General features: G+C 66.4%; 52 protein-coding genes. 20 read left to right on the plus strand and 32 right to left on the minus strand.

Annotation, left to right across the window (positions count from 1 at the left end; all coding sequences use genetic code 11):
* From B0W80_RS21315 to flgL, 3 genes are all read left to right on the plus strand, one after another.
* Window positions 1-433, plus strand: a 433-nt coding sequence (locus tag B0W80_RS21315) for a methyl-accepting chemotaxis protein (protein ID WP_256856640.1), incomplete at its 5' end; no start/stop codon positions are given.
* A gap of 106 nt (window positions 434-539) precedes the next feature.
* Window positions 540-2,498 (plus strand): flagellar hook-associated protein FlgK, encoded by a 1,959-nt coding sequence (gene flgK / locus B0W80_RS21320; RefSeq protein WP_077001168.1) that lies wholly within the window; start codon window positions 540-542, stop codon window positions 2,496-2,498.
* A gap of 23 nt (window positions 2,499-2,521) precedes the next feature.
* Entirely contained in the window at window positions 2,522-3,736 is a 1,215-nt protein-coding gene (flgL, locus tag B0W80_RS21325; RefSeq protein WP_077001169.1) for a flagellar hook-associated protein FlgL, read from the plus strand.
* Between the two features lie 33 nt (window positions 3,737-3,769).
* On the opposite strand, the gene B0W80_RS21330 is transcribed toward flgL, so the two are convergent.
* Genes B0W80_RS21330 through B0W80_RS21350 form a run of 5 tightly spaced genes read right to left on the minus strand, consistent with a single transcriptional unit; the run spans window position 3,770 to window position 8,522 of the window.
* On the minus strand, window positions 3,770-4,816 hold the full coding sequence (locus B0W80_RS21330; RefSeq protein ID WP_077001170.1) for a tripartite tricarboxylate transporter substrate binding protein: 1,047 nt from the start codon (window positions 4,814-4,816) through the stop codon (window positions 3,770-3,772).
* 57 nt (window positions 4,817-4,873) lie between these two features.
* Entirely contained in the window at window positions 4,874-5,518 is a 645-nt protein-coding gene (locus tag B0W80_RS21335; RefSeq protein ID WP_077001171.1) for an RraA family protein, read from the minus strand.
* Window positions 5,515-6,054: a hypothetical protein gene (locus tag B0W80_RS21340; protein ID WP_077001172.1), complete on the minus strand. Its 540-nt coding sequence runs from the start codon at window positions 6,052-6,054 to the stop codon at window positions 5,515-5,517. The genes B0W80_RS21335 and B0W80_RS21340 overlap by 4 nt, the downstream gene beginning before the upstream one ends.
* A complete protein-coding gene (locus B0W80_RS21345) occupies window positions 6,055-7,329 on the minus strand; it encodes an aconitase/3-isopropylmalate dehydratase large subunit family protein (protein WP_077001173.1) in 1,275 nt (424 codons plus the stop codon).
* Between the two features lie 56 nt (window positions 7,330-7,385).
* A complete protein-coding gene (locus B0W80_RS21350) occupies window positions 7,386-8,522 on the minus strand; it encodes a mandelate racemase/muconate lactonizing enzyme family protein (protein WP_077001174.1) in 1,137 nt (378 codons plus the stop codon).
* Window positions 8,523-8,640: 118 nt separating this feature from the next.
* Between B0W80_RS21350 and B0W80_RS21355 the strand changes: the two genes are divergently transcribed.
* Window positions 8,641-9,675 (plus strand): LacI family DNA-binding transcriptional regulator, encoded by a 1,035-nt coding sequence (locus tag B0W80_RS21355; RefSeq protein ID WP_077001175.1) that lies wholly within the window; start codon window positions 8,641-8,643, stop codon window positions 9,673-9,675.
* Here the strand turns inward: B0W80_RS21355 and B0W80_RS21360 are convergent.
* From B0W80_RS21360 to B0W80_RS21405, 10 genes are all read right to left on the minus strand, one after another.
* The gene (locus B0W80_RS21360; RefSeq protein WP_083745536.1) at window positions 9,632-11,347 is read right to left on the minus strand and encodes a Na/Pi cotransporter family protein; all 1,716 of its coding nucleotides are present in this window, start codon (window positions 11,345-11,347) and stop codon (window positions 9,632-9,634) included. The genes B0W80_RS21355 and B0W80_RS21360 overlap by 44 nt on opposite strands.
* Before the next feature lie 49 nt (window positions 11,348-11,396).
* Window positions 11,397-12,383: a tripartite tricarboxylate transporter substrate binding protein gene (locus tag B0W80_RS21365; protein WP_077001176.1), complete on the minus strand. Its 987-nt coding sequence runs from the start codon at window positions 12,381-12,383 to the stop codon at window positions 11,397-11,399.
* 83 nt (window positions 12,384-12,466) lie between these two features.
* Complete coding sequence (gene phnA / locus B0W80_RS21370) at window positions 12,467-13,705, minus strand: phosphonoacetate hydrolase (RefSeq protein WP_077001177.1); 1,239 nt, start codon at window positions 13,703-13,705, stop codon at window positions 12,467-12,469.
* Window positions 13,706-13,772: 67 nt separating this feature from the next.
* Window positions 13,773-14,744, minus strand: coding sequence for a LysR substrate-binding domain-containing protein (locus B0W80_RS21375; RefSeq protein WP_077001178.1), 972 nt, complete (start codon window positions 14,742-14,744; stop codon window positions 13,773-13,775).
* A gap of 14 nt (window positions 14,745-14,758) precedes the next feature.
* Window positions 14,759-17,116 carry a PAS domain-containing sensor histidine kinase gene (locus B0W80_RS21380; RefSeq protein WP_077001179.1) on the minus strand — a complete coding sequence of 786 codons (2,358 nt, stop codon included), beginning with the start codon at window positions 17,114-17,116 and terminating at the stop codon, window positions 14,759-14,761.
* 159 nt (window positions 17,117-17,275) lie between these two features.
* Window positions 17,276-18,196 (minus strand): DMT family transporter, encoded by a 921-nt coding sequence (locus B0W80_RS21385; protein WP_077001180.1) that lies wholly within the window; start codon window positions 18,194-18,196, stop codon window positions 17,276-17,278.
* Window positions 18,197-18,288: 92 nt separating this feature from the next.
* A complete protein-coding gene (locus B0W80_RS21390) occupies window positions 18,289-18,708 on the minus strand; it encodes an ester cyclase (RefSeq protein ID WP_077001181.1) in 420 nt (139 codons plus the stop codon).
* 14 nt (window positions 18,709-18,722) lie between these two features.
* A complete protein-coding gene (locus B0W80_RS21395) occupies window positions 18,723-19,145 on the minus strand; it encodes a secondary thiamine-phosphate synthase enzyme YjbQ (RefSeq protein ID WP_077001182.1) in 423 nt (140 codons plus the stop codon).
* A gap of 69 nt (window positions 19,146-19,214) precedes the next feature.
* Window positions 19,215-19,832, minus strand: coding sequence for a hypothetical protein (locus B0W80_RS21400; protein WP_077001183.1), 618 nt, complete (start codon window positions 19,830-19,832; stop codon window positions 19,215-19,217).
* A gap of 136 nt (window positions 19,833-19,968) precedes the next feature.
* Window positions 19,969-20,190 (minus strand): helix-turn-helix domain-containing protein, encoded by a 222-nt coding sequence (locus B0W80_RS21405; RefSeq protein WP_077001184.1) that lies wholly within the window; start codon window positions 20,188-20,190, stop codon window positions 19,969-19,971.
* 449 nt (window positions 20,191-20,639) lie between these two features.
* On the opposite strand from B0W80_RS21405, the gene B0W80_RS21415 reads away from it, so the two are divergent.
* Window positions 20,640-21,224, plus strand: coding sequence for a molybdopterin-dependent oxidoreductase (locus B0W80_RS21415; RefSeq protein ID WP_077001186.1), 585 nt, complete (start codon window positions 20,640-20,642; stop codon window positions 21,222-21,224).
* 36 nt (window positions 21,225-21,260) lie between these two features.
* On the opposite strand, the gene B0W80_RS35080 is transcribed toward B0W80_RS21415, so the two are convergent.
* The 3 genes from B0W80_RS35080 to B0W80_RS21425 form a co-directional block, all read right to left on the minus strand.
* Window positions 21,261-21,929 (minus strand): MAE_28990/MAE_18760 family HEPN-like nuclease, encoded by a 669-nt coding sequence (locus B0W80_RS35080; RefSeq protein WP_143684719.1) that lies wholly within the window; start codon window positions 21,927-21,929, stop codon window positions 21,261-21,263.
* Window positions 21,930-21,939: 10 nt separating this feature from the next.
* Window positions 21,940-23,085 (minus strand): DUF262 domain-containing protein, encoded by a 1,146-nt coding sequence (locus B0W80_RS21420; protein ID WP_077001187.1) that lies wholly within the window; start codon window positions 23,083-23,085, stop codon window positions 21,940-21,942.
* Between the two features lie 304 nt (window positions 23,086-23,389).
* The gene (locus tag B0W80_RS21425; protein ID WP_306171867.1) at window positions 23,390-24,373 is read right to left on the minus strand and encodes a LysR substrate-binding domain-containing protein; all 984 of its coding nucleotides are present in this window, start codon (window positions 24,371-24,373) and stop codon (window positions 23,390-23,392) included.
* Window positions 24,374-24,427: 54 nt separating this feature from the next.
* Between B0W80_RS21425 and B0W80_RS21430 the strand changes: the two genes are divergently transcribed.
* Window positions 24,428-25,594, plus strand: coding sequence for a mandelate racemase/muconate lactonizing enzyme family protein (locus B0W80_RS21430; protein WP_077001188.1), 1,167 nt, complete (start codon window positions 24,428-24,430; stop codon window positions 25,592-25,594).
* A 61-nt stretch (window positions 25,595-25,655) separates the two neighbouring features.
* On the opposite strand, the gene B0W80_RS21435 is transcribed toward B0W80_RS21430, so the two are convergent.
* From B0W80_RS21435 to hppD, 3 genes are all read right to left on the minus strand, one after another.
* On the minus strand, window positions 25,656-27,035 hold the full coding sequence (locus B0W80_RS21435) for a class II 3-deoxy-7-phosphoheptulonate synthase (protein WP_077001189.1): 1,380 nt from the start codon (window positions 27,033-27,035) through the stop codon (window positions 25,656-25,658).
* Window positions 27,036-27,102: 67 nt separating this feature from the next.
* Window positions 27,103-28,011 (minus strand): phenylalanine 4-monooxygenase, encoded by a 909-nt coding sequence (phhA, locus tag B0W80_RS21440; RefSeq protein ID WP_077001190.1) that lies wholly within the window; start codon window positions 28,009-28,011, stop codon window positions 27,103-27,105.
* A gap of 17 nt (window positions 28,012-28,028) precedes the next feature.
* Complete coding sequence (gene hppD / locus B0W80_RS21445; protein ID WP_077001191.1) at window positions 28,029-29,123, minus strand: 4-hydroxyphenylpyruvate dioxygenase; 1,095 nt, start codon at window positions 29,121-29,123, stop codon at window positions 28,029-28,031.
* A gap of 126 nt (window positions 29,124-29,249) precedes the next feature.
* On the opposite strand from hppD, the gene B0W80_RS21450 reads away from it, so the two are divergent.
* A complete protein-coding gene (locus tag B0W80_RS21450; protein WP_077001192.1) occupies window positions 29,250-29,729 on the plus strand; it encodes an Lrp/AsnC family transcriptional regulator in 480 nt (159 codons plus the stop codon).
* A gap of 58 nt (window positions 29,730-29,787) precedes the next feature.
* Here B0W80_RS21450 and B0W80_RS35085 read toward each other — a convergent pair whose 3' ends face one another.
* The gene (locus tag B0W80_RS35085) at window positions 29,788-30,012 is read right to left on the minus strand and encodes a hypothetical protein (protein ID WP_143684720.1); all 225 of its coding nucleotides are present in this window, start codon (window positions 30,010-30,012) and stop codon (window positions 29,788-29,790) included.
* Between the two features lie 128 nt (window positions 30,013-30,140).
* On the opposite strand from B0W80_RS35085, the gene B0W80_RS21455 reads away from it, so the two are divergent.
* The 3 genes from B0W80_RS21455 to B0W80_RS21465 all read left to right on the plus strand — a co-directional run bounded on the left by B0W80_RS21455 (window position 30,141) and on the right by B0W80_RS21465 (window position 33,038).
* Window positions 30,141-30,809: a DUF421 domain-containing protein gene (locus B0W80_RS21455; protein ID WP_256856641.1), complete on the plus strand. Its 669-nt coding sequence runs from the start codon at window positions 30,141-30,143 to the stop codon at window positions 30,807-30,809.
* Window positions 30,810-30,876: 67 nt separating this feature from the next.
* A complete protein-coding gene (locus tag B0W80_RS21460; protein ID WP_077001193.1) occupies window positions 30,877-32,082 on the plus strand; it encodes a GAF domain-containing sensor histidine kinase in 1,206 nt (401 codons plus the stop codon).
* 56 nt (window positions 32,083-32,138) lie between these two features.
* A complete protein-coding gene (locus B0W80_RS21465; RefSeq protein WP_179106991.1) occupies window positions 32,139-33,038 on the plus strand; it encodes a YihY/virulence factor BrkB family protein in 900 nt (299 codons plus the stop codon).
* Window positions 33,039-33,069: 31 nt separating this feature from the next.
* Here B0W80_RS21465 and B0W80_RS21470 read toward each other — a convergent pair whose 3' ends face one another.
* Together B0W80_RS21470 and B0W80_RS21475 are read right to left on the minus strand one after the other, a co-directional pair.
* Window positions 33,070-33,294 carry a hypothetical protein gene (locus B0W80_RS21470; RefSeq protein WP_077001195.1) on the minus strand — a complete coding sequence of 75 codons (225 nt, stop codon included), beginning with the start codon at window positions 33,292-33,294 and terminating at the stop codon, window positions 33,070-33,072.
* Window positions 33,287-34,039, minus strand: a complete 753-nt coding sequence (locus B0W80_RS21475; RefSeq protein ID WP_077001196.1) for a Crp/Fnr family transcriptional regulator — start codon at window positions 34,037-34,039, stop codon at window positions 33,287-33,289. The genes B0W80_RS21470 and B0W80_RS21475 overlap by 8 nt, the downstream gene beginning before the upstream one ends.
* A gap of 167 nt (window positions 34,040-34,206) precedes the next feature.
* Between B0W80_RS21475 and B0W80_RS21480 the strand changes: the two genes are divergently transcribed.
* The 4 genes from B0W80_RS21480 (at window position 34,207) to B0W80_RS21495 (ending at window position 39,863) form a co-directional block, all read left to right on the plus strand.
* Window positions 34,207-34,464, plus strand: coding sequence for a DUF2934 domain-containing protein (locus tag B0W80_RS21480; RefSeq protein WP_077001197.1), 258 nt, complete (start codon window positions 34,207-34,209; stop codon window positions 34,462-34,464).
* Between the two features lie 10 nt (window positions 34,465-34,474).
* Window positions 34,475-35,161 carry a glycosyltransferase family 2 protein gene (locus tag B0W80_RS21485; RefSeq protein ID WP_077001198.1) on the plus strand — a complete coding sequence of 229 codons (687 nt, stop codon included), beginning with the start codon at window positions 34,475-34,477 and terminating at the stop codon, window positions 35,159-35,161.
* Between the two features lie 84 nt (window positions 35,162-35,245).
* Complete coding sequence (locus B0W80_RS21490) at window positions 35,246-37,684, plus strand: catalase (protein WP_077001199.1); 2,439 nt, start codon at window positions 35,246-35,248, stop codon at window positions 37,682-37,684.
* A 67-nt stretch (window positions 37,685-37,751) separates the two neighbouring features.
* Window positions 37,752-39,863 (plus strand): ATP-dependent helicase, encoded by a 2,112-nt coding sequence (locus tag B0W80_RS21495; RefSeq protein ID WP_077001200.1) that lies wholly within the window; start codon window positions 37,752-37,754, stop codon window positions 39,861-39,863.
* Between the two features lie 12 nt (window positions 39,864-39,875).
* On the opposite strand, the gene B0W80_RS21500 is transcribed toward B0W80_RS21495, so the two are convergent.
* Window positions 39,876-40,199 carry a hypothetical protein gene (locus B0W80_RS21500; protein WP_143684722.1) on the minus strand — a complete coding sequence of 108 codons (324 nt, stop codon included), beginning with the start codon at window positions 40,197-40,199 and terminating at the stop codon, window positions 39,876-39,878.
* Between the two features lie 36 nt (window positions 40,200-40,235).
* Entirely contained in the window at window positions 40,236-40,502 is a 267-nt protein-coding gene (locus tag B0W80_RS21505) for a hypothetical protein (protein ID WP_077001213.1), read from the minus strand.
* 212 nt (window positions 40,503-40,714) lie between these two features.
* Here B0W80_RS21505 and B0W80_RS21510 point away from each other — a divergent pair, with 212 nt between their 5' ends.
* Window positions 40,715-41,218, plus strand: a complete 504-nt coding sequence (locus B0W80_RS21510) for a hypothetical protein (RefSeq protein ID WP_143684723.1) — start codon at window positions 40,715-40,717, stop codon at window positions 41,216-41,218.
* Here B0W80_RS21510 and B0W80_RS21515 read toward each other — a convergent pair.
* The gene (locus tag B0W80_RS21515) at window positions 41,211-42,404 is read right to left on the minus strand and encodes a zinc-dependent alcohol dehydrogenase (RefSeq protein ID WP_077001203.1); all 1,194 of its coding nucleotides are present in this window, start codon (window positions 42,402-42,404) and stop codon (window positions 41,211-41,213) included. The genes B0W80_RS21510 and B0W80_RS21515 overlap by 8 nt on opposite strands.
* A gap of 141 nt (window positions 42,405-42,545) precedes the next feature.
* On the opposite strand from B0W80_RS21515, the gene B0W80_RS21520 reads away from it, so the two are divergent.
* The gene (locus tag B0W80_RS21520) at window positions 42,546-43,178 is read left to right on the plus strand and encodes an SDR family NAD(P)-dependent oxidoreductase (protein ID WP_373038900.1); all 633 of its coding nucleotides are present in this window, start codon (window positions 42,546-42,548) and stop codon (window positions 43,176-43,178) included.
* On the plus strand, window positions 43,138-43,353 hold the full coding sequence (locus B0W80_RS36495; protein WP_373038902.1) for a hypothetical protein: 216 nt from the start codon (window positions 43,138-43,140) through the stop codon (window positions 43,351-43,353). Before B0W80_RS21520 ends, B0W80_RS36495 begins: the two co-directional genes overlap by 41 nt.
* A gap of 42 nt (window positions 43,354-43,395) precedes the next feature.
* Here the strand turns inward: B0W80_RS36495 and B0W80_RS21525 are convergent, their stop codons facing one another.
* On the minus strand, window positions 43,396-44,007 hold the full coding sequence (locus tag B0W80_RS21525) for a chemotaxis protein CheB (protein WP_077001204.1): 612 nt from the start codon (window positions 44,005-44,007) through the stop codon (window positions 43,396-43,398).
* A 352-nt stretch (window positions 44,008-44,359) separates the two neighbouring features.
* Between B0W80_RS21525 and B0W80_RS21530 the strand changes: the two genes are divergently transcribed.
* Genes B0W80_RS21530 through B0W80_RS21540 form a run of 3 tightly spaced genes read left to right on the plus strand, consistent with a single transcriptional unit; the run spans window position 44,360 to window position 48,170 of the window.
* Window positions 44,360-44,866 (plus strand): 2Fe-2S iron-sulfur cluster-binding protein, encoded by a 507-nt coding sequence (locus B0W80_RS21530; protein WP_077001205.1) that lies wholly within the window; start codon window positions 44,360-44,362, stop codon window positions 44,864-44,866.
* The gene (locus B0W80_RS21535; protein WP_077001206.1) at window positions 44,863-45,858 is read left to right on the plus strand and encodes a xanthine dehydrogenase family protein subunit M; all 996 of its coding nucleotides are present in this window, start codon (window positions 44,863-44,865) and stop codon (window positions 45,856-45,858) included. Before B0W80_RS21530 ends, B0W80_RS21535 begins: the two co-directional genes overlap by 4 nt.
* Window positions 45,855-48,170: a xanthine dehydrogenase family protein molybdopterin-binding subunit gene (locus B0W80_RS21540; protein ID WP_077001207.1), complete on the plus strand. Its 2,316-nt coding sequence runs from the start codon at window positions 45,855-45,857 to the stop codon at window positions 48,168-48,170. Before B0W80_RS21535 ends, B0W80_RS21540 begins: the two co-directional genes overlap by 4 nt.
* A 32-nt stretch (window positions 48,171-48,202) precedes the next feature.
* On the opposite strand, the gene B0W80_RS21545 is transcribed toward B0W80_RS21540, so the two are convergent.
* From B0W80_RS21545 to B0W80_RS35610, 4 genes are all read right to left on the minus strand, one after another.
* Window positions 48,203-48,985 carry a 3-ketoacyl-ACP reductase gene (locus B0W80_RS21545; protein ID WP_077001208.1) on the minus strand — a complete coding sequence of 261 codons (783 nt, stop codon included), beginning with the start codon at window positions 48,983-48,985 and terminating at the stop codon, window positions 48,203-48,205.
* Window positions 48,985-50,169, minus strand: a complete 1,185-nt coding sequence (locus B0W80_RS21550; protein ID WP_077001209.1) for a dihydrodipicolinate synthase family protein — start codon at window positions 50,167-50,169, stop codon at window positions 48,985-48,987. The genes B0W80_RS21545 and B0W80_RS21550 overlap by 1 nt, the downstream gene beginning before the upstream one ends.
* Before the next feature lie 13 nt (window positions 50,170-50,182).
* Window positions 50,183-50,998 carry a shikimate dehydrogenase gene (locus tag B0W80_RS21555; protein ID WP_077001210.1) on the minus strand — a complete coding sequence of 272 codons (816 nt, stop codon included), beginning with the start codon at window positions 50,996-50,998 and terminating at the stop codon, window positions 50,183-50,185.
* Window positions 50,995-51,213 (minus strand): hypothetical protein (locus B0W80_RS35610; protein WP_373038904.1); only part of this gene is annotated, 219 nt, incomplete at its 5' end. The genes B0W80_RS21555 and B0W80_RS35610, both read right to left, overlap by 4 nt.

Genomic DNA, 51,213 nt, shown 5'->3' on the forward strand with positions numbered 1-51,213 from the left:
CAACATCCTGGCGCTGAATGCGGCGGTCGAAGCGGCGCGCGCCGGCGAACAGGGCCGTGGCTTCGCGGTGGTGGCGGCCGAAGTACGCAACCTGGCGCAACGCTCGGCAGCCGCTGCCAAGGAGATCAAGGGCCTGATCGACGACTCGGTCGGCAAGGTCGCCGCCGGCACGGCCCTGGTCGGCGAAGCCGGCAAGACCATGGAAGAGATCGTGGGCAGCGTGAAGCGGGTGACGGACATCATCGGCGAGATCACGGCCGCCAGCCGCGAGCAGACGCAAGGCATCGAGCAGATCAACCAGGCGATCACGCAGATGGACCAGGTGACCCAGCAGAACGCGGCGCTGGTCGAAGAGGCATCTGCGGCCGCCCAGTCGATGCAGGAGCAGGCCGGCGGCCTGGTGCAGACCGTCAGCGTGTTCCGCCTTTCCTGAAGGGCCCTTCAACTTCCGCCGCCGACGCCGATAGACAAGCAGGAGCAGGACCGGCGCCACGCCGCCCGGGCTTCATCGAACAACCAACCTCGAAACACAAGTTCTCATGTCGCTGTTCAATACCGGCCTCTCGGGCCTCGGCGTGGCGCGCAGCGCGCTCATGACCACGGCCCACAACACGGCCAACGTGTACACGGCCGGCTACAGCCGCCAGGTGTCGCTGATCTCCAGCAACGGCGCGATCGGACTGGCCAACGGCTTCGTCGGCACCGGTGCCCGCGTGACCACCGTGGCGCGCAGCTACGACGCCTACCTGACCTCGCAGCTCCAGGGCGCCGAAGCCACCGGCGCGGCGCTGTCGAGCTACGAATCGCAGATCAGCCGCATCGATTCGCTGCTGGCGGACAAGACCACCGGCCTGTCGCCGCTGATGCAGGGCTTTTTCTCGGCTGCGCAGGGCGTGGCCAACACGCCGGCCGACCCGGCGGCGCGCCAGCAGCTGATCAGCTCGGCGCAGGCGCTGGCGAACAAGTTCCGCGCCACCGACGTGTACCTGAGCGACCTGAACACCTCGGTCAACGACCAGCTCCGGGGCAGCGTGGGCGAGATCAACAACTACGCCAGCCAGATCGCCAAGCTCAACCAGCAGATCGGCCAGATGACCGGCATCGCCGGCGGCCAGCCGCCGAACGACCTGCTCGACCAGCGCGACCAACTGGTCGGCGAGCTGGGCAAGCTGGTGGACGTGAAGGTGCTCGAGCAGGACGGCGGCAAGTTCAACGTGTTCATCGGCAACGGCCAGTCGCTGGTGCTGGGCGACCAGGCGATGTCGCTCAAGGCCGGCCCGTCCGCCGCCGACCCGACGCGCACGGCGCTGTCGCTGGTGGGCATCAACGGCACGGTCACCGAGCTGGCCGACAGCGTGTTCACCGGCGGCTCGGTCGGTGGGCTGATGGCCTTCCGCAACGAGACGCTCACGACCACGCAGAACGCCATCGGCCGCCTGGCCATGTCGCTGACCAGCGCCTTCAACGACCAGCACAAGCTGGGCGTGGACCTCAAGGGCGCGTTGGGCGGCAACTTCTTCAACACCGCCGCGGCGGGCGTGTTCTCCAACGCGCACAACAACGGCGACATGGTGCTGGGCGCCAGCATCACCGACACCGCGCAGCTCGGCATCAGCGACTATTCGGTGGAAGTGAAGGACGTGGCGGGCACGCTGACCTACTCCGTCACGCGCCTCACCGACAAGCAGGTGGTGGGCAACTTCACCGCCATGCCGATCAGCTTCGACGGCGTGCAGCTCGCGCTGGCCAGCGGCACGGCGCAGGCCGGCGACCGCTTCCTGGTACAGCCCACCCGCACCGGTGCGCGCGACCTCGACGTGCTGGTGCTCGACCCGACCAAGGTGGCCGCGGCCTCGCCGCTGATCGCGGGCAACACGGCCGGCAACCAGGGCAGCGGCGCGCTGGGCGCGCCCACGGTCGGTGCGGGCTACCCGGCCTCGCCGCTGGCGGCGCCGGTCACGCTGACCTTCGACAGCGCGGCAGGCATGCTCTCGGGCTTTCCAGCGGGCTCTGCCGTGACCGTGACGCTGGCCGACGGCACGGCCACCACCTACGGCGCCGGCACGCCGGTGCCGTACACGGCGGGTGCGTCGATGAGCTTCGACGGCATCGCCGTCAAGATGACCGGCGCACCGGCCGACGGCGACACCTTCACCATCCAGAAGAACGCCGGCGGCGTGTCGGACGGCAGCAATGCGCTGCTGCTGGCCGCGCTGCAGAAGAAGAACGTCATGGACGGCGGCAGCACCACCTTCGGCGGCTCCTTCGCGCAGCTGGTGAGCTCGGTGGGCAACCGCACGATGGAAATCCGCACCGCCGAGAAGACGCAGACGGCGGTGACCGAACAGATCCGCGCGAGCCGCGATTCGATCTCGGGCGTCAACCAGGACGAAGAGACCGCCAACCTGCTGATGTTCCAGCAGATGTACCAGGCCAATGCCCGCGTGATCCAGACGGCGTCGACCATCTTCGACGCCATCCTGGGCATCCGCAATTAAGGCCAGCAAGAGGAGCCAACGACATGGACCGCATCAGCACCCAAGCCTTCTACGGCCAGAGCATGAAGGGCCTCGGATCGCAGCAGCAGCAGCTGTTTCGCCTGCAGCAGCAGCTGTCGGCCAACAGCAAGTTCCTGACGGCCGCCGACGATCCGGTGGCTGCCGCACGCGCGCTGCGCGTGAGCGATTCGCTGGCCCAGTCCGCCCAGTACGCCACCAGCCGCGACCGCGCCACGCTGGCCCTGTCGCAGGAAGAAGAGTCGCTCAAGTCGGCGACGAACATCCTGCAGAACATCAAGACCCTGGTGGTGCAGGCCGGCAGCGGCGCGTTGTCGGATGCCGACCGCGCCTCGCTGGCCACCGCCATCCAGGGCAACATGGACCAGCTCGTGAGCGTGGCCAACGCCGACGACGGCAACGGCCAGTTCCTGTTCGCCGGCTACAAGAGCGCGAACCCGCCATTCGTGAAAGCGGCCAACGGCGCCGTGGAGTACATGGGCGACCAGGGCCAGCGCCTGATCCAGATCGACGTGGCGCGCCAGATCTCGGTGGGCGACGACGGGCGCAGCGTGTTCCAGTCGGTACTGAGCAGCGCCGGGCACGTGGCGAGCGCGAGTGCCGCCAACACCGGCTCGGGCGTGTTCGGTTCGATCGGCGTCACGGATGCGGGTGCACCGCTCGCCGGCAAGGACTTCACCATCAGCTTCACCGGCGGCAACTACACCGTCGCCACCGCCGACACGCCGCCCGTCGTGGCCGCCACCGGCCCCTACGTGGCCGACACGCCCATCAGCTTCGGCGGCATGCAGATCAGCATGAGCGGCGCTCCCGCCGACGGCGACAACTTCTCGGTAAGCACGGCCAGGAACGCGGGCACCGACGTCTTCGCCGCCATCGGCGACTTGGTGAAAACGCTGCGCCAGCCCCTGGCCGGCGGCGGCGATGCCGCCAGCGCCCGGCTGCAGAACGCGCTGGCCACCGCCAACGTCAAGATCGGCAACGCGCACGACAACGTGCTGACGGTGCGCTCCTCGTTGGGCTCGCGCATGAACGAGATCGACGCACTCGACACGGCCGGCGCCTCGCGCGACCTGATCGACAAGGCCTACCTGTCGGACATCCAGGACCTCGACATGGCCGACGCCATCTCGCAGATATTGCAGAAGCAGACCGGGTTGCAGGCGTCGATGGGGACGTTCGCGAAGTTCAACCAGATCGCGTTGTTCAACTATCTGTGAGGCGGGCCGGCCCCGCCGGGGGCGCTCAGCCGCCTACTCCGCCCGCACGTTCGCCGTCCTCGCCAGCTTCCCCATCTTGTCGTACTCGGCCTTGATGAAGTCGCCGAACTGCGCGGCGCTCGATCCGCGCGGTTCGCCGCCGACGGCGGCGATGCGCTTCGCCATGTCGGGCTGCGCGATGACCTTGGCCACGTCCTGCTGCCACTTGCGCGCCAAGGCCTCGGGCATGTTCGCGGGACCGAAGAGGCCGTACCAGGTCGACATCTCGATGCCCGGAAAGCCGGCTTCCGCCGTGGTCGGCACCTCGGGCAGCGACGATGCGCGCTTGGGTGCGGCCACGGCCAGCGGCTTGAGCGTGCCGGCTTCGATGAAGGACAGCGTGGCCGAGATCGGGTCGATGCCCATCGTCACGTTCTGGCCGATCACGTCGGCGATGGCCGGCGCGCTGCCCTTGTAGGGCACGTGCACCACCTTGATGCCGGCCTGCAGGTTGAGCATTTCGCCGGCCAGGTGCTGGATGGAGCCGTTGCCCGACGAGTAGTAGTTGAGCTTGCCGGGCTGCGCCTTGGCGATGTCGACGAGTTCCTTCATCGTCTTGGCCGGCGATGACTTGTCGACCACCAGCACGCTCGGCACTTCCATCACCAGCGTGATCGGCGAGAAGTCACGCAGTGGGTCGTAGGGAAACTTGAGCACGTGCGGGCCCGTGGTGTGCGAGTTGGGCGTGGCCATCACCACCGTGTACCCGTCGGCCGGTGCCTTGGCCACCATGTCGGCCGCGATCGATCCGCTGGCGCCGGTGCGGTTCTCCACCACCACGGGCTGGCCCCACATCTCCTGCAGGCGCGTCGCGATCAGCCGTGAGAAGGCATCGACGCCGCCGCCCGCCTGAGAGCCGACGAGGATGCGCACGGGCTTGGACGGGAACTTGTCGTCCGCCTGTGCGGGCGTGACGACGCCGAGGCCGGCGAGGGCGGTCGCGGCCGTCAGCAGCGAGGCGAGCGCGAGGCGGCGCGTGGTCTGCGCGGGGCGGCCCGCGTCACAGGGAGAGGAGAAATGCGGTTCGCTGAATTTCGTCATCGTGTGTCTCCATCGTTCGTATGTCTTCGTGATCCATGCAGGTCTGCTCAGGCCTGCTCAGGCCCGCCCGAGCTGCCGCATGACTTCGCCAAGGCCGAGGCCCTGCTTCAGCAGCTTCATCGCCGACTGGTCGCGCGCTTCGATCTCGGCGGCCTCGTCGAGCACCGAGGCCTCCATGCCCTGCGGGATGACCACCACGCCGCTGGCGTCGCCGAGCACGAAGTCGCCTTCGTGGACCGTGATGCCGCCGCACTGCACCGGCACGCCGATGCCGGTGAGCCCCAGGATGCCGGCCTGCCCGGCGGGCACGGCGCCCGTGCAGAAGCAGGCGCAGCCCAGCTCGGCGATCTCGTCGGGGTCGCGCACCGGCCCATCGGCCACCACGCCACCGAGCCCACGCGCGACCGCGGCGGCGGCCATGAGACCGCCCCACAGCGCGGCCTGGTGTGCCGGGTCGCCGTTGAAGACGAGCACGCTGCCATCGGCCGCCTCTTCGATCAGCGCGATGAGCCGTGCGTTCGGCAGCACCGGTCCGCTCGCGGCAGCGATGGGCTCCCGGCGCGCCGTGACCGCCGGGCCCGCCACGCGCAGCGTGCCGATGCCGCGTATGCGCTGCGACATGAACTGACGCTGCCCGCGCTTCATCAGCGCGTCGCTGACCGAACTCGTGGTGACGCGCGCCAGCAGATCGGCCGCGATCATGTGGCTGCCTGGCCCGCGGCCAGTCGCGACTTGAGCACTTCGAGAATGCCGCCCTGCTCGACGATGTTGCGGATGAGCGGGCTGTAGGGCTGCATCGGCATCTCGGTGCCGCGGCTCAGGTTGCGCAGCACGGCGTTCTCCATGTCGATGTCGAGCTGCTCGCCTTCGTCGACGAAGGCCAGGATGCCCGGCACCTCGAAGGCATAGAAGCCGATCGCGACCGAATTGCGGAAGAACAGCCGCGCGATCGATTCGGCGATGACGGCGCGGAAGCCCAGGCTCACCAGCACCTTGTTGGCCGGCTCGCGGTGCGAGCCGAGGCCGAAGTTGCGCCCGGCCACCAGGATGTCGCCCTGGCCGACCAGCTTGTGAAAGTCCGGTCGCACGGCGCGGAAGGCGTTCTTCTTGACGTCAAGGTCTTCGGCCGCATCGCCCAGTCCGAACGAGATGGTGCCGGCCGGCGCGATGATGTCGGTGTCGATGTTGTCGCCGAACTTCCAGGCCTTGCCCTGGATTCGTTGTTGGGTCTCGAGCATTCAGATCTCCATCGGATTGCAAATGTGGCCGGCGAGGGCGGAGGCCGCCACGGTGGCCGGCCCGGCCAGGTAGATGTCGGCATCGCCGCTGCCCATGCGGCCGCGGTGGTTGCGCGTGGTGGAGGTCAGGCACACGTCGCCGGGCGCCAGCGCCCCTTGCATGCCCAGGCACAGGTGGCACCCGGGCGAGATGACCGTCACGCCTGCATCGAGCAGCGTGTCGACATAGCCGCGGCTCATCGCCTCGCGGTACACGCCCCACGAGTTGGGCTGCACCACGAAGCGCGTCTTCGGATGCACGCGCTTGCCCTTGACCACGCGGGCCACGGTCGCGATGTCGTCGACGTTGCCGTTGGCGCACGAGCCGACCATGGCCTGGTCGATGCGCGTGCCGGCGATCGACGACACCGGCACCACGTTTTCGAAAGTGTGCGGCTTCGCGACCTGGGGCTCGAGCGCGCCGAGGTCGATGTCGACGGTCTGCACGTAGTGCGCGTCGGGGTCGGCGGCGACGGGCCGCGCCCAGTCGAGCTGGTGCCGCATGCGCTTGCGCTTGTCGAGGAAGGCCTGCGTCTTATCGTCGAACTCGAACAGGCCGAACTTGCCGCCCAGCTCCACTGCATGGGCGGCCAGTGTGATGCGAGCGTCCATATCCAGTGCGCGGGCGCCGTCGCCGCGGTACTCGATCGACTTGTAGAGCGCGAAGGAGGTGCCGAACTGGCCAGCCAGCCACAGCGCCACGTCCTTGGCGGCCACGCCGGGGCGCAGCGTGCCGTGCAGGTTGACCGCGATGGTCTCGGGCACCTTGAACCACAGTTCGCCGTACACCAGCCCATAGGCCAGCTCGTGTTCGCCCATGCCCGAGCCGCAGCAGTTGAGCGCGCCCCACGTACACGAATGCGAATCCGAACCCAGCGCCAGCTCGCCGGGCAGCACGAAGTCCTCGACGGCGATGCGGTGCACCACCGCGGGCAGCGCGTCGTCGAAGTACTTCACGCGGTAGGCCTCGGCCACCTCGCGGATCTTGCGCTGGCGCAGGGCCTGCATCTCGTTGATGACCGGCTGGAAGTGGTCGAGCACCACGTGAAAGCGCTCGCGGTCCCAGATGTCGGGCAGGCCCTTGGGCAGGCCGGCCGCGACCGCGACCGCATGGATGCGATAGAACTCCTCGTGGGCGATCACGCGGTCGAGCTTGCAATCGACGTACTGCCCGGGCCGGACGCTCTGAAGGCCGGCGGCGCGCGCCATGACCTTCTCGGCAATCGTCATACTCATCGTGGATTCCTTTGGCTCGTTGGGTGAATGAAATGAAGTCGGATGAAGCCGGCGGGCTACTGCACGTCGACCCGATAGCGGCGCACCTTGTCCTCGTCGAGCGCGACGCCCATGCCGTGGCCTTCCGGCACATGCACGCGCCCGCCTTCGACGCGCACCGGCACCTGCACGATGTCGTCGGCCAGCATGTCGACCAGGCCCGTCTGGAAGTCGCCCGCCAGCAGCGGCTGGGGCCACGATGCGGCGAGCTGCGCGACGGCGGCGACATTGAGGCTGGTGGACGGGTGGTTGCCCGGAAAGATGTCGATGCCCAGCGCACCGGCCAGCGTCCACAGCTTGGCGATGGAATGGATGCCGCCGTTCTTGGCCGACTTGGTCTGGATCACGCGGGCGGCTCGGCGGCTTGCCACGTCGACCAGCGAATGTGTGTCGCTGATGGCCTCGTCGGCCGACAGCGGAATGCGCACCGCCGCGGCGAGTGCGGCCATGCCTTCCAGATCCCAGGCGGCGAGCGGCTGCTCGACGATGTCGAGATCGAGCGGCTCCAGCTGGCGCAGCAGCCGCAGGGCATCGCCGTAGCGCATGCTGCCGTTGGCATCGGCGCGCAGCACCACGCGGTCGTCGAAGTGCGCGCGCAGCGCCTGCAGGCCCAGCAGGTCCTTGCGCGCATCGATGCCGATCTTGATGCGCAGGTGGCGGTAGCCCTGTTCGACCGCGCGCTCCGCCGCGTCGATCATGGCCTTGGCATCGCCGGTGATGCCGAGCGCGATGCCCACGTCGATGTGGTCGCGGCAGCGCCCGCCGAGCATCTGCGCCACCGACAGGCCCAGCGTGCGCGCCTTCGCGTCGTAGAGCGCATCGCCCACGGCCGCCTGCAGGTAGAGGCCGCCCGACAGCTGCTCCGACAGCGCATGCATGACCGGCGCGATGTCGAGCACCGAGCGGCCCACCAGCGCCGGGGCCGCCATCGACTGCAGCTTGGCGTGCAGGCCGTGCAGCGTCTCGCTGCTGCCCTGGCGGCGCCAGGCCTGCGTTTCGCCGATGCCGACCACGCCGTCGTCGGTGGTGATGCGCACCAGGTAAACCTCGACCTCGTTGCGCGTGGCCTGGTGGGGCGCCGCCATGGTGAAGGATTTGGCAAAGGGGATCTTCAGAGGAATGCCCTCCACCGACCGGATTCGCGTGCTGTCCAAGCTGTGATCTCCTATGTCATACGTATAACATTTGCGGCGATGTTAACGCCTGACATTCGTGCTTGTCAACGTGGATGACGAGCAGTGCGCGAGATGACGTGCGCTAACATCCCCTGCCATGCCGAGCAACGATTCCCCGGCGTCGGGGCCCGTGACCATGGACCACGTCGCCCAGCGCGCAGGCGTGTCGCTGATGACCGTCTCGCGGGCGCTGCGCGCGCCCGCCACGGTGGCCGAAGCCACGCGCGAGCGCATCCAGGCTGCCATCTCCGAACTCAATTACGTGGGCAGCGCCTTCGCGGGGCAGCTCGCCACCGGGCGCACGCGACTCATCGCCGTGGTGCTGCCCGACCTGCGCAACACGGCCTTCGCGCTCGAGATGCAGGGGCTGACCGAAGGCCTCGGCTCCGAGTACCAACTGGTGGTGGCCGGCGCACCCGGCGCGGGCGACAGCGACGAGCAGGTGTTCCGTTCGCTGCTGGCCTACCGGCCCGCGGCACTCGTCATCCACGGTGCGGGCCGCAGCCCGGGCACGCGCGACTATCTGGCGCGCTGCGGCGTGCCGGTGGTCGAGCTGGGCTCGCTGGACAGCAAGCCCATCAACATCGCGGTGGGCTATGCCAACCGCGCGGCCGGCAAGGCGGCTGCGGAGCATTTGCTGGCCACGGGGCGGCGCGTGCTCGGCTTCGTCTCGCCGTCGAAGGAGCGCAATGCCCGCGCGCACGATCGCTGGCTCGGCTTTCGCGATGCGTTGAAGGCGGCCGGCGTCGCCTTCCGGCCCGAGCTGGAACTGGAAACCGTGCTCGGCTACGAGCGCGGTGCCGAGGCGCTGGTGCAACTGCTGCAGATCGAGCCGAAGCTGCAGGGCGTGTTCTTCACCGGCGACGGCTGGGCCATCGGCGCGCTGCTGCACTGCCAGCGGCAGGGCATCGCGGTGCCGCGCCAGCTGGGCATCATGGGCTTCGACGACCAGGAGCTGGCCGGGCTCATGGTGCCGTCGCTCTCCAGCATCCAGGTGCCGCGCTACGAGATGGGCAAGGAAGCCGGCACGCAGCTGCGACTGCAGCTGGCCGGCGAGACGCGCGTGCGCAAGCGCGTCGACCTGGGCTTCAAGCTGGTCGTTCGCGGAAGCACGGCGCCGGCTCGTTCCTAGCGCCTTGCGGCATCGCGGCGTCGTCGTTGCCGACCACCAGCGTCAGCCGGCTCGGCGCCAGCGCGCCGGCCGATTCGAGGATCGGGTAGGCGATCGAGCAGATGTGCGAGTTGATGCGCTTGAACTCGCTGATCAGGTCGATGTGCAATGAGCTCGTCTCGATGCTCTGCACCGTGTTGTCGGTCAGGCGTGTCAGGTGCGTGGTGGCGTAGGCGCGCTCCAGCTCGCGAAAGCGCACCTTCTCTTCCATGAGCTGCTGGGCTTCGCGCAGCGAGCCGTTGAGGAACACGCTCATGCAAAGCCGCAGGTTGGTCTTCAGCCGTGCGTGCAGCTCGCAGATCTCGGCCATGCCGGCCTCGGAGAAGCTGCGGCCCTTGCGAATTTTCTTGTCTTCGATGTCCAGCAGCACGCGCTCGATGATGTCGCCGATCTGCTCGAGGTTGATGGTGAAGCTGATGATGTCGGCCCAGCGCCGGCTCTCGGCCTCGTCGAGTTCGGCACGCGAGATCTTGGTCAGGTAGTACTTGATGGCCGAGTACAGCTCGTCGACGGTGTCGTCGAGTTGCCGCAGCTCGTGGGCGAGCTGCAGGTCGTTGCCGTGGATGACCTTCAGCATGCCCTGCAGCATGGTTTCGACCACGTCGGCCTGGTGCAAGGCCTCGCGCGCGGCGCACGAGATGGCCAGCGACGGCGTGGCCAGCGCCGAGGGGTCGAGGTGATGCGGCCGGCCGGCCAGCAGCTTGCGGTCGGACCGCGGCACCAGCCGCACCGCCGCGCGTGCCACCGCGAGCGTGAGGCCGATGAAGACCAGCGCCACCGCGACGTTGAAGCCCAGGTGGAACATCACGATGGCGGTGGCCGGGTCGCGGAACGCCGCCTTCAGTTCCGGAGCGACGAGCCCTGCGAACGGGGCCGCCAGCATCACGCCCAGGCACTTGAAGAGCAGGTTGCCCACGGGCACCTGGCGCGTCTCGGGCGTGGCGCGCGCGGTCGTCACCACGGCCAGCGCGCCGCTGCCCAGGTTGGCGCCGAGCACCAGGCCCATGCCGACTTCGACCGGGATCACGCCAGTCGCGGCCATCGAGGCGGTGAGCAGCACGATGGCGAGGCTCGAATAGGCCGCCATCGCGAGCGCGGCGCCGAGTGTGATCTCGAGCATCAGGTCGCTCGACAGCGAGGCCAGCAGGGCGCGCACGGCCGGCGCCTGGGTGAGGATGGCCGCGCTCTCGCCGACCATGCGCAAGGCCAGCAGCATCAGCCCCAGCCCGATCAGGATGCGCCCCACGCGGCCGGCCGCGCTGGCCTGGCGCGAGGTGTAGAGCACCACGCCGCAGAAGATCAGCAGCGGCGACAGCCACGACAGGTCGAACGAGAGCAGCACCACCATCAGGCTGGTGCCGACGTCGGCGCCGAGCATCACGGCCAGGGCCAGCGGCAGCGCGACCAGGCCCTGGCCGACGAAGGCCGAGACGATCAGCGCGGTGGCCGTGCTCGACTGCACCAGCGCCGTGATGCCCAGGCCCGCCAGCGCAGCGCTGAAGCGGTTGCCGATGCTGCGCGCCAGCACCTTGCGCAGGTCGGCACCAAAGGCGCGCAGGATGCCGGTGCGAACCAGCTGCGTGCCCCACACGAGCAGCGCGATGGCGGCGAGAAGGTTCAGGAGGGCGCGCATCTTCCGGAGGCTCGTGTGGTCAGTCGTGTTCGGTGGTGGTCAGTCGTGATCAGTCGACCTTGGCATTGGCCGTGCGAACCACCTGGCCCCAGGCCTTGAGCTCGTCCTTCATGAAGCGCGAGAACTCCTCGGCCCCGCCGGTGCCCGGCTCGGCACCGTCGCTTTCGAGCGCGGACTTCACGTTGGCGCTGGCGATCGCGGTGCGCGTGGCCTCGCCGAGCTTGTCGACCACGTCCTTCGGCGTGCCGGCCGGTGCCAGAAGCCCGGCCCACGACGTCACTGTAAAGCCCTTGAGGCCGGCCTCCACCATGGTCGGCAGCTCGGGTGCGGCGGTGGAGCGCTGCGTCGAGGTCACGCCCAGCGCCTTGAGCTTGCCGCCGCGGGCATGGCCGATGGCGCTCGGGATGGTCTCGAAGGCGAACTGCGCCTCGTTGGACATCAGCGCCAGCAGCGCCGGCCCGCCGCCGCGGTAAGGCACGTGCCGCACGTCGACCGCACTCGTGGCCTTGAAGATCTCGCCGGCCAGGTGCGCGGGCGATCCGTTGCCGGCCGATGCGAAGAAGGTGGTGCCCGGGTTGGCCTTGGCGTAGGTCACGAGGTCCTGCACCGAGTTGAGCTGCAGCTGCGGCGGTACCACCAGCAGCAGCGGGTACTTCGCGACCAGGCCCACGGGCTCGAAGCTGCGGATCGGGTCGAACTTGAGCTTCGCGTACAGGTGCGGGTTGATGGCCTGGCTGCTCAGCGTGGCCATGAAGATCGTGTAGCCGTCCGGCGCGGCCGTGGCCACGGCTTCGGCCGCGATGTTGCCGGCGGCGCCGGGGCGGTTGTCGACCACCACCGAGGTGCCCATCAGCTCGCCCATGCGCGTGGCGAGCACGCGCGCCAGCTTGTCGGTGGAGCCGCCGGCCGCGAAGCCGACCACCATGCGGATCGGCTTGGAAGGGTAGGCCTGCGTCTGGGCCTGTGCGTGGGCTTGGGCGCCGGCTGCGAAGAGCAGGGCGCCAAGGCAAAAGGCTGTCAGGACTCGCTGGGTCATTCAAATGTCTCCTGGCTGGTCGTTGTGCGGATCGTTGCGCGCGCTCGTTCGGCGCGCCGGACGAAAGAAGTAGCTCGGGTCGATCAGGCCGCGTGATTCAGCGCGAGCGAGATCACGTCGAAGTTGCGCAGGCGCTTGGCGGGCACGTCGGCCAGGCGGGTATTGAAGAGCAGCGGCACGCGCTGCTCCGACAAGCCGCCATGCGAGCGCAGCGGCACGGTCAGGCCCGACAGGTCGTGCTGCGAGGCCGAGGTGCCGATCACCGTCAGCCGCTCCGACAGCACCACGAGGTCGCCGATGCGGTCTGGCGGCAGCTCGAAGGTGGCGGCCGCCTCGGCGCGGCTCAGCACCTTCTGGATGCCGGGCAGCGCGCGCACCCGCTCGGCGACTCGCGGCGTATCCGACGCGTCGTGCACGTAGATGGTCGCGTAGGAGCCGAGCGCGCCGTGGTGCACCACGTAGGGGTCGGTGATCGGCAGCAGCACGCGCGCCGTGCGCCCGCCGAGGGTCTCGTCGAGCTCGTCCTGCAGGAAGACGATGTTGGGCCGCCCGAGCGAATCGGTCTTCGCGTTCATGCCGTGGTCGGCCGTCACGCCGATGAGCGCGCCGGCCGCGTCGAGCTGCAGCAGGTACTTGTCCATCATCGCGTAGAAGGCGTTGGCGCCCTCGGTGCCCGGTGCGAACTTGTGCTGGATGTAGTCGGTGGTCGACAGGTACATCAAGTCGGGCCGCTCGCGCTCCATCAGCATCACGCCGGCGGCGAAGACGAACTCCGAGAGGTCGGCGCTGTACACCGAAGGCAGCGGCATGCCGACCTTGTCGAGCAGGCCGTCGATGCCGTTGGCTTCCTTGCTGGCCTGGTCCGCCTTCTCTGCCGAGAAGCAGATGCCCTGCAGGCCGTGGCCGAGCAGGCTGCGCAGCTTGTCCTTGGCCGTGACCACGGCCACCTTCCTGCCGGCCTCGGCCATGGCGGCCAGCACGCTCGGCGCGCGCAGGTAGCGCGCGTCGTTCATCAGCACTTCGGCGCCCTGCTCGGGGTCGAAGAAGTAGTTGCCGCAGATGCCGTGCACGCTGGGTGGTGCACCGGTCACGATCGACAGGTTGTTCGGGTTGGTGAAGGAGGGCATCACGCAGTCGCCTGCGAGCACCGTCCCTTTGTCGGCGAGGCTGGCGAAGAAGGGTGCCACGCCGGCCTGCACGGCCTGGTTGATGTATTCCTGCTCGCAACCGTCGATGCAGACGATCACCACCGGGCGCGTGGGCATCCGGTACGAACGGGCGTTGATGGTCAGTGTGTGGGGTGGGGGTGTCGTGTGTGCCATGTGCCCAGCTTAGGTCGCCGGGTGCACAAGGCCTATCGATAAAAAGTCAGAGACCTGTGAGCTGCGCTCACCGATGCCCGGCGCGCTTGGTGGCTTTTTGGGCAGCTGGCTTGGCAGCCGTGCGCCGCGGCGCGGCCGGCGGCGGCCAGTGCGCGTCGGCGGCCCGCTCGATCAGCCACTGCTGGAACTCGCGCAGGTGCCTGGGTTTGTCGGCATCGAGCGGCACCAGCGCGTAGTAGGTGGAGCCCTTCACCTCGACCTGACCGAAGGGCCGGCGGATGCGCCCCGATGCTTCGTCCGACGACAGCGTGGGAAAGGTGCCGATGCCGTAGCCCATGCCGTCGACCACCGCCTGCAGCGTGACGAAGAAGTGGTCGAAGCGCAGGTTCTGCATCGGCCGCAGCTCGGCGCAGCCCGCGGCGTCGAGCCACGCTTCCCAGTCGCCTGGGCGCGATTCGGTGGACAGCAGCGCGGCCGAGGCCAGGTCTGCAGGCTTCTTGCAGGGCTGCTGCGCGAGCAGTGCCGGGCTCGCGATCACCGTCATGAACTCGGTAAACAGCGGCGTGACCTCGAGCTGCGACTGGTCGCCCGGCGACCGGCGGATCGCCACGTCGAAGCTGCCCTTGAGCATCGGCTCGTTGCTGAAGGCTGTCGACACCCGCACCTCGGTCTGCGGGTGCCGCGCCTGGAAGTCGGCCAGCTGCGGAATGAGCCAGCGCATCGCGAAGGTGGCCGGTGCATTGACGCGGACGACCTTGTGCGTGGCCAGCTTGCCGTAGCGGCGCGACGCGTCGCCGATGTGGTCGAAGGCCGCGCTGATCTCGCGCGCGAAGGCCTTGGCATGGGCCGTGGCGACCATGCGTTGGCCGTCCTTGCGAAACAGCGGCTGACCCAGCGCTTCTTCGAGCAGCTGGATCTGGCGGCTGACCGCGCCGTGCGTCAGGTGCAGTTCCTTGGCCGCCTCGGTGAAGCTGGCCGCCCGAGCGGTGACTTCGAAGATGCGCAGTGCGTTGAGGGGAGGAAGCTGGTGGTGGGGCATTGGCGTCGCGCAGCTTACTTCGGCTGCGCGCGCTCCACCAGTTCCGTCACACGATCCGCCAGCGCGTCCAGCGTGAAGGGCTTCGTCAGCACCTGCATGCCAGGCTCGAGATGCCCGTGCCCGATGACGGCATTCTCCGCGTAGCCCGTGATGAAGAGCACCTTGAGGTCTGCCTTCAGCGCGCGGCCGGCATCCGCCAGTTGGCGACCATTGATCCCTCCCGGCAAGCCGACGTCCGAGATCAGCAAGTCGATGGGCGTCTTCGACTGGAGGATTTTCAAGCCGGCTTGTCCGTCCTCGGCTTCGAGCGACATGAAGCCCATGTCGGCAAGGACTTCCGTCACGACGAGCCTGACGTTGGCCTCGTCGTCGACAACGAGAACGGTGCCCCGATGCCCCTGCTGCGTCGATGCCGATGACACTGGCGCAGCCCTCGGATCGACGGCGTCGCCATGGTGCCGCGGCAGGTATAGGCACATCGTGGTGCCCATGCCGACTTCGGAATAGGGCCGCACCTGCCCGCCGGACTGCGTGGCGAACCCGTAGACCATCGACAGTCCCAGGCCCGTTCCCATGCCAATGGGCTTGGTCGTGAAGAACGGTTCGAAGATGCGCCTGACGGTCTCGGCGTCCATGCCGGTGCCGGTGTCGGTCACGCAGATGGACACGTACTGCCCCGGCGGAAGCTGACGCTCGATCGCCGCGCGTTCGTCCATCCATTTGTTGGCCGTTTCGATGGTGAGCTTGCCGCCATCGGGCATGGCGTCGCGCGCGTTGATGCACAGGTTGAGCAACGCATTCTCGAGCTGGTTCGGGTCGACGTTGATGTTCCAGAGGCCCACCGCGCCCACCACCTCCAACGAAATCTCAGGGCCGATGGTGCGCCGAACCAGTTCTTCCATGTTGCGCACCAGCTTGTTGGCGTCCGTCGGGCGCGGCTCCAGCGTCTGCCTGCGAGAGAACGCCAGCATGCGGTGGGTCAAGGCCGCCGCCCGCTTCGTGGAGGCCTGCGCCACGCTGATGTAGCGGTCGAACTCCGTGAACCGGCCCTGCTGCAGGCGGCGAGACATCAGTTCGAGGCTACCCGAGATGCTGGCGAGCAGGTTGTTGAAGTCGTGCGCCAGGCCGCCCGTGAGCTGGCCCACGGCTTCCATCTTCTGCGACTGGCGCAGCTGCTCTTGCGCCGCGGCCAGGACCGCGTCAGCCTCTTTCTCGGCCGTCACGTCGCGGCCGCTTGCATAGATGCGGTCGCCGCTCGGCGCGGAGACCCAGGCGAACCAGCACCAGGTGCCGTCCTTGCGGCGATAGCGGTTCTCGAACGAAGGAAGTTCTGCGTCGGCGGCAATCTCGAGGGCGCCTGCAGAGGGCTGATAGTCGTCGGGGTGGACGAAGTCGGTGAACTTCTTGCCGACGAGGTCGGCTGGCGACCAGCCGAGCTGCGTACTCCATGCGTCGTTGACCGCATGAATGATGCCGCGGGCATCGACGACCACCTGCAGGTCGAGCGAGAGCTTCCACGCGCGGTCGCGCTCCCGCGTTCGTTCTTCGACCTGCTGCTCCAGCGACGCCGCAAGCTCCTCGAGTGCCAGCTCGGCCTGCCGGCGCTTGGTGATATCGCGCGAGATCGACAGCAGTTTGAACGGGTGGCCGTGCTCGTCAGGAATCGACGTGACCTGCACGTCCCAGTGACGCGGGTTTCCCGCAGCCGTGTCCGCCGGGCCTTGGAAGTGCCCGATGCCGCCCGCGCGTGCGGCCTCGACGGCTTTCAGCACGTCTTCTTTTGCTCCGCCGCTCCACATGTCCGGCCAATGACATCCACGCAACTCGTTGAAATCGCTGACTTCCATGATCCGCTGGCCACCCTCGCTCATGAATTCCAGCTTGGCATCCAGGTCGAGCACCTTGATGCAGTCGTTGGACGAGGCCAGCACGCCGCGCATGAACTCCGCGTCTGCCGCGTGCTTGACGGCCGCATTGCGCTCGGCCGTGCGGTCACGAAGAATCTTGAGGTAGCCGAGGTGCTCTCCGTTCTGGTCCCTCAAGGGCATCATCTCGCCGCTCGCCCAGAAGCGGGAGCCATCCTTGCGCAGATGCCAGCGTTCATCGTTGGCACGGTTCTTCGCCAGGGCCGTGGCCATTTCGCGTTCGATCTGGCCGGAGGCTCGATCTTCGGGCGTGAAGAAGCGTTCGGCGCTGTGTCCGTGCATCTCGGCCGCGCTCCACCCGAAGATGTGCTCCGCGCCCGAATTCCAGTCCGTGATCAGCCCCTGCCGGGTTGTCGCGACGATAGCGAAATCGACTGCGCTCTCGAAAATGGCGCGATAGCGAGCCGTGGACTCGAGGGCGGACGCGTCGTCTTTCGCTGCAGTCATGGGGGTCTTGTTCGCTCGGAACGCTTTTGTCCGATCTTCTTCCGGTGGCGGGAAGCCATGAGCTTGGCAGGTGGTGCCCGCTCTGCTGTGGGACGTTTGCGATCGATGCAGTGCGACACCGCGCATCGGTCCGAGGTGGCGGCGTCAATGACCCGCCGGCTATTCCGGCTGTGCATCCAGCGCCGCGGTGCGGTTGCGGCCCCGCTCGCTGTGCAGCATGTAGAGCCCCGAGCCGACCAGCAGCGCGATGCCGAGCCAGGCCCACCCCGTGGGCACCTCGCCCCAGATCCCGTAGCCCAGCACCATGGCGAAGAGCACCGCCGTGTAGCGGAACGGGGCGGTCAGCGACACCTCCCCGGCGCGCATGCACTGCACCAGCAGGAAGTAGCCCGAGGCCAGAAAGCCCGCGGCCACGCCGAGCAATGCGAACTCGCGCAGGCCGAAGGGCTGCCACCCGGTGGCCAGCGTGATGCAGCCCGACAGCACGGTGACGGCCAGGGCCGTGGCCAGCGTGATGATGATCGACGGGATGGACGGGTCGATGCTGCGCGTCATCAGGTCGCGCATGGCATGGAACAGCGTGCCCAGCAGGCACAGCAGGGCCCAGGCGTTGAAGCCGTCGCTGCTCGGCTGCACCACGCACAGCACGCCGACGAAGCCCAGCATCACGGCCGACCAGCGCGCGGCGCCGGCGCGCTCGCCCATGAAGAGCACGGCGAACAACGTCATGAAGAGCGGCGCGGCGAGGTTGATGGCGGTGGCGTTGCCGATGGGCAGCTGGAACAGCGACAGCAGGTACAGCATGGTCGCGCAGGCATCGATCGCGCCGCGCAGCGCCACCCGCGGGTTGAGCACGGAGCGCAGCTCGCGCAGCGCGCCCTGGCCCTGCGCCACCCCCAGCACCAGCGCCGATGCCATGAGCCCGCGCACGAAGATCAGCTGCGCCGACGGCATGGATTCGCTCACGAGCTTGACCAGCGCATCGTTGGTCACGAAGCAGCCCATGGCCGCCATCATCGTGACGATGGCGCGCGTGTTGGCGTGGGAGGAGGGCCTTGCGGACCAGGACGGTGAACTCATGGCGAACGAAGAGACATGTCTCGTGAGGCGACGCGGGCGCGTGGGCCCGATCCTGCCACAGGCAATCGACTCCGGCCCGCGAGGCCGATGGTCTAAGTGGAAGTGCTGTTCGCGCCCCCACGCATCGGCAACTGCGATTCGATCGCCATCTTGTCGACCACCGACCAGACCCGCGCGATCTTCCCGTCCTCGAATTCGTAGAACACGTTCTCCGAAAACGAAACACGCCTGCCGTCGACCGCAAGGCCCATGAAGTCGCCCACCGGCGAGCAGTCGAAGTCGAGCCGGCTGGCCACCATGGGCGGATCGACGGCCAGCAGTCGCACGTTGAAGCGCAGGTCGGGTATGTCGCGGAAGTCCTTCTCCAGCATCTCGCGGTAGCCGGCAAGCCCGAACGGCCGGCCGTTGTGCATCGCGTCGTCGGCGACGTAGCGACCCAGTTCCGCCCAGTCCTGGCGATTCAGGCATTCGATGTAGGCGTGGTAGACGCGGAGCATTTCGGCTTTCGTCATCGTGTGCGCTCCGTTCAGTTGCCCAGCAGATGCAGCACCACCTGCCGACGATGCGGCCGCACGCGATGCTCCCACACGTAGATGCCTTGCCACGTGCCCAAGGCCAGGCGCCCGTCGGTCACCGGAATCGACAACTGCACGGCCGTGAGCGCGGCCCGCACGTGCGCCGGCATGTCGTCGGGCCCTTCGTCGCGGTGGCGGAACAGCGGGTCGCCGTCCGGCACCAGGCGCGCGAAGAAGCGGTCGAGATCCGCTTGCACGTCGGGGTCGGCGTTCTCCTGGATCAGCAGGCTGGCCGAGGTGTGGCGGATGAAGAGGGTGAGCAGGGCAGTCTGCACACGCTGGGCGTGGACCCACTCGGTCACGTAGCGCGTGATCTCGACCAAGCCGCGGCCCGGGGTCGGGATGTCGAGGGTGGTGCTGAACTGGCTGGGCATGGGCGGAAGGGTACGCCTTCGGCCGCCCGCGCCGCGCCGCTATCGCTCGCCGCGTGCGCGGCGTTTCACCTATCGCTGCGCTGCGGAACTACGCGGCACGAACACCGTGCGCGGGTAGTCCTGCTGCGGCGGCATCTTTCGCGCAGCAACGGAGGCCGGAGCCACCCGAGGAATGAACACAGTGCTCGGGTAATCGTCCTTGGGCACTGACTTCGTCGCAGCGGCCGCGCGAGGAATGAAGACCGTGCTCGGGTAGTCGTCCTGGGTCGTTGGTTTTGCCACAGCGGTCGTCCTGGGAACGATCACGGTGCTGGGGTAGTCGTCTTGCGGCGCTGATTTCACTGCCTGGGCCATCCGAGGAACGATGACCGTGCTCGGATAGTCCTCCTGCGGCATCGCTTTCGCCGTCGCGGCGGACGGCGTGAAGTTCTCGAAAACGGCAGCGTCGAAGGCGGTGGGCCTTTCGATCTTGACCGGTGCGTGGCGCTGCGACGCATTTGCGCGAAGGCGGGCCAGTTCGCTTCTTGCCTGTTCGGGTGATCGCGTTGCCGAAGCCTGCTTTCGAGCGGTTCGATCGACGGCTTGCCCGGGTGCCGGCCCGGCGACGCCGAGCGTGGCATGAATGGGGCCGTTGATCCACGCGATCAGGCGTTTCATCAGTCGCTGGAAGGAGGTGCGGGGTGTCATGCCCCGGATTCTGATGTCGATGCAGCGAATACTTTCGGGCTATTTTTTGCGGCGAGCGTGAAACCGTGAAGTCCGGCACGACTCCGCGGCCGTCATGGGGATGAGGCCGGCGCTTGCGGCGTTGGAGGAATGGCCCCTAGCCGACTCGCACGCGTTCGAACAGCTGAAACACGGTGACCCCAAGCGCATTGGCGATGACCTCCATCGCGTTCAGCGAAGGATTGGCGTGCCCGTTCTCGATACGGCTCAAATACGTTTGATAGAACCCGCACTTCTCGCCGAAGTCCACTTGGCTGAGCCCTCTTTCCACGCGCATGTCGCGGACCACTTTGCCAAACCGCTGAGCCAATGTTTCCATCGGGCGACTCTCGGTTCTATGCTTTAATTCGCATACACACTAATTCGTATATTTGAACCCTTGGATCGTGATGTGCATGGGAGGAGCAGCGGGTGGCATCTTCAGCGAAGCAGTTCAGCAGGAAGAACGTTGACTGGCTGAGATCCATGGCGTTGCTCCGGCGGGTCGCCGCACAGGAGTTGCCCGCGGTCCTCATCTTTGACGCAGACATCGAAGCTGCATGCGCGTTGGTGCATAGCGGTCGCGTCGAGGCGACGATGCAAGTTGTGTTTCTGCCGGACGAATGGCCTCAGCCGGGTGTGGTCGTGCGCAGGATCACGGAACTCGGCTGGATCACTCTCAAGGCATTCGGTCGGTGTTGACCGATGGCCACTGGGCAGCCACTGTGAAGGTAGTACGCCGGACGCGGGATAGACAAGCGGCGATTCACAGATCGACAATCGCGCACCATGAACAAGCGGCACTTTCTCGGTACGGCCGCCATCGCAAGCCTTGCCCCGTATGTTGGCGCCCAAGCGGCGGACCCGGTCCGCAAGGGCCCGGGCCTGATGACCATCAGCGGTGCCATCGGCAAGACCAACCGCGGCCCGCTCGATCCGGCGCTCGATCAGCTTCTCGTGAAGCACGGCGTGAAGTTCGACAAAGCCTTCGTGGTGGACGCGGAAGCGCTGCGCGGCCTGCCGGCCGTGCGGATCAAGCCGACGCTGGAGTACGACGCCAAGCCGCATGTGCTGTCGGGGCCGCTGCTCACCGGCGTTCTGGAACTGGCCGGCGTGCCGACTTCCGGCGACGTGCTGCTGGCCATGCGCGCGGTCGACGGCTACGTGGTGCCGGTCAAGATCGCCGACGCGCGCAACTACAAGATGATCGTGGCCACCGAGATCGACGGCGCCCCGCTCGCGCTCGGCGGCCTGGGGCCGCAGTGGGCGGTGTACGAGGCCGACACGCTTACGGCGTTCAAGGACAAGCCGTTGAAGGAGCGGTTCGCGCTGTGCCCGTGGGGGCTGTATAGCATCGAGGTAACGCCTGGATGAGGCGTCCCTGCAATTGCCGTCACCAGGGCCAATTCATTAGTCGACTAGCAAGCTCTTATATCGCTCGTTTTCGGCTGCATCAAATAACACGTTGTTCAGCGCATCTAAAAGATCGAGCAGACGTTGAGATCGCTCCAGAAACTGTTCTTTCGAAACCGGCGTTCCTTCGCCATGCGCCACTCTGTTTCGGTCTGCCACAATCTGTTCGTTTATAAAGACCCGAGTTGCGCCCCAAGTTGCGTCATCCAGTCCAATTTTTATATCTACTCCAACTGAAGACAATAGGCGTTCCACCACGTCTGATCCCGGATTGCCTTCCGTCCTTGCAGTCCATCCAGGTATATCACAAATTTCTTCGTTGCCACGGCGAATGCGCTCGGCAAGCCTTACGTGTGTGTCTGCGCTTCCCGGGTAATTAGATTCGGAGGCCTTTTTCACGTCACTGAAATACGCTAGAGCTACAAATGCTGGGTTAAGCTCCTTGATTTTGAGCTTTTTCGCAAATACATGCTCAATATACAGTTCCACTGATCTACGCAGAAATCCCTCCCAATGGGCGCAAATCAGCACAAGACCTGCCCTGCACAGGTAGATGGAATCCGTCACTCCGCTGACAGCTACTCGAAAATCGCTTATTTCCTTTTTTCTCCATGATAAGTCTCGCGTGAGTTTGGCTTGAAAACCTTCTAATGAAGCGATGGCCATCGAGCTGACTCTATCTGGCTGGTCTTTTTACTGCCGGTCGCCGTACATTCTTGACTTCTTCAAGAACAACTTCTGATGCAACTGGCGAAACGCGCACCATGCGTTCTCGCGCCCTTAGCCCAGAAAAGCTTCCCTTGTAAGCTCCAGTTTTCCACAGTGCTTCTACGACTCGCTTCAAGTTGAATTTTGATTTCACTTTTTTAATTTCGGGCCATTCTCTGCCGACGGCCAGCCCAAGACCTTCATAGGCAGCTAACGAGAACCCACCTCTGAACGAACCAATTTTTTCATTCCACGCGCGAAATGAGTTAATGTTTAAATGCTCATTGAAAAATTGAAAAACTGCTTTGAATCGTGTTTCTTCTGCGTCGAAGTCGTAATCGTCCTGAAGAGCAATCAATTCCATCTGCTCTCTCAGAAACTCATGCACGTCGCCGATCGATTTGGGCTCCACATCGCGAAGCACAATGAAGCGCAAAGCTAAGTCCATGTCGTACTTTTCCTGCAATTGGGTTTCACTGAGTAGCGTGCATGCGCGGAAGTCGGGATCGGCTGCGAGGCTTCTCAACCATCTGAACATTTTTGAGTTCAAGCTCACAAGTACGCAATTCCGCAATTCCTGCGGCGAAAGCGGTTCACCATAAGTGTTGAGGCGTTCAAATAGATCGAACTTTCCAGTGGATGTGCCTTTGTGTTCTCTGGCCAGCACCTTAATATCCAAACGCGTACGTTTAAACTCGAGACGCAAAGCGCTATCCATTTTTGCAAATGTAACTTCGGCAAGGCTGGGCAGATACTTGGTCGCCTCAAGTGTCAGCGGCGGCTTTCTTTTAACTGAATCATCTTCTTCGGATGCTGGACCATTCAAGTCGCCCATGAACTCGAAAATCGTCGAAAGCCTTTGAACTCCGTCGATGACTTCCCACACCCCTTTATCGTTGGTTGCAACGTAAATTGAGGGCAGTGGAATGCCGAGTAACAAGGATTCGATTAATCGCGATTTTTGATCGATTTCCCAACGAAAGACCCTTTGAAACTCCGGATGGATGTCAAGCTCACCTTCTTTGTAGAGGTTCAGCAATTCGCCGATGGACATCGAAAGGTTGTCGGACGATATTTCGCGTCGTTTGGTGTCGACGTCGGTCTTGAGTTTCATGGAAAGCCTTTGGTTCAATCGATTGCGCGTGAAGCATAACTCGTAACTTATCGTATCGCTGCGTTCTTGCCCCACGCTACGTCACGCAACGGACGTTCGTTCCTCGGTGCTCAATGCGCACGACACCCCGATCTGCTGCTGGGCACGGTGAAGTCGGTCCGCGTTGGGCAGGTGGTTCATGAATGGAGGCGCCCGTTTGCCAGCCAATTGCTTCATCTTCGCGACGGCGAAGCGCAGGCGTTGGTGGGCGTGCTGCGCACGAGTTGAAAACCGCTGCAAGAGCAGACGACCGGTCGGTGGTCCGTTATCGCATCGCGTGCATCGAGCTTGCCTCGCACGCCTCGCGCCAGAACGACTCCACCGCATCCCCCAAGGTGATCCTGTCCCGGTACAGACGAATCTCCAGCGGAATGCGCCACTTCGGCAGTGCCGACTCGACCAGCCGTCCCGACGCGAGGTCGTCTTCGATCAAGGTTCGCGGAAGCCACGCGAGCCCGCGACCGTCGAGCACCATGGTGCGGAGCACCGAGGCCAGGTGCGCGGTGAAGACCACGTCGACGGGCAGCTGTTCGAGCTTCGGGCCGGCCACGGCGCGAAGGATGCGGCCCAAGCCGGATTCGTCGCTGTAGTTCAGCAACGGCACCTGGCTCGCGCGCAGTTCGGGCAGCGCGTGGCGTGCCTTGCCCTTCGCATCGGCCGCCGACACGGGAATCAACTCGTCGTCTCCTACCTGCGTCGATGCATAGCCGGCGGCCTCGAGCGCGCCTTTGGCCTTTGGATGCGAATGGCTCAGCACCATGTGGACCTTGCTTTGCTGCAGCAGCGACTCGCAGCGCTCCAGCACGTCGGAATCGAGCTGAATGCGCCCCAGGATCGCCCGCGTCTCGAGCCCGCGCAGCCAGGCGGGAAGAAAGGTGAAAGACAGCGCATGGGTCGACGCCAGCCGCAGCGTGCGGGCATTGGCTTCGGCCACCGTGCGGGCCTCGCCCGGCAGCCGCGCGACGTGCGCCAGCAAGTCCTGCGCGGCCCCGCGAAGCCATTCGCCGGCGGGGGTGAGCTTGGCGGGCTGCACGCTGCGGTCGAAGAGGTCGGCGCCGAGCCATTCTTCGAGCGAGCGGATGCGGCGGCTGAAGGCGGGCTGCGTCAGGTGCCGCTCGTCGGCCGCACGCGAGAAGTTGCCCGTTTCGGCCAGCACCAGAAAGTCGTCGAGCCAGAGCAGATTCATCGTCATCGTCATGGCCGGTTCTTTCAAAGCATGGAAGTCTAGAAAAACAGCATTGGTCAGCAAGGCGCGAACGCGGGAGCATAGCCCCCGTCGAAACACAACCTACCGAGCCGCACCATGAAGATCGTCGAGATTCGCGAGAAGACCATTCCCATCAGTTCTCCCATCCGCAATGCCTACATCGACTTCAGCAAGATGACGCTGAGCCTGGTCGCGGTGATCACCGACGTGATCCGCGATGGCAAGCCCGTGGTGGGCTACGGCTTCAACTCCAACGGCCGCTACGGCCAGGGCAAGCTGATGCGCGAGCGCTTCATTCCGCGCATTCTCGAAGCCGACCCGAAGTCGCTGGTCGACGACAGCGGCGACAACCTCGATCCGCACAAGATCTGGAACACCATGTTCACCAACGAGAAGCCCGGCGGGCACGGCGAGCGCTCGGTGGCCATCGGCACGATTGACATGGCGGTGTGGGACGCGGTCGCCAAGATCGAGGGCAAGCCCCTGTTCCAGCTGCTGGCCGACCGCTACGGGGACGGCAAGCCGAACCGCAAGATCTTCGTGTACGCCGCCGGCGGCTACTACTACCCGGGCCAGGACCACAAGAAGCTGCAGGACGAAATGCGCAGCTACATCGACCGCGGCTACACGGTGGTGAAGAAGAAGATTGGCGGCGCATCGCTCGACGAAGACCTGCGCCGCATCGACTCGATCATGGAAGTGCTGCAAGACGGCCAGAAGCTGTGCGTCGACGCCAACGGCCGCTTCGACCTCGAAACCGCGATCGCCTACGCCAAGGCACTGTCGCAGTACGACCTGTTCTGGTACGAGGAGCCGGGCGACCCGCTCGACTTCGAGCTGCAGGCCGCCCTGCGCAACTTCTACAAGAACCCGATGGCCACCGGCGAAGACCTGTTCTCGATGCAGGACGCGCGCAACCTGATCCGCTACGGCGGCATGCGCCCCGACCGCGACTGGCTGCAGTTCGACTGCGCGCTGAGCTACGGCCTGGTGGAGTACCTGCGCACGCTCGACATGCTCGAGGAACACGGCTGGTCGGCCAGCCGCTGCATCCCGCACGGCGGCCACCAGATGTCCCTGAACATCGCCGCCGGGCTGGGCCTGGGCGGCAACGAGTCGTACCCCGACCTGTTCCAGCCCTTCGGCGGCTTCCCCGATGGCGTGAAGGTCGACAACAGCTACGTGACGCTGCCGGACCTGCCGGGCATCGGCTTCGAGGGCAAGGCCGATCTGTACCGCGAGATGCAGGCGCTGTCGGCCTGAGGCGGCGGCAACTGTGGCTGGCGAAGGGCCGGGCTTGTGCCGGCCCTCGTCGGCAGCTCGCTCAAGGCGCCCGACGCACGCGTGCAGCCGCCGGAGCACGCAGCACGTCCGCGACCAGGAACGCCAGCTCCAGGCTCTGCGACCCGTGCAACCGGGGATCGCACGCCGTGTGGTAGCGCGCTGCCAGGGCTTCGTCGCCCAATTGCTGCGCGCCCCCGCGGCATTCCGTGACGTCCTGCCCCGTCATCTCGAAGTGAAGGCCGCCGGGGTACGTTCCTTCCTGCGCATGCGCCGCGAAGAAGCCACGCACTTCATCGAGGATGCGCGCGAAGTCCCGCGTCTTGTAGCCGTTGGACGAGGTGACGGTGTTCCCGTGCATCGGGTCGCAGCACCAGACCGGCGTGCGGCCTGCGCTCTTCACCGCACGCAGCAGCGCAGGCAGTGCGGCTGCGACCTTGTCGCTGCCCCTGCGCGCGATCAGCGCGATGCGGCCGGGCTCGTGGTCGGGGTCGAGGCGATCGAGCAGGGCCAGAACGTCCTCTGCCTTGGCCGTGGGCCCGAGCTTGACGCCCACCGCGTTGTCGATGCCGCGCAAGTACTCGACGTGGGCGCCTTCGATGCCGCGCGTGCGCTCGCCGAGCCACAGCATGTGGGCCGACGCACCGTAGGCGCGGCCGGTCGCCTCGTCGATCCGGGTGAGCGCCTCTTCGTAGTGCAGGTGCAAGGCCTCGTGCGAGGTGTAGAACTCCACGGCTTGCAGTTGCGGCGCGGCGGCCGCGTCGAAGCCGCAGGCTTCCATGAAGGCCAGCGATTGCGCGATGCGATCGGCCAGCTCTTCGAATCGCTCGCCCTGCGGGCTGCGGCGCACGAAGTCCGCAGTCCAGCCGTGCACCCGGTGCAGGTCCGCGAAGCCGCCTTGCGCCATCGCGCGCAGCAGGTTGAGCGTGGCCGCCGAGTGTGAGTAGGCGGTCAGCAGCCGCTGCGGGTCTGGCGTGCGCGCCGCCGGCGTGAAGTCGGCACCGTTGATGATGTCGCCGCGGTACGAGGGCAGGGTCGCGCCCTGCAGCGTTTCGGTGTCGGACGACCGGGGCTTCGCGAACTGCCCGGCGATGCGCCCGAGCTTGATGACCGGGCATGCCGCGGCATAGGTCAGCACCACGGCCATCTGCAGGATCACCCTGAAGGTCGACTCGACGGGCACCTGGCCCAGCTCGTCGAAGCTCTCGGCGCAATCGCCGCCCTGCAGCAGAAAGGCTTCGCCGCGCGACACGGCGGCGAGGCGCTTCTTGAGCTGGGTGATCTCGCCCGGAAAGATCAGCGGAGGGAGGGCCGCGAGGCGGGCTTCGGCCTCGATCAGCGCCTGTGCGTCGGGATAGTTCGGCAGCTGCAGCGCCTTGTGCAGGCGCCAGGACGAGGGTGACCAGGATGAGGTGGCTGCCATGGTGTCGAGGGTGTGGCTGGAGTGCGTGAGGGGCTGCCCGCCACACTCCTCCACCGCGGCACGCCCGTCAAGTGCCGTGTGGCGACGCTTGCCGCGAGCGGCGCAGCGCGTGATAGCGCCCGCTGCCTCGGGTCACGACATCGTCGGTCGGCAGCACGTCTCCGGGCTCGAAGTCGCTGGCTGCGGCCACGCGCTCGTACAGCGGCGCGAAATCGATGTGCGCGAGCTGCAGCAGGTCGTCGAGATCGTCGAGCACGAAGTAGCTTTCCTGGAAATCGTCGATGCGGTAGTTGGTGCGCATCACGCGCTCCAGGTCGAAGCCGACGCGGTTGGGCGAGGGGTCTTCGACGGCGAAGATCGTCTCGGTGGCCGACGAGGCGATGCCCGCGCCGTAGATGCGCAAGCCATCGGCTTGCTTCACCAGCCCGAATTCCACGGTGTACCAGTACACGCGCGCCAGCTTCTCCAGCATGCCCAGGCGCTTGGCGCGCAGGCCGCCTTCGCCGTAGGCCTGGATGTAGTCGGCGATCACCGGGTTCATCAGCATCGGCACGTGGCCGAACACGTCGTGGAACACGTCCGGCTCCTCCAGGTAGTCGAGCTCGGTCGGCTTGCGGATGAAGTTGCCAGAAGGAAAGCGCCGGTTCGCCAGGTGCTCGAAGAACACGTCGTCGGGCACCAGGCCCGGCACGGCGACGATCTGCCAGCCGGTGCTCTTCATGAGCGTTTCGGACAGCTGCTCGAAGTTCGGGATCTGGTCGGGGCCGATCGGCAGGTTTTGCATGCCGCGCACGAACTCGTCGCAGGCGCGTCCGGGCAGCAGCTTGCTCTGGCGCTCGAAGAGGGTCTTCCACACCGCGTGGTCTTGCGGTGTGTACCGGTCCCAGCCCTGGTCGATGGTCCAGTCGGGCCGGTCGGGGCGATCTGCGCCGCCGGCCAGGCCGTGCTTGGTGATTTCCTTGAGCTGCTGCAGCATGTTCGCCTCCTGGTGGGTTACTGCGCTTGCGCTTCCTCTTCGACCTGCAGCACGCCGCGGCGGATCTGGTCGCGTTCGAGCGATTCGAACAGCGCCTTGAAGTTGCCGTTGCCGAAGCCATCGTCGCCGGCGCGCTGGATGAACTCGAAGAACACCGGGCCCAGCAGTGTCTCGCTGAAGATCTGCAGCAGCAGGCGCTGCTGGCCACCGCTGGTGTCGCCGTCGAGCAGGATGCCGCGCGCCTGCAGTTCGGGCACGGGCTGGCCGTGGCCGGGCAGGCGCTCCTGCAGCATCTCGTAATAGATGTCGTTGGGTGCTGTCATCAGCGGCACCCCGGCCATCTGCAACTGGTCGACCGTGTCGATGAGGTTGTCCGTCAGCAGCGCGATGTGCTGGATGCCTTCGCCGCTGAATTTCATGAGGAACTCCTCGATCTGGCCCGAGGTCTTGCCGGCTTCCTCGTTGAGGGGGATGCGGATCATGCCGTCCGGCGCCGTCATGGCCTTGGAGGTCAGGCCCGTGTATTCGCCCTTGATGTCGAAGTAGCGAATTTCGCGGAAGTTGAAGAGCCGCTCGTAGAACGCCGCCCAATGCGCCATGCGGCCGCGGTAGACGTTGTGCGTGAGGTGGTCCACCACCTGAAGGCCGACGCCCTTCGGATGGCGGTCGACGCCGGGCAGGAACTCGAAGTCGATGTCGTAGATCGACTTGCCGTCTTCGAAGCGATCGATCAGATACAACGGTGCGCCGCCGATGCCCTTGATGGCCGGCAACCTCAGCTCCATGGGGCCGGTCGGCACGTCGACCGGTTGGGCGCCGAGCTCGAGCGCGCGCGCATAGGCCTTGTGCGAGTCCTTCACGCGAAAGGCGAGGGCGCAGGCCGCGGGGCCGTGCTCCGCCGCGAAGTAGCCGGCCAGGCTCTTGGGCTCGCGATTGACGATGAAGTTGATGTCGCCCTGGCGGTAGAGCACCACGTCCTTGGACCGGTGCTTCGCGACGAGCGTGAAACCCATCTTCTCGAACAGGGGCTCGAGTAGGTTGGCTTCGGGTGAGGCGAATTCGACGAACTCGAATCCGCAGAGTCCCATGGGGTTGTCGAAGAGGTCGGCCATGTTGGTGGGGTGGTTAATGTGGGGTGTGGGGTGGAAGGCTTCACTGTAGGCGCCGTGGGCCGCAGATATCGTGCAAATCTGCGGCCTGCGCTGATCGCCCTGCACGAATCATGCAAGAATTGATCGATGGAAGACTCTTATGAACTCGATGCGATGGATCGGCGCATCATTGCTGCCCTGCAGCAAGACGGCCGGCTGTCGTATGAGGAACTGGGCGGCAAGGTCGCTCTGTCGGCTTCTGCCACCCTGCGGCGCGTCAAGCGGCTCGAAGAGGCGGGCGTCATCGCGGGCTACGTGGCGTTGATCCACGCGCGGCGCATCGGCCTGGGGCTGACGGCCTACATCAACGTGCGCATGGAAAAGCAGAGCGGCCGCGAGAAGCGCAATCCCATGGACTTGTTCGCCGCCGCCGTCGAGACCTGGCCCGAAGTGATGGAGTGCGTGTCGCTCACGGGCGAGATGGATTTCTTGCTCAAGGTGGTGGTGGCCGACATGGACCACTACACGCGCTTCGTCATGGACACGCTGCTCAAGCACCCCAGCGTGCAGGACTGCCGCACGAGCTTCGTGATGCGGCCGTTCAAGAGCAACGTGACATTGGTCTGAAGAAGACGGGCAGACATCTGCAGCCAGTACAACGAAGCCCAGCGGACCGGCTCACTGGCTATCGCTCTTCGGGCCCCGGCTCGACGTCGCTGTTTTCTTCGAGGTCTCCACCGCTCGGGTTCTGGGATGTCCCGCCAAGCTGGGCATATCTCGCGTCCAGCCCCTTCGCCCAGTCCTCCGCCCGCGGCTCGTTGACCGCCTGAAGCGCCGCCAGCATCTGGATGCGCTGAACGTATTCAAAGCGAGTGGTCCGTCGACGGGGCTTGCGCGCAGAGGTGTTCATGCAGGAAGTCCGTTGATTGAATTGGCTGTTCTATGTTGCGCCCGCACGGTCGCCCCGGAGCAAATGACCCGACGAGACGTACGCGGACCTCCTACGCTGCAGACCGCGACGGTTGCAACGCGATGCGATTGGAGGCGGCCGCCGACCCGTCGCAGCACGACCACGCCGAGTTATCGGCGGCGGCCTACCTTCGAAGCTCCCGAACCGCGCTTGCCGCGGCGTGCTTCATGAACGAGGCTCGCTTCTGCTCGAACGAAAGAGAGAACACCGTGCTCGATGTCCTGTGGCTGGAGAAGCCCGTGTGGGAAATGGTCCTTCGCGGCACTGCGGTCTACTGGTCCCTGTTCATCGTGTTTCGCTTCGTCCTGCGGCGCGACGTGGGCGCCATGAGCGTGGCCGATCTGCTTTTCGTCGTGCTCGTCGCCGATGCCGCCAGCAACGCGATGCAGGGCGACTACAAGACGGTGGGCGACGGGTTCGTGCTGCTCGCGACACTGGCAGGCTGGAACTACCTGATGGACTGGCTGGGCTACCGCGTGCCCGCCGTCGCGCGTTTCATGGAGCCGCCGGCTGAGGTCGTGGTGCGCCACGGCCGGCCGAACAGGCGCGTGCTGGCACGAGAAATGATGACCATGGACGAACTCCGGGGCAAGCTCCGCGAGCAGGGCGTCGAGTCGATCGGCGAAGTGCGAATCGCACGGCTTGAAAGCGACGGCACTTTGAGTGTGTTCACTCGCGACGGCAAGCGTCACGCCAATGCCGATTCGAATTCGGCAGGCCAGGAATCGGGCCATTAGCGCTTGAATCGATCGTCAGGGGGCGTTAATGCCAAGGTGCTAAAGTGACCCACCTACCCGGAGAACCATGACCCTGCCAGACGTCATTGCGCGCGATGTCGAGACCGTTCAGCGCATCAGCGCAGTGCCCGCACTGCTTCGTGTCATCTGCGACAACACCGGCATGGGCTTCGCGGCCGTGGCGCGGGTCGACGACACCAGCTGGACGGCATGTGCCGTGCTCGACCGCATCAACTTCGGGCTGCAGCCCGGCGGCCAGCTCGACGTGCAGACGACCCTGTGCATCGAGTCGCGTGCGGCGCGCCAACCGGTCGTGTTCGACCATGCCAGCGAGCACCCGGTGTACTGCAAGCATCACACGCCTCGCCTGTACAACATCGAAAGCTACATCTCGGTGCCGATCATCCGCAGCGACGGCAGCTATTTCGGCAACCTGTGTGCCATCGACCCGAACCCGCACGAAATCTCGGAGCAGAAGACGATCGCGCTGTTCCGGGGCTTCGCGGACATGATCGCGCACATGCTGGAGCTCGAGGACAAGAACCTCGCGGCCGAAGTCGCCCGGATCGATGCCGAAGAGGCCATCGAGCTGCGGGACCAGTTCATCGCGGTCCTCGGCCACGACCTGCGCAACCCGCTGGCCACGCTGAGCCTGATCGGCGAGCTGATGGCCCGGCGCACGTCCGAGCCCGAGGCCGCGAAGACGGCGCAGCTCATCCGGTCCACCACCAAGCGCATGGGGCACCTGATCGGCGACGTCATGGACTTCGCCCAGGCGCGCATAGGCGGCAAGCTCGACCTGGCGTTCAAGGAGATCGCCGATCTGGAGGTGGCGCTTTCGGATGTGATTTCGGAAGTCGCCTCGGCCAATCCGACGAGACGGATCGAGGGGAACATTCGCGTGCCCGGCCCGGTGCGCGGAAACCGTGGCCGGCTGCAGCAGGTGCTTTCCAACCTGCTGGGCAATGCCCTCACGCACGGCGCCGATGACCAGCCGATCGAGGTGGCGGCCTGGCTCGAAGGGCCGTGGCTGAACCTCAGCGTCAGGAACTGGGGCGAGCCGATCGCGCCTGCGAACCTGACTCGGATCTTTCAGCCGTACTGGCGCCCGGCCCAGAACCGCGGCCACGGCGGGCTGGGGCTGGGTTTGCACATCTGCTCGATGATCGTGAAGTCGCACGGGGGGACCATCCAGGTGTCTTCATCTCGCGAGGATGGAACGCGCTTCATCGTCCGCATTCCGACTTCTCCCGGCAGCGCAGTCGTCGCGTAGGCTGGCCATGCCTGGCGCCGTTGCGGAGTCGATCGGGTTCGCACGTGGGGCCGGCCGTGCGTGAGCTGGCCCATGTGTTCCGGCGCGTGCGCGACCTCGCGTTGGCGACGCCGGGGCTGGGTGTCATCCTGCTCGCCATTCACCACTACATCCGGCACCAGAGCGCCAACCAGGCGGGCAGCCTGGCCTTTTCTTCCGTGCTGGCAATGTTTCCGCTGCTCATCCTGTTGTCTGCGGCCGCCGGTTATGTCGGGCAGCCCGGCGACATGGCGACCCTGGCCGGCCGCGTGATGAGCTATGCACCGCAGCCGGTGCGCGATGCGGTGCAACCGGTCATCGACCAGGTCATGGCGCAGCGCAACCAGGCGTTGCTGACCATCGGCCTGCTGACCACGTTGTGGACGGCCTCATCGGGGTTGCAGGCGGTGCGCACCGCACTCAACCGGGCCTACGGCATCGACCGCGGCCTGGCCTTCTGGCGGGCCCGCATCAAGGTCACGCTGTTCACGGCGATCGTCGGCGTCGGCATCGTGGCCGCGTTCAGCTCGGTCGTCGTCATGCCGTATGTCTGGAAGCTGCTCGAGGCCACCATCGGCGTCGGGCAAGAGGCGCTATGGATGCGCAACAGCGTGCGCTACGGCCTTGCCTTCGTGGTGCTGGCCACGCTCTATGCGCTGCTGTACGGGTTTCTGCCCGACATTCGCCAGCGTCTGTCGACCGTCGTGCCGGGCGCGCTCTTCGGCGCGGCGCTGTGGGTATGCGCGGCCGTCGCGCTGTCGTACGCGCTGCGCACCGCGGGGTCGCTGGCGCTCCTTTACGGCAGCTTCGCGGGCGTGGTGGCGACCCTGGTGTTTCTGTACATCAGCGCCACGACACTCATCTTCGGCGCCGAGATCAACGCGGTGCTGCGCGAGAAAGCGGAGCCGTCGCGGCGCGTCGCCGCGGACTCGTCGTAGTACCTGTTCAGGAAAGCTCGACGGCTTGCCGTCAGCCTTCGTCGGCACCCTCGACGGCGCTATCGATGATGTTCTGCTTTGCCAACGTTGCCGCAGCGTAAAGGCTGTCGGCCGTGCCGATGGCCGCTTCCGGCGTCATCGTCACGGCGACGCCGTCGGGTCCATCGAGGATCACCACCCCGCGCTCGGCAGTCGCGCTGCCGGCGTCTTCGCAAGGCTTGAGTGCCGTGTTGCGTGCGTTGTCCCGATCAGCCATGAGGCACTCCAGTTCGCGCGCCCGCTCGCGCAGCTGTCTCGGGGTTCAAGTACAGATAGGCCGGATCGAACAACGCCCGTTTCACCAGCCCGCTCGCGTCCATGATCTGCACGGTGGACGAGCGCAGCTGGCACAGGCCCGCCTCCCGCAGTTCGCGCAGCACACGGTTCACGTGCACATTCGTGAGCCCGCAGACTTGGCCGATGTCTTCCTGGGTCATCGGTAGCGCGAAACTGTTCCCGTCCGATGCGCCGATGGCCAGAAGGCGGGCGTTCGTCTCGCAGATGAAATGCGCCACCCGCTCGATCGCTTTCAGGCTTGCCAAACGGTAGATCCACTGCCGGTGCATGGCGGCATCCAGCAGCGTCAAGAACCAAAGCCGTCTTGTCAGAACGCTGTGGTGTTCCTGCAGGCGCTCCAGCGCGGCGTGTGTGAAGACCGCGACCTTCACGTCCGTCAGTGCGCCCACATCGTGATCGAGCTGCTTCAGTGGATACGCATGCAGATCGACGAAGTCGCCCGGAAAATGAATCGCCACGAGATGGCGCCTGCCGTCCGGTGCGTCGACGTGCCGCGTCATGAACCCTTCAACCAGCAACGTGCTGATGTTGACGGGCGTCCCTTGACGCACGACGACTTGCCCAGCGCGCCACAGCCGGGTCTCGGACACCGCGGCTTCCAGCGCGCCGTGTTCTTCAGCGGAAAGTTGGGTCGCACGGTTGCGGAGCAGGTTCTCTGTGAGCATGGAGCAGACCTCGGCTGGATGGTGCCCTGAATGGCTGGCAGCCGCATTAATGTGGATCAACGCGGCGCGTTTCTTTTTAAGACGCACGCGAAATGGATTAAGTCCTACGTTTGCAGCAATGGCGCACTCCATACGCTGCATCCCGCACTTGCCAAAGGACTCGCCTCATGTCTCGCAATTCGTCCATCGACTCGAACCCCGACGTCACGTCTTCTGAAGCCTCACAGCTTTCGTCCTCTGACGGAGCCGCCGAGACGTCGCCGCATGATGCGAGCCGCGAAGAGCGCATTCGCATCGCCGCCTACGACGTCGCCGAGCGCAGGGGGTTCGCGCCTGGTTCGGAAACGGAAGACTGGCTCGAAGCAGAACGTTTGATCGATCAGCAAGACGTCGGCGAGTCGGCATCGCCCCAAAACGCTCAGTGAAACGCGTCACGTGATCGGCATCGTTATTCCCGCTCACAACGAAGCCTTGCTCGTGGAATGCTGCGTCCGGGCGGCGCTGGCCGCGGCGCGTCACGCGTATCTGAGCAGTGAGCCCGTGGAGATCATCGTCGTGCTGGACGCCTGCTCCGACGACACCGAGGCGATCGTGTCACGGCTGCCGGTGACCAGTGTCGTCGTGAACGTGCGCAACGTCGGCGCGGCGCGGGCCGCGGGTGCGCAGCATCTTCTCGAGCGTGGGGCCCGGTGGTTGGCGTTCACCGACGCGGACTCGGAAGTATCGAAAGACTGGCTGGCGGAACAATTGCGGCAGGAAGCGGACGTGGTGTGCGGAACGGTGGCGATCGACGACTGGTCCGACCAGGACGCATACGCCGAACGGCTCGAGCTCCAGTTTCGGGCGACCTATTGCGACGCGGACGGTCATCGGCACATTCATGGCGCCAACCTGGGCATCAGCGCACAGGCTTACCGATCGGTGGGCGGATTCGCTCCACTGGTCTCGAGCGAGGACGTCGCGCTCGTCGAGGCATTGGAGGCCGCCGGTGCCCGCATTGCATGGAGCGCCGCGCCCCGCGTTCACACGAGTGCGCGGCGCGTGGCGCGTGCCCCGGGCGGCTTCGCGGCTGCGATTTGTCTGGCGATCGATGCCATGACGACACCGGTACTCGCGGCCTAGCCGCAGCGACCCATCCCAATTCAGCAGTCGGTCAGCGCCGCGCGCGCCGATCGGTTATTCACACACCACCCACGAAGGAACGATATGGCGAAGAAGCAGACGGCCCCGAAGGCCCAGATCGACGCGGCACACGCCGCTGCCCGCAACACCGACAGCGCTCCCGCGCAACCGGCCCCGCCGGCCGCGGCTGCGGGCGATCCTCCGAGCCAGAAGATGGCAGAGACTCAGCAGTTGGCGGCGGGAATGCCATCGAACGAGAGCAAGCCGCTGGAATACGGTGAGTCGAACGCGTCGAGCACGCCTGCCGGTGGCACCGTGAGTCCACCCTCGCGCCTGCCCACGGGCAGCACGCTGTCTGAAGCCAACAGCTCGACGAAGACCGGCACCGTCGCGGAAGAAGGCGTCAATGCGACGATCGACTCGCTCGACCGCGTTCGCGTCGACGCGAGCGGCCAGGTGTTGACGACCAACCAGGGCGTGCCCATCGCCGACAACCAGAACTCGCTGAAGGCGGGCGCGCGCGGGCCGGTGCTGCTCGAAGACTTCATCCTTCGCGAGAAGATCACGCACTTCGACCACGAGCGCATTCCCGAGCGCATCGTGCATGCACGCGGCTCAGGCGCGCACGGCTTCTTCGAGTGCTACGAGCCGCTGACCAAATACACCAAGGCGGCGCCCTTCAAGGAAGCCGGCAAGACCACGCCCGTGTTCGTCCGCTTCTCCACGGTGGCGGGGGAGCGCGGCTCGAAGGACACGGCCCGCGACGTGCGCGGCTTCGCGGTCAAGTTCTACACCGACGAAGGCAATTGGGACCTGGTCGGCAACAACATGCCGGTCTTCTTCATTCAAGACGCCATGAAGTTCCCGGACCTCGTGCATGCCGTCAAGCCCGAGCCGCACCACGGGATGCCGCAGGCAGGCAGCGCGCACGACACCTTCTGGGACTTCGTTTCTCTGATGCCCGAGTCGACGCACATGCTGATGTGGGTCATGTCGGATCGCGGCATTCCGCGCAGCTACCGCACGATGCAGGGCTTCGGCGTTCACACCTTCCGGCTGGTCAACGAGGCTGGCGAGTCGGTGCTGGTCAAGTTTCACTGGCAGCCGAAGCTCGGCACGCATTCGATGGTGTGGGAAGAGGCGGTGAAGGTCTCCGGCGCCGATCCGGACTTTCATCGTCGCGACCTTTGGGAAGCGATCGAAGCCGGCGAGTACCCCGAGTGGGAACTGGGACTGCAGATATTCACGGAGGCGCAGGCCGAACAGTTCAGCTTCGACATCCTCGATGCGACCAAGATCATTCCTGAGGAACTGGTCCCGGTGCAGATCGTGGGGCGTATGGTGCTCAACCGCAATCCCGACAACTTCTTCGCCGAAACCGAGCAGGTCGCGTTCTGCACCGCGCACATCGTTCCGGGTCTCGATTTCACGAACGATCCTTTGCTCGCAGGGCGAATCCACTCTTACGTCGACACCCAGATCAGCCGGCTCGGAGGCCCCAACTTCCACGAGATTCCGATCAACTCGCCGGTCGCCCAGGTCCACAACAACCAGCGCGACGGCATGCATCGGCAGGCGATTCACCGGGGCCGTGTCGCCTACGAGCCGAATTCGCTCGCAGGTGGCTGCCCCTTCCAGGCCGGTGCCGCCCAGGGCTTCGCGAGCGTGGCCCGGCGTCTCGATGCCAAGGAGAGCGCGGACAAGGTCCGCATCAAGCCCGAGAAATTCGCGGACCACTACACGCAGGCCCGCCTGTTCTTCGAAAGCCAGACCGATGCCGAGAAGGCGCACATCGGCAATGCATTCCGCTTCGAACTGTCGAAGGTGACGGTGCCCGCCATTCGCGAGCGCATGGTGGCGAGCCTGCGCAATGCGGTGCCGGAGCTGGCCGAGCGGCTGGCGCAGGACCTGGGGATGACGGCACTTCCGGCGGCGCTGCCGAAGGCGCTCGAAACACCTGCGGCGCCCGAAATAGAAAACTCCCCCGCGCTCTCGTTGACGGCCAGGCCGGGCGACGGCGGCATCCGCACGCGCAAGGTCGCGATCCTGGTCGCGCATGGCGTGGAAGGGGCTTCGCTCGGCAAGCTGATCTCGGCACTGGTCGCGGCCGGTGCGGTGCCGCGGCTCGTCGCCGCCCGCTTGGGCACTTACGCCGGTGCCGCCGGCGAGCAGTTCGCGGCCGACGCGACGATGGAGAACTCGCCCGGCTTCCTGTTCGACGCCCTGGTGCTGCCCGATGGCGAGGCCGCCGTGGAAGCACTCGACGCCGACGCCCACACGCTCGAATTCATTCGCGCCCAGTACTGGCACTGCAAGACGATACTGGCCTTCGGCGCATCGGAGGCGTTGCTCGCTGCGGCCCAGATTCCGCTGACCTTGCCGGACGAGTCACCCGACGCAGGACTCATTCTTGCGCCCGCCGCCGACGCGGACACGGCCATCGCAGACTTCATCGCTGCAGTCGGTGGGCCGCGCCAGTTCGGCCGCGAAAACGACCCGCCCGCCAAGCTGCCGGGCGAATAAGTCGCGCGGCGAAGACTCGAGGACACGGCCAAAGCCTCGAGTCAGGAATGCTGTATTAACATACAGCATGCCCGCGCCAATTGTGTCCGCGCCGCCGTCCGCTACGGCGCCGGCGTCACGACACCCCGACCCCTTCTCCCAACTCAATGCGGCCCAGCGCGCCGCGGTCGAGCACGGCACCGAGGCCACGGCCGACCTGCGGCCGCTGCTCGTGATCGCCGGTGCGGGCTCGGGCAAGACCAACACGCTCGCCCACCGCGTGGCCAGGCTCATCCTGCATGGTGCGGATCCTCACCGGATGATGATGCTGACCTTCTCGCGCCGCGCGGCCAACGAGATGGAGCAGCGGGTGGCCGGCGTGCTGCGGCGCGTGCTGCCCAATGCCGGCGCGGCCGCGACCCGTTTGCCCTGGGCAGGCACCTTCCACAGCGTCGGCGCGCGGCTGCTGCGTGACCATGCGGGCCGCATCGGGCTGGAGCAGAACTTCACGATCCAGGACCGCGGCGACGCCGAAGACCTGCTGGGCCTGGTGCGCAACGACCTGGGCCTGTCGGCGACGAAGTCGCGCTTTCCGCAGAAGGGCACCTGCCTGTCGATCTATTCGCGCGTGGTCAACAGCCAAGCGCCGCTCGACGACGTGCTGCAGTCCACCTTTCCGTGGTGCAGCCAGTGGGAGGCCGAGCTTCGCAAGTTGTTCGGCGGCTACGTCGAGGCCAAGCAGCAGCAGAACGTGCTCGACTACGACGACCTGCTGCTGTTCTGGTCCGAGATGATGGCCGAGCCGTCACTGGCGGCCGAGATCGGCGGCTCGTTCGACCATGTGCTGGTGGATGAATACCAGGACACCAATCGCCTGCAGTCGGCGATCATCCTCGGGCTGAAGCCGCAGGGCACCGGCGTCACGGTCGTCGGCGACGACGCCCAGTCGATCTATGCCTTTCGCGGCGCGACGGTGCGCAACATCCTCGACTTTCCCCATCAGTTCGGCCTGCCGGCGCGCAGCGTCGCGCTGGAGCAGAACTATCGCTCCACGCAGCCCATCCTTGCCGTGTCGAATGCCGTGATGGCGCAGGCGAGCGAGCGGCATGCCAAGACGTTGTGGACCGAACGCGTCGCGCAGCAGCTGCCGCAAGTGGTCACCGTGCCCGACGAAGCGAGCGAGGCTCGGTGGGTGGCCGACCGGGTGCTGCAGCACCGCGAGGCCGGCCTGCCGCTGACCTCGCAGGCTGTGCTGTTCCGCAGCTCCTCGCACAGCGCCGTGCTCGAGTTGGAGCTGACCCGGCGCAACATTCCTTTCGTCAAGTTCGGCGGGCTCAAGTTTCTGGAGGCCTCGCATGTGAAAGACATGCTCGCCGCGCTGCGCTTCGCACAGAACCCGCGCGGCCGCCTGGCCGGCTTCCGAACCTTGCAGCTGATGCCCGGCATCGGGCCGGCCACCGCGACGCGTGTGCTCGATGCGATGGACGTGGCGGCCGATCCCGCGGAGGCCGTGCGCGCCTTCGAGCCACCATCGAATGCGCAGGCGGAGTGGGGCACCTTCGTCCGCTTGTACGACGTGCTGCGCCGGGGCACGGGCGCGTGGCCCGGCGAGCTGGGGCTGGTCAAGCAGTGGTACCTGCCGCACCTGGAGCGGTTGCACGACGACGCCGATGCGCGCCGCGCAGACGTCGAGAACCTCGAGCGCATGGCGGCCAGCTACGCGAGCCGCGAGCAGTTCCTGGCCGAATTGACGCTGGACCCGCCCGAAGCCACGAGCGACCGCGCCGGCGTTCCGGGCCGCGACGAGGACTACCTGATCCTCTCGACCATCCATTCCGCCAAGGGGCAGGAATGGAAGTCCGTCTTCGTGCTACGCGCGGTCGACGGCTGCATACCGTCGGACCTCGGCGCCGGCAGCACGGCAGAGATCGACGAAGAGCGGCGCTTGTTGTACGTGGCGATGACCCGGGCGCGCGACCATCTTCACGTGATGGTGCCGCACCGCTTCTACATCACGCAGCAGGGCGCGATGGGCGACCGGCATGTCTATGCATCGCGCACGCGCTTCATCGAAGAGAAGATGCTGAGCCAGTTCGAGAGCATCACGTGGCCGACCGCTGCTTCGGATGCGGGTACGGGTCGTGGTCAGCAGGAAGCCGTGATGCGCGTGCGCGACCGCGCGCGCTCGGCCTGGCGCTGACCTCCGCTTCCCTTACTTCTTGACGGGCGGCGCTTGATCGGTTTGCGTCGGTCCGTTCGTCGACCCGGTGCCGGGGTGGCGACCCGTCAGCCCGCCCGCCGTGCCGACGCCCGGTGTGTGCAAGTTGCCGCTACGGGCTGCGCGCGAGTCGGGATTGGTGGCGCTGCCTTGCTGGGGCGGTGCTTCGGTCTGTCGCGCGCGATTGCCACTGGCCGGCGACTTCGCCGCGTTGCCTTCGGAGGGCGGCGCGACGGTGCCCTTGGGGTTGCCGGTGGGTTGCGCCATCGCCGTGCCCAGTGCGATGGAGAGTGCCGCAGCGCTGATCAGAAAAGTCATGGAGGACATATGTGTTCTTTCATCCGGCGCGGAGTGTCATGATTTGTCGGCTGCGCCGGCGTCGGTGTTGGTCTCGGGCGTCAAGTCTTCGTGCAGATGGAACGCGTCCGAATCTTCGTGGCCCGCCGAATCGGCTGTCTTGCGCTTGGCGGCCATCCCCTCGGCAGGACCGGGGGCCGACACGTCGTCCCCGGCCTTGCTGTGCGAGCCGGTGAACTTTCCGCCGGCACCGATGTTGTCGGTCGCCCCGTCAGTGGTCGGCCGGGAGCCGTCACCACTGTTGTCGCCACTGCTGGATTTCATGGTCATCCCTTTCGTGCGACAACGTGCCGCAAGTGATCAGCTTCGATTTGCGCGGCTGACGACACCGTAGGAGTGCAAGCCCTGATCGGGCCGGCCGGCAGCCGGCCTTGAGATGTCCTGGCGTCGGTCAAATTTGCAGCAGTTTCGACATGGCGTTGAGTGATTCGCGAGCCGGAGAGGGGTTGGGCTTGCAGGCACGCCGTTTGCCTGGAATGGATCAGCACAACCCCAGGAGGACAAAAATGCTTTGGAGACAATGCAATGAGAGCGTCGAGGCGCTAAGCCCGAAGGCCGCGCAGCTCGCGGCGCGCATGCTGCACAAGGACCCTTTGGTGCCGCAGAACTGGGCCTTCGCCATGAACCTCGCGCTGGCGGCGCGCGCAAGAGGCGCCGAGCCGCTCAGCGAAAGCGACCTCGTCGCCGTCGCCGAAGGTCGGCGGGGAACACTGCATGCAACAAGGCAGACACTGACCGCAGATCAGCAGCAAGCCTGGGACTTGACCCGATCCATACGATCCGTGGCCACCAAACACATTCTTTGGGACCCGCGCACGCCTTTGCCGGAGGAAAGCCGGCTCCTGGCTTTCTCGGAAGAGATGCGATCTCTCGCCGGCAGCCGATTCAGCCGGGAGGAGATTGCGCACACCGCCTTGAACAAGCTCGACACGGACGGCCACCGCGACCCGCTGCTGGTCGTCCGTGCAATGCTCAGATGACGGGTGACACGCTGGCGCCCCGGCCCGGCGTCAGCACTACCTTCCGGCAGTCTTCCTCGGCCTTCTCGAAGATCTCGTAGCCGCGCGCCGCATCTTCGAGCGCCATGTGGTGCGTGATGATGACCTCGGGCCGCAGGTCGCCGGCCTGGATGTGCTCCAGCAGCTTGGGCATGTGGCGCTGCGCATGGGTCTGGCCCATCTTGAAGACGAGCCCCTTCTCGAAGGCATCGCCGAACAGAAAGCCGTGGATCCAGCCCGCATAGACGCCCGGCACGCTGACCACGCCGCCGCGGCGCGTGCATGCGATGGCCTGCCGCAGCGCCTTGCCGCTGGAGCCTTCCATCTTGAGGTCGGTCAACACGGTTTCGAGCGTGCTGCCCTTGGCCTCGAAGCCGACCGCGTCGATCGAGGCGTCGACGCCCCGGAAGTCGGTCTGTTCCACGATCATCTCGGCCGGGTCGTCGATGTCGGCGAAGTTGATCGGCTCGACGCCATAGGTCTGCTTCGCGAACTCGAGCCGATAGGCATGCTCGTCGACCATGAAGATGCGCTCGGCGCCCAGCAGGCGTGCGGATGCTGCCGCCATCAATCCGACAGGGCCCGCACCGAAGATCGCGACGGTCGAGCCGGGCCCGACCTCGCCGTTGACCACGGCCTGGTAGCCGGTCGGAAGAATGTCCGACAGGAACAGCACCTGCTCGTCGGCCAGCCCCGCAGGGATGACCAGCGGGCCGACGTTCGCCTTGGGCACGCGCACGTACTCGGCCTGCCCGCCGGCATAGCCGCCGTACAGGTGCGAATAGCCGAAGAGGCCTGCGCCCGAGCGCACGTTTTTCTTGTTGAGGATCGCGCCGCGACCGGGGTTCGTCGTTTCGCAGGCCGCGAACATCGACTTGTTGCAGAAGAAGCAGGTGCCGCACGAGATGGTGAAGGGCACGACGACGCGATCGCCTTTCTTCAGTGCCGTGACGGCGTTGCCGGTGTCCTCGACGATGCCCATGAACTCGTGGCCCAGTACGTCGCCGGACTTCATGTCGGGGATCTTGCCGCGGAAGATATGCAGGTCCGATCCGCAGATGGCCGTCGCGGTCACGCGCAGGATGATGTCGTCGTCTTGCGCGATGACGGGGTCGGGCACGTTGTCGACGCGAACGTCCTTGGACGAGTGATAGGTGAGTGCTCTCATGGTGATCGGCTTTCGAGGGAGGGAGTGCTGGGGGGTCGACATTGCTTCGTAGGAAGTTCCTCTCACCATCACGCGTGATCGACGGCCCACTCCGCGCAACCAACGTATCCAGCATCCCCGCAACAACATGTAGGAGTCATCATGGATGCACCGTCGTCTTCCGCCAGCGGCCTCGCCATCGTGACCGGCGCCAGCTCCGGCATCGGTTTTCACCTGGCGCGCTGTTGCGCCGAGAAGGGGTATGAATTGCTCATCGCTGCCGATGAGTCCGAGATCGAGCAGGCCGCGAGCGAGCTGCGATCGATCGGCTCGAAAGTCGAGGCCGTGCAGGCGGACCTGTCCACCACCGAGGGTGTCGACACGCTGTTGGCGGCTGCGGGTGGCAGGCCGGTCGAGGCGTTGCTCGCCAACGCCGGCCGTGGGCTGGGCCGCGGCTTTCTCGACCAGGACTTTGCGGATGCCCGCCGCGTGATCGACACCAACGTCACCGGCACGCTCTACCTGATTCAGAAGGTGGCCCGCGAGATGCGCGCGCGCAACCGCGGTCGCATCCTGATCACCGGCTCGATCGCAGGTTTCATTCCCGGCAGCTTCCAGGCCGTGTACAACGGCAGCAAGGCTTTTATCGATTCGTTCTCGCTGGCCTTGCGCAACGAACTCAAGGACAACCGAAGTCACGGTCACCTGCTTGATGCCGGGTGCGACCGACACCGAGTTCTTCCGCCGCGCAGACATGCTGGACACCAAGGTCGGGCAAGACGATTCGAAGGCTGACCCGGCCGAGGTCGCGAAGATCGGCTTCGACGCGATGATGGATGGCGACGCCGACGTGGCGGCCGGCTGGAAGAACAAGCTCCAGGTGGCCATGGCGAACGTCACGCCGGCAGGGGTGCTGGCGGAACAGCATCGGCGCATGGCCGAACCCGGCACGGCCGAGAAGGCCAAGTAGTTGGAAGATGCTCGCGGACGACGACCTGTCCGCGCCCCGTTCTTACAGGGGCTCTTCGCTGAGTTCTTGAACGAGCCCCGCCATTTCAGCGGCCTTGACGCAGTAGTGCGGGTGATCCCCGCGCAGCGCATGCTTCGGCATCCGCTCCGCAGCGGCATCTTTCGGGTCTTGAACGATGCCGACGCCACCGGCGGCCTCGATGTCCAGAAGGCCTTGTGCGCCATCGGCCGAATTGCCGCTCAGCACGATGCCGATGACGCGTTGCCCATAGATCGCCGCTGCGGCCGCGAACAGCCGGTTCACCGACGGCTTGACCATGTCGAACGCATTGCCGTCGTCGAGAAGGAGCACGCCACCCGTGCCGACGATCAGGTTTTTGCCGGGCGGCGACAGATAGATGCGCCGCGCGCGGACGGCCTCGCCGTGCACCGCATAGGCGACCTTCACCGGCGCATAGCCTTCGATGATCTGCAAGACGACGGCCGGCGGCTGATGCGAGGCTCCCAGCGCGATGATCACGGAGACCGGCAGATGCTCGGGCCAGCTCAACGCGATCTTGGCGATGGCGGTGACGCCACCGAGCTTGGCGCCGACGACAACGATGTCGCGGCGCCCACTAGATGGAGATGCGGGCAGGGATTCGGAATTCGGCATGGCGGACCTTCGACGAACGTAGGTGCGTCAGCCAGCTGATTCGAGCCTTTGGGCTCACCAGCCGTTGCACGACGACAGGCTGGATCAGTACGAGATGGATCGTACGGCGCGGCTTTACAAAAGAGCCATCAGCGGCTTCCTACACAAACGTCCAAATTTCGTGATCGATGCCCTGCCGCGGTGCATCTTCGATCGGGCGACGTCGCGCACACGGCCGTGTTCATGCGTTGGGGAAAAAGGATGACGACGCCTTGTACAGCTGCGTGATATGACTCGACAGCACCCAAGGAAGCGTGTCGTCAGGCGACGCGGTCTCGGCGCGCAAGGACCCCTCACTCCCCACGAGGAAACGATGACCATCCGAATCAACAACTCATCGGTGGAGATACCCACCGACCCCCGCGTGTCGCTGCTGGACCACCTGCGCGATCACCTGCACCTATTCGGCGCCAAGAAGGGCTGCAACCAGGGTGCCTGCGGCGCGTGTACCGTGCTGCTCGACGGCGAGCGTGTGCTTTCTTGTTTGACCCTGGCTGTGCAATGCGAGGGCCGCGAGGTCACCACCGTCGAAGGCCTCGCGTCGACGGAGGGGCTGCATCCGCTGCAGAAGGCCTTCATCGAGCACGACGGCTTTCAATGCGGCTACTGCACGCCGGGCCAGATCTGCTCGGCCGTGGGCATGGACCGCGAGCGACGACGAGGCGTGCCCAGCCACGTGACGGTCGATCTGTCGGCCGACACCGTCGCGCTGAGCCACGACGAACTGCGCGAACGAATGAGCGGCAACCTGTGCCGCTGCGGCGCCTACAACGGAATCGTCGCGGCCGTTGCCGAGACCTGCGGGGAGACGCAGCCATGACGCCATTCACCTACGCCCGCGCGCACGACGTGGGCGAAGCACTGCGGCTCGGCAGCACGCCCGGTGCCCGCTACCTGGGCGGCGGCACCAACCTGGTCGACTTGATGCGTGAAACCATCGAACGGCCCGCCGTGCTGGTCGACGTGACGGGCTTGTCCGGCGACATCGAGGAGCGGGACGACGGCAGCCTGCTGATCGGCGCCGGCGTGCGCAACACCGCGCTGGCATCGCACCGCGCGGTCAGGCTTCGCTTTCCGATGCTGGCGCGGGCGGTCGTGGCCGGTGCGTCGGCGCAGATCCGCAACATGGCGACCGTGGGTGGCAACATGCTGCAGCGCACGCGTTGCAGCTACTTCTACGACGACGAGGGCTCGCGCTGCAACAGGCGCAGCCCCGGGCAAGGTTGCGACGCGGCCGATGGCTTCAACCGCAACCACGCCATCCTCGGCACGTCGCCGAGCTGCGTGGCGACGCATCCTTCCGACATGTGCGTGGCTCTGGCAGCCTTGGGCGCCATCGTGCACGTGCAGGGCGCCGGCTCGCAACGCAGCGTGCCGCTGACCGACCTGCATCGCCTGCCCGAGGACCATCCTGAGATCGAGACCTTGCTCGCGCCGGGCGAATTGATCACCGCGGTCGAAGTGCCGCCATTGGCTTTCGGCGCACGCTCGACCTATCGCAAGGTGCGTGATCGATCCAGCTACGCCTTCGCCTTGGTGTCGGTGGCGGCCGCCCTCGAACTCGACGGCGACAAGGTCAAGGACGTGCGCATCGCTCTGGGCGGCGTCGCGACGAAGCCGTGGCGCGCATGGAAAGCCGAGGACGCATTGCGAGGGCAGCCCGCCACGGCGGAGCACTTCCGCGCCGCCGCCGAAGCCGAGCTGGCCGATGCGAAACCGTTGCACGACAACGCATTCAAGGTCGAACTCGCGAAGCGAACCATCGTCGCCGTGCTCGGCCAACTCGTGGACATGAAGGAGGTGACGCCATGAGCATCATCCAGGAAGCCGTCACGGCAGTGATGAAAAAAGCGATCGCGGTCGCGCCGGATGCATGGATGCCCGGCGGCGAGCCCGACCCGCTGATCGCGCGCAACGATGAACTGATCGGCGCACCGGTCTCGCGCCTCGACGGCCCGCTCAAGGTGCAGGGCCAGGCGCGTTTCGCGGCCGAGTTCCCGATGGACGGCATGGTCTACGCCGCGCTGGTGTACAGCACCGTGCCCAGGGGTCGCATCGCGACGCTCGACACGCGCGACGCGCAGGCGGCCCCCGGCGTCGTGCTGGTGATGAGCCACGAGAACGCGCCGAAGATGAAGCCGATGCCGCTGTTCCTGTCGAAGGACAAGGCGGCGGGCGGGGACGACCTGCCGGTCATGCAGGACGACCAGGTGCACTGGAACGGGCAACCGATCGCGCTGGTGCTGGCCGAGACGCAGGCACAGGCCGACCATGCGAAGTCGCTGATCCACGTCGCCTACGACGCCGAGCCGGCGACCGTGTCTTTCTCGGCCGCGAAGGCGAAGGGCACGACGCCGGGCACCTTTCAGGGCGAGCCGCTCAAGCTCGAAATCGGCGATGCCGAGGCGGCCCTGGCGGCCGCACCGCAGAGGGTCGACGCGACGTACACCACGCCGCGCCACAACCACAACGCCATCGAGCTGCATGCGGCGACGATCGCGTGGAAGGGCGACGAGCTGGTGATCCACGATGCCTCGCAAGGTGTGGCGCACATGGCCTGGTCGATGGCGCAGATCTTCGACATCGACGAGAAGCAGGTGCACGTGACTTCGCCCTTCGTGGGCGGTGGCTTCGGCAGCAAGACACTGTGGCGGCACCACGTGCTCGCCGCCGCGGCTTCGAAGCTGGCGGGGCGACCGGTGCGCATGATGCTCTCGCGTGAAGGCGTCTACCGCGTGGTCGGCGGGCGCACCAACACCGAGCAGCGGGTGGCGCTCGGTGCGCAGCCCGACGGGACCTTCGACGCGCTGATCCACACCGGCGTCGTCGCGATGACGGCACACAACAACCTGCCCGAGCCCTTCATCCTGCCGGCCAAGTCCGCCTATGCGGCGCGCAACTTCAAGCTCGACGTCGAGTTCGCCACCATCGACATGCTGGCCAACACCTTCATGCGCGCGCCGGGGGAAGCCGTCGGCACCTTCGCGCTCGAAAGCGCCATCGACGAGCTGGCACATCAGATGAAGATGGACCCGATCGAACTGCGGCTGCGCAACGAGCCCGAGAAAGACCCGACCACCGGCTTGCCCTTCTCGGCACGCCACATCGCCGAGGCCTACCGCGACGGCGCGGCGCGCTTCGGCTGGAGCCGTCGCAACGCGACACCGGGCACGGTGCGCGACGGCGAGTGGCTGGTCGGCATGGGCTGCGCGACCGCCACCTATCCCTACTACCGCATGCCGGGCGGCGCCGCGCGCCTCACGCTGACGAGGGACGGGCAAGTGAAGGTGGAAGTGGCAGCGCACGAGATGGGCATGGGCACGGCCACGGTGCAGACGCAGGTGACGGCCGCGCGGCTCGGGCTGCCGATGGAGCAGGTGCGCTTCTGTCACGGCGACTCGCGTTTTCCGGGCGTGATTTTGGCGGGCGGCTCGCAGCAGTCGGCCGCGATCGGTAGTGCGGTCATGGCGGTGCAGCAGGCGCTGGTCACCGAACTGCTGAAGCTCGCCGGCAAGGACTCGCCGCTGCACGGCCTGAAGCCCGACGACGTGGTGGGTCGCGACGGCGGCCTCGGCAAAGTCGACGAACCCGATCGCTTCGAAAGCTACCCCGCCATCCTGGCCCGGGCCGGGCGCGACGAGGTGACGGTCGAAGCGAGCGCGCCGCCGCCGCTCGAGTTGCAGCATTGGTCGATGCATTCGCACGGCGCGATGTTCTGCGAGGTGCGGGTGAACGAGGTGACGGGCGAGACGCGCGTCAGCCGCTTTCTCGGTTCCTTCGACTGCGGGCGCATCCTCAATGCGAAGACGGCCGCCAGCCAGTTCCGCGGCGGCATCATCATGGGCCTGGGCCTCGCGCTGATGGAAGAAACGCAGTTCGACGAGCGCAACGGCCGCATCATGAACCCGAGCCTGTCGGAGTACCACGTGCCCGTGCACATGGACGTGCCGCAGATCGACGTGATGTGGACCGACATCCCCGACCCGCGCACGCCGATGGGCGCGCGCGGTGTGGGCGAGATCGGCATCACCGGCGTGGGGGCGGCCGTGGCCAATGCGGTCTTCAACGCGTGCGGAAAGCGCATTCGCGACCTGCCGATCACGCTCGACAAGTTGATGGGCTGATGGGCTGATCTGGCTGCCGTCCGCCGTGGCCTTCAGAGCCGCTGGATGTGCAGCCCGCCGTCCACGTGGATCGCGTCGCCGGTGCTGAACGCGAAGTCGCCGCTCGCCAGGGCGGCGGCCGCGCGGCCCACGTCCTGCGCTTCGCCCCACCGCGGCATGGGCGACAGGCCCGCAGCGATCTTCTTGTCGTAGTCGGCAGCGGCCACGGCCGTCATGCTGGTGCGGATCACGCCGGGCCGGATCTCGAACACGCCGATGCCCAGCTCGCCGAGCCTCGCAGCGAACAGCTTGGTCGTCATGCTCACCGCCGTCTTCGACACGCAGTACTCGCCGCGATTGGGCGAGGCCGCATAGGCGTTGGCCGACGAGATGTTGACGATCGACCGATAGGCGTGGCCCGCTCCGCGCGCGACGAAGCGCCGCGCGAGCTTCTGCGTCAGGAAGAAGGGCCCGCGCAGGTTGACGCGCATCAGCTGGTCGAAGCTCTCCGGTGTGGCCTCGAGCAGGTCGCCTCGCTTGGCGACGCTGATGCCGGCGTTGTTGACCAGGCAGCTGATGAGGCCGAGGGCCTGCTCGACCTGGTCGAGCACCGCGTCATGGGCATCGAGGTCGGCCACGTCGCAAGGCACGAACGCCGCCCGAACGCCATGCGCGCGAATGCCTTGCAGCGTCTCGTCCGCATCGGCGTCTGCGACCAGGTCGCCGATGCTCACGTCGAAGCCCTTGCGGGCCATCTCCAGCGCGATGCCGCGCCCGATGCCGCGGCGGCCGCCCGTGACGAAGGCGTGGCCGATGGATGTTGTTTCGCTCGTCATCATTCGACTCCGTGCAGTGCCATCAGCGTGCGCATGCGCCGCACGGCCAGTTCGGGTTGTTCGAGCAGTTGGGCCGCGTCGGCCAGGCGGAACAGCTCGGCGAAGTGCTGCGCACTGCGGGCGCTCTGCTGGCCGCCCACCATCGTGAAATGGCTCTGGTGGCCGTTGAGCCAGGCCATGAAGACGACGCCCGTCTTGTAGAAGCGCGTGGGCGCCGCGAAGATGTGGCGCGACAGCGGCACGGTCGGGCCGAGGATGGCGTGGAACTTCTCCGTGTTGCCCTGTGTGAGTTCGCCCAATGCGGCGCTCGCGGCCGGCGCGATGGCGTCGAAGATGCCCAGCAACGCATCGCTCCGGCCGTGCGTGATCTCGTTGCCGAAGCCATCGCCGGCGATCATCTCGGCATAGTTGAAGTCGTCGCCCGTGTACATGCGCACGCCGGGCGGCAGGCGGCGGCGCATCGCGATTTCCTTGTCCTTGTCGAGCAGCGAGATCTTGATGCCGTCCACCTTGCCCGGGTTGGCGGCGATGACGCCCAGCGCGGTGGCCATCGCCTCGTCGACGTCGGCGCTGCCCCAGTAGCCGGCGAGCGAGGGGTCGAACATCTCGCCGAGCCAGTGCAGCACCACCGGCTGCCGGGCCTGGCGCAGCACGCGGTCGTACACCCGCTCGTAGTCGGCCGGGCTGCGGGCCACGCGCGCGAGGGCGCGGCTGGCCATGATGATCAGCTTGCCGCCCATCGCCTCGATGGCTTCCATCTGCTCTTCGTAACCGCGGATCACGTCGTCGACGCTTTTCACGGCGTCGATGTCGAGGTGGTCGGTGCCACAGCCCGATGCGACCGAGGCGCCGGGGTAGTCCCTGGCCGCGTCGAGCGAGCGGCGGATCAGGTCGAGCGAGGTGGGCCAGTCGAGGCCCATGCCGCGCTGCGCCGTGTCCATGGCTTCGGCGACGCCGAGGCCGAGCGACCACAGGTGCCGGCGATAGGCCATCGTCGCGTCCCAATCGACGGTGGACTGCAGCCAGGGGTCGACCGCTGCGAGCGGGTCGGCCACCACGTGCGCTGCCGAATAGGCGATGCGGTTGAACTTGACGGCGGCCGTGGGGCGAGCGAGCGGCTTGCCCGTCAGGGCGTACGTTTGCAAGGTGCCTTGAAGCGTCGGCAGGGAGAGGGTCGATGACATGGGGTGTTCCTTTTCAAAGCTCGTGGCCGAAGAAGCGCGCGACGAGGCGCGCCTGGCCCAGGTGCATGTGCTTGCCCGAATGCACGCGGTGGCCGGTGTCGATGGCGCGCTGCAGCAGCGGCGTGATCTCGGGCTTGGTGACGATGTCGACGACGAGCGTCGTCGTGGGCAACTCGGCCGGGTCGAAGGGAAGCGGGTCGCCGGGCTTCATCCCGAGCGGTGTCGCGTTCACCACGGCGTCGAAGGCTTCGCCCGCCACCGTGTCCGTTGTGAAGCGCGTTTGCGGAAATGCGTGTTGCAGCTGGCGGTGCAGTGCGTCGCGCCTGGCGGTGTCCGGGTCGCGCAGCGAGAGCGCGGCAACGCCGGCTTGCGCCAGCGCCAGCGCGATGGCCGCACCCGCGCCGCCGACCCCGAAGAGGCAGACGCGCCAGCCGCGGGGGTCGTGGCCCTGGTCGCGCAGGCCTTCGACGAATCCCGCTCCGTCGAACATGTCGCCGGTCCAGCGCCCATCGGGCTCGCGGCGAGCCGCGTTGACCGCGCCGACGAGCTTCGCTGCCGGCCCGACTTCGTCGAGCATCGCGAAGACGCGGCCTTTGTGCGGCATCGTGACGACCAGCCCGCTCAGGTTGCGCAGCTTGGCGAGCCCGGCCCACGCCGGGGCGATGTCTTCCTCGCCCACGTGCAGCGGCACGAGCACCGCGTTGACGCCGCGCTGCGCGAACATCGCGTTGAACACCTCGGGCGAACGGACGGCCGAGATCGGGTCGCCGACGATCCCGTAGAGCCGGGTCGAGCCGTCGAGCTGCCCGGGCCTCACGACCGCGCTCACGATCGGCCTCCTGCCGGCTTCGCGGCTTGGCGCCGCTCCAGGAAGTCGCCGATGCGGGTCTTGGCCTCGGCGGTGTCGAGCACCACCGACGCCAGCAGGCGCTCGATGCGAAGCGATTGCCGCAGCGATCCCTCCGACGCCTCGAGGATCACTTCGCGGGCGAAGGCCACGGCGGGTGCGCTGCGGCGGGCGATGGCATCGGCCATGCCGATGGC

The organism is Variovorax sp. KK3 (assembly GCF_001984055.1).
Lineage (GTDB): Bacteria > Pseudomonadota > Gammaproteobacteria > Burkholderiales > Burkholderiaceae_C > Variovorax.

Excerpts from the sequence above, each read along its gene's own strand:
- B0W80_RS21520 (WP_373038900.1), top strand. The coding sequence starts at position 42,546 with ATGGATGCACCGTCGTCTTCCGCCAGCGGCCTCGCCATCGTGACCGGC.
- B0W80_RS21490 (WP_077001199.1), top strand. The coding sequence starts at position 35,246 with ATGGCGAAGAAGCAGACGGCCCCGAAGGCCCAGATCGACGCGGCACAC.
- B0W80_RS21405 (WP_077001184.1), bottom strand. The coding sequence starts at position 20,190 with ATGGAAACATTGGCTCAGCGGTTTGGCAAAGTGGTCCGCGACATGCGC.
- B0W80_RS21540 (WP_077001207.1), top strand. The coding sequence starts at position 45,855 with ATGAGCATCATCCAGGAAGCCGTCACGGCAGTGATGAAAAAAGCGATC.
- B0W80_RS21335 (WP_077001171.1), bottom strand. The coding sequence starts at position 5,518 with ATGATCGCGGCCGATCTGCTGGCGCGCGTCACCACGAGTTCGGTCAGC.
- flgL (WP_077001169.1), top strand. The coding sequence starts at position 2,522 with ATGGACCGCATCAGCACCCAAGCCTTCTACGGCCAGAGCATGAAGGGC.
- B0W80_RS21510 (WP_143684723.1), top strand. The coding sequence starts at position 40,715 with ATGGATCAGCACAACCCCAGGAGGACAAAAATGCTTTGGAGACAATGC.
- B0W80_RS21475 (WP_077001196.1), bottom strand. The coding sequence starts at position 34,039 with ATGCTCACAGAGAACCTGCTCCGCAACCGTGCGACCCAACTTTCCGCT.
- B0W80_RS21450 (WP_077001192.1), top strand. The coding sequence starts at position 29,250 with ATGGAAGACTCTTATGAACTCGATGCGATGGATCGGCGCATCATTGCT.
- B0W80_RS21380 (WP_077001179.1), bottom strand. The coding sequence starts at position 17,116 with ATGACTGCAGCGAAAGACGACGCGTCCGCCCTCGAGTCCACGGCTCGC.
- B0W80_RS21550 (WP_077001209.1), bottom strand. The coding sequence starts at position 50,169 with ATGTCATCGACCCTCTCCCTGCCGACGCTTCAAGGCACCTTGCAAACG.
- B0W80_RS21500 (WP_143684722.1), bottom strand. The coding sequence starts at position 40,199 with ATGACTTTTCTGATCAGCGCTGCGGCACTCTCCATCGCACTGGGCACG.
- B0W80_RS35085 (WP_143684720.1), bottom strand. The coding sequence starts at position 30,012 with ATGAACACCTCTGCGCGCAAGCCCCGTCGACGGACCACTCGCTTTGAA.
- B0W80_RS21530 (WP_077001205.1), top strand. The coding sequence starts at position 44,360 with ATGACCATCCGAATCAACAACTCATCGGTGGAGATACCCACCGACCCC.
- B0W80_RS36495 (WP_373038902.1), top strand. The coding sequence starts at position 43,138 with ATGCTGGACACCAAGGTCGGGCAAGACGATTCGAAGGCTGACCCGGCC.
- B0W80_RS21400 (WP_077001183.1), bottom strand. The coding sequence starts at position 19,832 with ATGACACCCCGCACCTCCTTCCAGCGACTGATGAAACGCCTGATCGCG.
- B0W80_RS21330 (WP_077001170.1), bottom strand. The coding sequence starts at position 4,816 with ATGACGAAATTCAGCGAACCGCATTTCTCCTCTCCCTGTGACGCGGGC.
- B0W80_RS21515 (WP_077001203.1), bottom strand. The coding sequence starts at position 42,404 with ATGAGAGCACTCACCTATCACTCGTCCAAGGACGTTCGCGTCGACAAC.
- B0W80_RS21355 (WP_077001175.1), top strand. The coding sequence starts at position 8,641 with ATGCCGAGCAACGATTCCCCGGCGTCGGGGCCCGTGACCATGGACCAC.
- B0W80_RS21375 (WP_077001178.1), bottom strand. The coding sequence starts at position 14,744 with ATGCCCCACCACCAGCTTCCTCCCCTCAACGCACTGCGCATCTTCGAA.
- flgK (WP_077001168.1), top strand. The coding sequence starts at position 540 with ATGTCGCTGTTCAATACCGGCCTCTCGGGCCTCGGCGTGGCGCGCAGC.
- B0W80_RS21525 (WP_077001204.1), bottom strand. The coding sequence starts at position 44,007 with ATGCCGAATTCCGAATCCCTGCCCGCATCTCCATCTAGTGGGCGCCGC.
- B0W80_RS21545 (WP_077001208.1), bottom strand. The coding sequence starts at position 48,985 with ATGACGAGCGAAACAACATCCATCGGCCACGCCTTCGTCACGGGCGGC.
- hppD (WP_077001191.1), bottom strand. The coding sequence starts at position 29,123 with ATGGCCGACCTCTTCGACAACCCCATGGGACTCTGCGGATTCGAGTTC.
- B0W80_RS21360 (WP_083745536.1), bottom strand. The coding sequence starts at position 11,347 with ATGCGCGCCCTCCTGAACCTTCTCGCCGCCATCGCGCTGCTCGTGTGG.
- B0W80_RS21390 (WP_077001181.1), bottom strand. The coding sequence starts at position 18,708 with ATGACGAAAGCCGAAATGCTCCGCGTCTACCACGCCTACATCGAATGC.
- B0W80_RS21430 (WP_077001188.1), top strand. The coding sequence starts at position 24,428 with ATGAAGATCGTCGAGATTCGCGAGAAGACCATTCCCATCAGTTCTCCC.
- B0W80_RS35080 (WP_143684719.1), bottom strand. The coding sequence starts at position 21,929 with ATGGCCATCGCTTCATTAGAAGGTTTTCAAGCCAAACTCACGCGAGAC.
- B0W80_RS21460 (WP_077001193.1), top strand. The coding sequence starts at position 30,877 with ATGACCCTGCCAGACGTCATTGCGCGCGATGTCGAGACCGTTCAGCGC.
- B0W80_RS21435 (WP_077001189.1), bottom strand. The coding sequence starts at position 27,035 with ATGGCAGCCACCTCATCCTGGTCACCCTCGTCCTGGCGCCTGCACAAG.
- B0W80_RS21365 (WP_077001176.1), bottom strand. The coding sequence starts at position 12,383 with ATGACCCAGCGAGTCCTGACAGCCTTTTGCCTTGGCGCCCTGCTCTTC.
- B0W80_RS21340 (WP_077001172.1), bottom strand. The coding sequence starts at position 6,054 with ATGCTCGAGACCCAACAACGAATCCAGGGCAAGGCCTGGAAGTTCGGC.
- phhA (WP_077001190.1), bottom strand. The coding sequence starts at position 28,011 with ATGCTGCAGCAGCTCAAGGAAATCACCAAGCACGGCCTGGCCGGCGGC.
- B0W80_RS21415 (WP_077001186.1), top strand. The coding sequence starts at position 20,640 with ATGAACAAGCGGCACTTTCTCGGTACGGCCGCCATCGCAAGCCTTGCC.
- B0W80_RS21495 (WP_077001200.1), top strand. The coding sequence starts at position 37,752 with ATGCCCGCGCCAATTGTGTCCGCGCCGCCGTCCGCTACGGCGCCGGCG.
- B0W80_RS21345 (WP_077001173.1), bottom strand. The coding sequence starts at position 7,329 with ATGAGTATGACGATTGCCGAGAAGGTCATGGCGCGCGCCGCCGGCCTT.
- B0W80_RS21395 (WP_077001182.1), bottom strand. The coding sequence starts at position 19,145 with ATGCCCAGCCAGTTCAGCACCACCCTCGACATCCCGACCCCGGGCCGC.
- B0W80_RS21385 (WP_077001180.1), bottom strand. The coding sequence starts at position 18,196 with ATGAGTTCACCGTCCTGGTCCGCAAGGCCCTCCTCCCACGCCAACACG.
- B0W80_RS21480 (WP_077001197.1), top strand. The coding sequence starts at position 34,207 with ATGTCTCGCAATTCGTCCATCGACTCGAACCCCGACGTCACGTCTTCT.
- B0W80_RS21470 (WP_077001195.1), bottom strand. The coding sequence starts at position 33,294 with ATGGCTGATCGGGACAACGCACGCAACACGGCACTCAAGCCTTGCGAA.
- B0W80_RS21505 (WP_077001213.1), bottom strand. The coding sequence starts at position 40,502 with ATGAAATCCAGCAGTGGCGACAACAGTGGTGACGGCTCCCGGCCGACC.
- B0W80_RS21535 (WP_077001206.1), top strand. The coding sequence starts at position 44,863 with ATGACGCCATTCACCTACGCCCGCGCGCACGACGTGGGCGAAGCACTG.
- B0W80_RS21420 (WP_077001187.1), bottom strand. The coding sequence starts at position 23,085 with ATGAAACTCAAGACCGACGTCGACACCAAACGACGCGAAATATCGTCC.
- phnA (WP_077001177.1), bottom strand. The coding sequence starts at position 13,705 with ATGGCACACACGACACCCCCACCCCACACACTGACCATCAACGCCCGT.